Source organism: Cupriavidus sp. CP313, from assembly GCF_054072015.1.
Map to the genome: position 1 here is coordinate 54,921 of NZ_JBSVZB010000026.1, position 56,603 is coordinate 111,523.

General features: G+C 67.6%; 50 protein-coding genes (2 of these 50 cut by a window edge). 25 read left to right on the top strand and 25 right to left on the bottom strand.

All coding sequences use genetic code 11. The annotated features are described in order from the left end of the window. A protein-coding gene (locus ACW4E8_RS29245; RefSeq protein WP_456807695.1) for a LysR family transcriptional regulator crosses the window boundary here: on the top strand, positions 1–717 show its 3' portion. Its footprint begins 327 nt before the window's first position; only the last 717 of its 1,044 coding nucleotides appear in the window; its start codon lies beyond the left edge, outside the window; it ends in the stop codon at positions 715–717. A gap of 22 nt (positions 718–739) precedes the next feature. Here the strand turns inward: ACW4E8_RS29245 and ACW4E8_RS29250 are convergent, their stop codons facing one another. Continuing rightward, positions 740–1,564 (bottom strand): IclR family transcriptional regulator, encoded by an 825-nt coding sequence (locus ACW4E8_RS29250; protein WP_456807696.1) that lies wholly within the window; start codon positions 1,562–1,564, stop codon positions 740–742. A gap of 130 nt (positions 1,565–1,694) precedes the next feature. Here ACW4E8_RS29250 and ACW4E8_RS29255 point away from each other — a divergent pair, with 130 nt between their 5' ends. The 3 genes from ACW4E8_RS29255 (at position 1,695) to ACW4E8_RS29265 (ending at position 5,602) form a co-directional block, all read left to right on the top strand. Next, the gene (locus ACW4E8_RS29255; RefSeq protein ID WP_456807697.1) at positions 1,695–3,350 is read left to right on the top strand and encodes a GMC family oxidoreductase; all 1,656 of its coding nucleotides are present in this window, start codon (positions 1,695–1,697) and stop codon (positions 3,348–3,350) included. Between the two features lie 129 nt (positions 3,351–3,479). Then, positions 3,480–4,808 (top strand): MFS transporter, encoded by a 1,329-nt coding sequence (locus ACW4E8_RS29260; protein WP_456807698.1) that lies wholly within the window; start codon positions 3,480–3,482, stop codon positions 4,806–4,808. Positions 4,809–4,876: 68 nt separating this feature from the next. Then, a complete protein-coding gene (locus ACW4E8_RS29265; protein ID WP_456807699.1) occupies positions 4,877–5,602 on the top strand; it encodes a GntR family transcriptional regulator in 726 nt (241 codons plus the stop codon). Positions 5,603–5,606: 4 nt separating this feature from the next. On the opposite strand, the gene ACW4E8_RS29270 is transcribed toward ACW4E8_RS29265, so the two are convergent. Beyond that, on the bottom strand, positions 5,607–6,275 hold the full coding sequence (locus ACW4E8_RS29270) for an alpha/beta hydrolase (protein ID WP_456807700.1): 669 nt from the start codon (positions 6,273–6,275) through the stop codon (positions 5,607–5,609). Positions 6,276–6,754: 479 nt separating this feature from the next. Here ACW4E8_RS29270 and ACW4E8_RS29275 point away from each other — a divergent pair, with 479 nt between their 5' ends. Together ACW4E8_RS29275 and ACW4E8_RS29280 are read left to right on the top strand one after the other, a co-directional pair. Further along, complete coding sequence (locus ACW4E8_RS29275) at positions 6,755–9,220, top strand: DUF3772 domain-containing protein (RefSeq protein ID WP_456807701.1); 2,466 nt, start codon at positions 6,755–6,757, stop codon at positions 9,218–9,220. A 121-nt stretch (positions 9,221–9,341) separates the two neighbouring features. Further along, entirely contained in the window at positions 9,342–9,704 is a 363-nt protein-coding gene (locus ACW4E8_RS29280; protein WP_456807702.1) for a mechanosensitive ion channel protein MscS, read from the top strand. Between the two features lie 268 nt (positions 9,705–9,972). Here ACW4E8_RS29280 and ACW4E8_RS29285 read toward each other — a convergent pair whose 3' ends face one another. Beyond that, positions 9,973–13,089: an efflux RND transporter permease subunit gene (locus tag ACW4E8_RS29285; RefSeq protein WP_456807746.1), complete on the bottom strand. Its 3,117-nt coding sequence runs from the start codon at positions 13,087–13,089 to the stop codon at positions 9,973–9,975. A gap of 86 nt (positions 13,090–13,175) precedes the next feature. Here ACW4E8_RS29285 and ACW4E8_RS29290 point away from each other — a divergent pair, with 86 nt between their 5' ends. Beyond that, on the top strand, positions 13,176–14,225 hold the full coding sequence (locus ACW4E8_RS29290; protein ID WP_456807747.1) for an RNA-guided endonuclease InsQ/TnpB family protein: 1,050 nt from the start codon (positions 13,176–13,178) through the stop codon (positions 14,223–14,225). Positions 14,226–14,250: 25 nt separating this feature from the next. Here the strand turns inward: ACW4E8_RS29290 and ACW4E8_RS29295 are convergent, their stop codons facing one another. The 3 genes from ACW4E8_RS29295 to ACW4E8_RS29305 all read right to left on the bottom strand — a co-directional run bounded on the left by ACW4E8_RS29295 (position 14,251) and on the right by ACW4E8_RS29305 (position 17,490). Then, positions 14,251–15,411 (bottom strand): efflux RND transporter periplasmic adaptor subunit, encoded by a 1,161-nt coding sequence (locus ACW4E8_RS29295; RefSeq protein WP_456807703.1) that lies wholly within the window; start codon positions 15,409–15,411, stop codon positions 14,251–14,253. Positions 15,412–15,413: 2 nt separating this feature from the next. Beyond that, complete coding sequence (locus ACW4E8_RS29300) at positions 15,414–16,868, bottom strand: TolC family protein (RefSeq protein ID WP_456807704.1); 1,455 nt, start codon at positions 16,866–16,868, stop codon at positions 15,414–15,416. A 217-nt stretch (positions 16,869–17,085) separates the two neighbouring features. After that, on the bottom strand, positions 17,086–17,490 hold the full coding sequence (locus ACW4E8_RS29305; protein ID WP_456807748.1) for a cobalt-zinc-cadmium resistance protein: 405 nt from the start codon (positions 17,488–17,490) through the stop codon (positions 17,086–17,088). Positions 17,491–17,827: 337 nt separating this feature from the next. On the opposite strand from ACW4E8_RS29305, the gene ACW4E8_RS29310 reads away from it, so the two are divergent. Both ACW4E8_RS29310 and ACW4E8_RS29315 read left to right on the top strand, forming a co-directional pair. After that, the gene (locus tag ACW4E8_RS29310; protein ID WP_456807705.1) at positions 17,828–18,043 is read left to right on the top strand and encodes an antitoxin of toxin-antitoxin stability system; all 216 of its coding nucleotides are present in this window, start codon (positions 17,828–17,830) and stop codon (positions 18,041–18,043) included. Beyond that, positions 18,036–18,395, top strand: a complete 360-nt coding sequence (locus ACW4E8_RS29315; RefSeq protein WP_456807706.1) for a type II toxin-antitoxin system PemK/MazF family toxin — start codon at positions 18,036–18,038, stop codon at positions 18,393–18,395. The genes ACW4E8_RS29310 and ACW4E8_RS29315 overlap by 8 nt, the downstream gene beginning before the upstream one ends. Positions 18,396–18,471: 76 nt before the next feature. Here ACW4E8_RS29315 and ACW4E8_RS29320 read toward each other — a convergent pair whose 3' ends face one another. The 3 genes from ACW4E8_RS29320 to ACW4E8_RS29330 all read right to left on the bottom strand — a co-directional run bounded on the left by ACW4E8_RS29320 (position 18,472) and on the right by ACW4E8_RS29330 (position 22,033). Beyond that, entirely contained in the window at positions 18,472–20,094 is a 1,623-nt protein-coding gene (locus tag ACW4E8_RS29320; RefSeq protein WP_456807707.1) for a rhodanese-related sulfurtransferase, read from the bottom strand. Further along, positions 20,091–20,708: a cysteine dioxygenase gene (locus ACW4E8_RS29325; protein WP_456807708.1), complete on the bottom strand. Its 618-nt coding sequence runs from the start codon at positions 20,706–20,708 to the stop codon at positions 20,091–20,093. The genes ACW4E8_RS29320 and ACW4E8_RS29325 overlap by 4 nt, the downstream gene beginning before the upstream one ends. Before the next feature lie 113 nt (positions 20,709–20,821). After that, a complete protein-coding gene (locus ACW4E8_RS29330) occupies positions 20,822–22,033 on the bottom strand; it encodes an acyl-CoA dehydrogenase family protein (protein ID WP_114132996.1) in 1,212 nt (403 codons plus the stop codon). A gap of 228 nt (positions 22,034–22,261) precedes the next feature. On the opposite strand from ACW4E8_RS29330, the gene ACW4E8_RS29335 reads away from it, so the two are divergent. From ACW4E8_RS29335 to ACW4E8_RS29360, 6 genes are all read left to right on the top strand, one after another. Beyond that, positions 22,262–23,359 (top strand): LLM class flavin-dependent oxidoreductase, encoded by a 1,098-nt coding sequence (locus ACW4E8_RS29335; RefSeq protein ID WP_456807709.1) that lies wholly within the window; start codon positions 22,262–22,264, stop codon positions 23,357–23,359. Between the two features lie 41 nt (positions 23,360–23,400). Beyond that, positions 23,401–24,417: an ABC transporter substrate-binding protein gene (locus ACW4E8_RS29340; protein ID WP_456807710.1), complete on the top strand. Its 1,017-nt coding sequence runs from the start codon at positions 23,401–23,403 to the stop codon at positions 24,415–24,417. Positions 24,418–24,421: 4 nt separating this feature from the next. After that, positions 24,422–25,480, top strand: a complete 1,059-nt coding sequence (locus ACW4E8_RS29345) for an ABC transporter permease (protein ID WP_456807711.1) — start codon at positions 24,422–24,424, stop codon at positions 25,478–25,480. Next, complete coding sequence (locus ACW4E8_RS29350) at positions 25,474–26,298, top strand: ABC transporter ATP-binding protein (protein ID WP_456807712.1); 825 nt, start codon at positions 25,474–25,476, stop codon at positions 26,296–26,298. Before ACW4E8_RS29345 ends, ACW4E8_RS29350 begins: the two co-directional genes overlap by 7 nt. A 31-nt stretch (positions 26,299–26,329) precedes the next feature. Further along, complete coding sequence (locus tag ACW4E8_RS29355) at positions 26,330–27,511, top strand: c-type cytochrome (RefSeq protein WP_456807713.1); 1,182 nt, start codon at positions 26,330–26,332, stop codon at positions 27,509–27,511. Positions 27,512–27,725: 214 nt separating this feature from the next. Next, on the top strand, positions 27,726–28,616 hold the full coding sequence (locus tag ACW4E8_RS29360; RefSeq protein WP_456807714.1) for a DMT family transporter: 891 nt from the start codon (positions 27,726–27,728) through the stop codon (positions 28,614–28,616). Between the two features lie 17 nt (positions 28,617–28,633). Here the strand turns inward: ACW4E8_RS29360 and ACW4E8_RS29365 are convergent, their stop codons facing one another. Both ACW4E8_RS29365 and ACW4E8_RS29370 read right to left on the bottom strand, forming a co-directional pair. Continuing rightward, on the bottom strand, positions 28,634–29,458 hold the full coding sequence (locus ACW4E8_RS29365) for a 3-keto-5-aminohexanoate cleavage protein (protein WP_456807715.1): 825 nt from the start codon (positions 29,456–29,458) through the stop codon (positions 28,634–28,636). A 45-nt stretch (positions 29,459–29,503) separates the two neighbouring features. Beyond that, positions 29,504–31,372 carry a bifunctional sugar phosphate isomerase/epimerase/4-hydroxyphenylpyruvate dioxygenase family protein gene (locus tag ACW4E8_RS29370; protein WP_456807716.1) on the bottom strand — a complete coding sequence of 623 codons (1,869 nt, stop codon included), beginning with the start codon at positions 31,370–31,372 and terminating at the stop codon, positions 29,504–29,506. Between the two features lie 133 nt (positions 31,373–31,505). On the opposite strand from ACW4E8_RS29370, the gene ACW4E8_RS29375 reads away from it, so the two are divergent. Then, positions 31,506–32,273 carry an IclR family transcriptional regulator domain-containing protein gene (locus ACW4E8_RS29375; protein ID WP_340521764.1) on the top strand — a complete coding sequence of 256 codons (768 nt, stop codon included), beginning with the start codon at positions 31,506–31,508 and terminating at the stop codon, positions 32,271–32,273. Here ACW4E8_RS29375 and ACW4E8_RS29380 read toward each other — a convergent pair. Beyond that, a complete protein-coding gene (locus tag ACW4E8_RS29380; protein ID WP_456807717.1) occupies positions 32,270–33,217 on the bottom strand; it encodes a LysR family transcriptional regulator in 948 nt (315 codons plus the stop codon). The two genes, ACW4E8_RS29375 and ACW4E8_RS29380, sit on opposite strands and share 4 nt — an antisense overlap. Before the next feature lie 84 nt (positions 33,218–33,301). Here ACW4E8_RS29380 and aroQ point away from each other — a divergent pair, with 84 nt between their 5' ends. Then, a complete protein-coding gene (gene aroQ, locus ACW4E8_RS29385; protein WP_456807749.1) occupies positions 33,302–33,763 on the top strand; it encodes a type II 3-dehydroquinate dehydratase in 462 nt (153 codons plus the stop codon). Positions 33,764–33,816: 53 nt separating this feature from the next. On the opposite strand, the gene ACW4E8_RS29390 is transcribed toward aroQ, so the two are convergent. From ACW4E8_RS29390 to ACW4E8_RS29400, 3 genes are all read right to left on the bottom strand, one after another. Beyond that, entirely contained in the window at positions 33,817–34,881 is a 1,065-nt protein-coding gene (locus ACW4E8_RS29390) for a porin (RefSeq protein WP_456807718.1), read from the bottom strand. 71 nt (positions 34,882–34,952) lie between these two features. Continuing rightward, a complete protein-coding gene (locus ACW4E8_RS29395; RefSeq protein WP_456807719.1) occupies positions 34,953–36,281 on the bottom strand; it encodes an MFS transporter in 1,329 nt (442 codons plus the stop codon). Between the two features lie 102 nt (positions 36,282–36,383). Beyond that, positions 36,384–37,217 (bottom strand): shikimate dehydrogenase family protein, encoded by an 834-nt coding sequence (locus tag ACW4E8_RS29400; protein WP_456807720.1) that lies wholly within the window; start codon positions 37,215–37,217, stop codon positions 36,384–36,386. 273 nt (positions 37,218–37,490) lie between these two features. On the opposite strand from ACW4E8_RS29400, the gene ACW4E8_RS29405 reads away from it, so the two are divergent. The 4 genes from ACW4E8_RS29405 (at position 37,491) to ACW4E8_RS29420 (ending at position 42,839) form a co-directional block, all read left to right on the top strand. Next, the gene (locus ACW4E8_RS29405; protein ID WP_456807721.1) at positions 37,491–38,573 is read left to right on the top strand and encodes a 4-hydroxyphenylpyruvate dioxygenase family protein; all 1,083 of its coding nucleotides are present in this window, start codon (positions 37,491–37,493) and stop codon (positions 38,571–38,573) included. Between the two features lie 480 nt (positions 38,574–39,053). Beyond that, positions 39,054–40,820, top strand: a complete 1,767-nt coding sequence (gene xsc, locus ACW4E8_RS29410) for a sulfoacetaldehyde acetyltransferase (protein WP_456807750.1) — start codon at positions 39,054–39,056, stop codon at positions 40,818–40,820. A 217-nt stretch (positions 40,821–41,037) separates the two neighbouring features. Further along, positions 41,038–42,072 (top strand): phosphate acetyltransferase, encoded by a 1,035-nt coding sequence (gene pta / locus ACW4E8_RS29415; RefSeq protein ID WP_456807722.1) that lies wholly within the window; start codon positions 41,038–41,040, stop codon positions 42,070–42,072. Beyond that, a complete protein-coding gene (locus ACW4E8_RS29420; RefSeq protein WP_456807723.1) occupies positions 42,069–42,839 on the top strand; it encodes a TSUP family transporter in 771 nt (256 codons plus the stop codon). The genes pta and ACW4E8_RS29420 overlap by 4 nt, the downstream gene beginning before the upstream one ends. A gap of 35 nt (positions 42,840–42,874) precedes the next feature. Here ACW4E8_RS29420 and ACW4E8_RS29425 read toward each other — a convergent pair whose 3' ends face one another. The 9 genes from ACW4E8_RS29425 to ACW4E8_RS29465 all read right to left on the bottom strand — a co-directional run bounded on the left by ACW4E8_RS29425 (position 42,875) and on the right by ACW4E8_RS29465 (position 52,662). After that, complete coding sequence (locus ACW4E8_RS29425; protein WP_456807724.1) at positions 42,875–44,179, bottom strand: MFS transporter; 1,305 nt, start codon at positions 44,177–44,179, stop codon at positions 42,875–42,877. A gap of 42 nt (positions 44,180–44,221) precedes the next feature. Further along, the gene (locus tag ACW4E8_RS29430; RefSeq protein WP_456807725.1) at positions 44,222–45,718 is read right to left on the bottom strand and encodes an amidase; all 1,497 of its coding nucleotides are present in this window, start codon (positions 45,716–45,718) and stop codon (positions 44,222–44,224) included. A gap of 564 nt (positions 45,719–46,282) precedes the next feature. After that, the gene (locus ACW4E8_RS29435; protein WP_456807726.1) at positions 46,283–46,990 is read right to left on the bottom strand and encodes a GntR family transcriptional regulator; all 708 of its coding nucleotides are present in this window, start codon (positions 46,988–46,990) and stop codon (positions 46,283–46,285) included. A 71-nt stretch (positions 46,991–47,061) separates the two neighbouring features. Further along, on the bottom strand, positions 47,062–48,060 hold the full coding sequence (locus ACW4E8_RS29440; protein ID WP_456807727.1) for a 2Fe-2S iron-sulfur cluster-binding protein: 999 nt from the start codon (positions 48,058–48,060) through the stop codon (positions 47,062–47,064). An 8-nt stretch (positions 48,061–48,068) separates the two neighbouring features. Beyond that, positions 48,069–48,548, bottom strand: coding sequence for a GlcG/HbpS family heme-binding protein (locus tag ACW4E8_RS29445; protein WP_013953475.1), 480 nt, complete (start codon positions 48,546–48,548; stop codon positions 48,069–48,071). 29 nt (positions 48,549–48,577) lie between these two features. Continuing rightward, positions 48,578–50,023, bottom strand: coding sequence for an aldehyde dehydrogenase family protein (locus ACW4E8_RS29450; protein WP_456807728.1), 1,446 nt, complete (start codon positions 50,021–50,023; stop codon positions 48,578–48,580). Positions 50,024–50,048: 25 nt separating this feature from the next. After that, complete coding sequence (locus ACW4E8_RS29455; protein WP_010810360.1) at positions 50,049–50,780, bottom strand: TenA family transcriptional regulator; 732 nt, start codon at positions 50,778–50,780, stop codon at positions 50,049–50,051. Between the two features lie 176 nt (positions 50,781–50,956). Beyond that, a complete protein-coding gene (locus tag ACW4E8_RS29460; protein WP_456807729.1) occupies positions 50,957–51,889 on the bottom strand; it encodes an ornithine cyclodeaminase family protein in 933 nt (310 codons plus the stop codon). 77 nt (positions 51,890–51,966) lie between these two features. Further along, a complete protein-coding gene (locus ACW4E8_RS29465) occupies positions 51,967–52,662 on the bottom strand; it encodes a sulfite exporter TauE/SafE family protein (protein WP_456807751.1) in 696 nt (231 codons plus the stop codon). Positions 52,663–53,114: 452 nt separating this feature from the next. Between ACW4E8_RS29465 and ACW4E8_RS29470 the strand changes: the two genes are divergently transcribed. The 4 genes from ACW4E8_RS29470 (at position 53,115) to ACW4E8_RS29485 (ending at position 55,746) form a co-directional block, all read left to right on the top strand. Further along, positions 53,115–54,653, top strand: coding sequence for a hypothetical protein (locus ACW4E8_RS29470; protein ID WP_456807730.1), 1,539 nt, complete (start codon positions 53,115–53,117; stop codon positions 54,651–54,653). Between the two features lie 87 nt (positions 54,654–54,740). Then, positions 54,741–55,091, top strand: a complete 351-nt coding sequence (locus ACW4E8_RS29475) for a 2Fe-2S iron-sulfur cluster-binding protein (RefSeq protein ID WP_456807731.1) — start codon at positions 54,741–54,743, stop codon at positions 55,089–55,091. Between the two features lies 1 nt (position 55,092). Further along, positions 55,093–55,410, top strand: coding sequence for a ferredoxin (locus tag ACW4E8_RS29480; protein WP_456807732.1), 318 nt, complete (start codon positions 55,093–55,095; stop codon positions 55,408–55,410). A gap of 33 nt (positions 55,411–55,443) precedes the next feature. Then, the gene (locus tag ACW4E8_RS29485) at positions 55,444–55,746 is read left to right on the top strand and encodes a 2Fe-2S iron-sulfur cluster-binding protein (protein WP_456807733.1); all 303 of its coding nucleotides are present in this window, start codon (positions 55,444–55,446) and stop codon (positions 55,744–55,746) included. A 127-nt stretch (positions 55,747–55,873) separates the two neighbouring features. On the opposite strand, the gene ACW4E8_RS29490 is transcribed toward ACW4E8_RS29485, so the two are convergent. Next, positions 55,874–56,603 carry the end of a cobaltochelatase CobT-related protein gene (locus ACW4E8_RS29490; RefSeq protein ID WP_456807734.1) on the bottom strand. The gene runs 992 nt beyond the window's last position, so only the last 730 of its 1,722 coding nucleotides appear in the window; its start codon lies off the right edge, out of view; the stop codon is at positions 55,874–55,876.

Below are 56,603 nucleotides of genomic sequence, written 5' to 3' on the forward strand. Positions count from 1 at the left end.
GTGCGTGCCGGCAGCCAGGGTGCGTTGCGCATCGCGTTCCGGACGATGTCGGTGCAGCCCTTCCTGGCGCGGGCGATGAGCGACTTCTACCGTGACCATCCGCGGGTGGAGATCAGCGTGATCGAAGGCGGCATCGGCGAACTGGCGGATCAGCTAGTGGATGGCTCGCTGGACCTGCTGTTCGCCTATGACGATCCGCGCCTGTCGCTACCCGCGCTGCGCACGGCGCCGGTGGTCGCGGCGCAGAAGGTGGTGATCGTCGCCAGCCCGGACCATCCGCTGCTCACGCGCCGCAAGCTGGCGGCGCGGGAACTGTCCGGGCAACAATGGTGCATTCCGGTGGCCGGCTCGCGCATGCTTCACTTGCTGCATGCGGCGTTTCATACCTTGGGCGCGCCAGCGCCCACGCTGGGCATCCGCACCAGCGATGTGGCCGCCACGGCCAGCCTGTTGCAGGCGGGTCATTTCCTGGCGGTGTTCCCCGAGCGCATCGCCGCGCAGCTCACCCTGGCCAAGGTGGCAAGAGTGCTTCGCTTCGAACTCGGCAGCCGCGTGGAGCCGGTGGTCGCGGTCTGGAACGACGAACTCACGCCACGCACGCCGGCGCGCCTGTTTCGCGAGCTCGTCATGCGCCGGGCCGGCGAGACTGTCATGGCCGAGCCAGTGCCGTTGCTGGCCGCACGCGCGGTGGCGGCGGCTGGCGTTCGCAAGCGCTGAGCGGGAAGCCTTGCGGCCCGGCTCAGTGCCCGCACAGCACCGCCGCCATCTCCTTGGCCGCCCCCTGCAGCGTCGGCACCGCCTGCAACAGCGCCTCAAGCGAAGCCCGCGCAGTCGGCGCATGACAGGCAATCGCAGCCACCACCCGACCTGAACCCTCCCCATCCGGCTCGCGCACCGGTACTGCCACCGCGCACATGCCGCGCACGAATTCCTCGTGGTCCACGCCGATGCCGCGTGCGCCCAGCCGGTCCAGCTCGGTATTGAGTCCCTGCACATCGGACAGCGTGCGCGGCGTGTGCGGGGCCAGGTCCAGGCGCCTGAGCATCTGCTGGCGTTCCAGCCTGTTCATCGCTGACAGGAACAGCTTGCCGCTGGCGGTGCAGTGCAGTGGCACGTGGATGCCGGGCGACAGCTGCAGGCGCAGTGGCTCGTGCGTCTCGACGCGCTCCACATAGAGGACCCGGTCGCCGTCGAGTGCGGTGAGGTTGCAGGTCTCGCCCAGGCTCGCCACCAGCCTGGCCAGGATGGCGCGGCACTCGCGCAGCATCGGCGGGCTCCTGAGGGTCTGCAGTGACAGGGCCGCGGCGCCCGGGCCCGGCACGTAGCCGCGCTCGGCCGGCATGCGGACCACGAAGCCGGTGCGCTCCATGGCGGCCAGCAGGCGCATCAGTGTCGCCTTGGGCACATGCAGCCGCTGCGAAAGCTGGGAAAGCGTTTGGGGGTGCTGCGCCCTGGCCAGGCTGGACAGCACCATCAGCACGCGCAGGCTGCGTGCATCGTCCTCCACCGCCCCGTCTTCTGCTGCAGTGCGATTCTGAAACGGGAATTGCACGTTCTGTTTCACAACCGGCCTCTCCTCGCGATTGAGCTTTCCATTCCGGCTTGCAAAAATAAAATCCGGAACAGAACGTTTCAGATTATAGATCGAAGCCGGATGGCTACGCGCCTGCCGGCCAGAAAAGGAGACAGCGACGATGTCGCAAACCGTTGACTACATCGTGGTAGGCGCCGGCTCGGCCGGGTGCGTGCTGGCCAACCGGCTCAGCGAAGACGGCCGGTATTCGGTCTGCCTGCTGGAGGCCGGCCCGCCCGACCGCTACCCGTGGATCCATATCCCGATCGGCTATGGCAAGACCATGTTCCACAAGCAAGTGAACTGGGGCTTCTATACGGATCCCGATCCCAACATGCTCAATCGCCGCATCTACTGGCCGCGCGGCCGCACGCTGGGCGGCAGCAGCGCCATCAACGGCCTGATCTACGTACGCGGCCAGCGCGAGGACTATGACCACTGGGAGACGCTGGGCAATCCGGGCTGGGGCTGGGACAACTGCCTGCCCTACTTCCGCAAGCTCGAGAACAACGACCTTGGCGCCGGCCCCACGCGCGGCACCGACGGCCCGCTGAACGCGACCTCGATCGACCGGCAGCATCCGCTGGTCGATGCCTTCATCGGCGCCGGCCAGGCCCTGGGCCTGCCGCGCCAGACCGACTTCAATGGTGGCGACCAGGAGGGCGTGGGCTATTACCAGCTCACCACCCGCAACGGCTGGCGCTGCTCCACCGCGGTGGCCTACCTGCGTCCGGCGCGCGGGCGCACGAACCTGCGCGTCGAGACCGATGCCCACACCACCGGGATCCTGTTCGAAGGCAAGCGTGCCGTGGGCGTGCGCTACACCCAGCATGGCCAGCCCTATATCCTGCGGGCGCGGCGCGAGGTGATCCTGTGCGCCGGCGCGCTGCAGTCGCCGCAGTTGCTGCAGCTGTCGGGCATCGGCCCGGCGCCGTTGCTGCAAGACCTGGGCGTACCGGTGGTGCATGCGCTGCCGGGCGTGGGCGAGAACCTGCAGGACCATCTGCAGGTGCGGCTGATCTACGAGGTGGCAAAGCCGATCACCACCAACGACCAGCTGCGCTCGCTCACGGGCAAGGCGCGCATGGGCCTGGAATGGCTGCTGATGCGCAAGGGGCCGCTGGCGATCGGCATCAACCAGGGCGCGATGTTCTGCCGCGCGCTGCCGCAGGAGAGCGCCACGCCGGACACGCAATTCCATTTCTCGACCCTGTCCGCCGACATGGCGGGCGGCATGGTGCATCCCTTCTCCGGCTGCACCTATTCGGTATGCCAGCTGCGGCCCGAGTCGCGCGGCACGGTGCGGATCCGCTCGACCGATCCGTATGAGCCGCCGTCGATGCAGCCCAACTACCTGTCGGCCGAGCTGGACCGGCGCTGCACCGTGGCAGCGGTGCGCTATGCCCGGCGCGTGGCGCAGACCGAACCAATGCGCGGCCTGATGAAACGCGAGTTCCGGCCGGGCGACGAGGTGCGCAGCGACGATGAGATCCTGCATTTCTGCCGCGAGTACGGCGCCACCATCTTCCATCCGTCGGGCACCGCGAAAATGGGTCCCGCCGCCGATCCGCTGGCAGTGGTCGATGCGCGCCTGCGCGTGCATGGCGTGGGCGGGCTGCGCGTGGTGGACTGCTCGGTGATGCCCACGCTGGTCTCGGGCAACACCAACGTGCCGGTGGTGATGATGGCCGAGCGCGCGGCCGACTTCATCCGCGAAGACGCACGGCGGGAAATGCATCCCGTCGACGTGGCGACCCCGATGGCAGCAGCCGCCTGAGCGGGTTGCGCCAATCCTGATTGCAAACAACCAAGGCCAGGCATCCATAACAAGGCCAAACCCTGCAGTGCATCCGGCGTCCATAACCATCCTTCCAGAGGACGCCGCCCATCACCAGAGGAGACAAGCATGACAAGCCCCAACGAACAGGCGATCCGCAAGGTCGCGCTGGCGTCCGTGATCGGCGCCACCATCGAGTGGTATGACTTCTTCCTGTACGGCGTGGTCGCCGGCCTGGTCTTCAACAAGCTGTACTTCCCCGGCAATGATCCGCTGGTGGCCACCATGCTGGCCTACACCACCTTTGCGGTGGGCTTTGTCACGCGGCCGCTGGGCGGCGTGATCTTCGGGCACTTTGGCGACAAGGTCGGCCGCAAGAGCATGCTGGTGATCACGCTGATGATCATGGGCGTGTCCACCTTCCTGATCGGGCTGGTGCCGACCTACGACAGCATCGGCATCCTGGCGCCGATCCTGTTGCTGCTGTTGCGCGTGCTGCAGGGCATCGGCCTGGGCGGCGAATGGGGCGGCGCGGTGCTGATGGCCTATGAGTACGCGCCGCCGGGCAAAAAGGGCTTCTATGCGTCGCTGCCGCAGATCGGGCTGGCGATCGGACTGTGCCTGGCATCCGGCGTGGTGGCGCTGCTGTCGCTGACCCTGACCGATGCGCAGTTCCTGGCCTGGGGCTGGCGCGTGGCCTTCCTGATCTCCGCGGGGATGGTGTTCGTGGGCATGTATATCCGCCTCAACGTCAAGGAGACGCCTGAATTCGCCGTGATCAAGCAGCGCAATGCCGAGACCCAGATCCCCTTTGTCGACATGATGCGGCGCTACCCGGGCAATATCCTCAAGGGCATGGGCGCGCGCTATATCGACGGGGTCTTCTTCAACATCTTCGGCGTGTTCTCGATCACCTACCTGACCCAGACCATCCATATCAGCCGGACCGAAGCGCTGGTCGGCGTGATGGCGGCGGCCATTGCGATGTGCTTCTTCATTCCGTTCTTCGGCCACCTGTCCGACCGCATCGGCCGCACGCGCGTGTATTTCTGGGGCTCGCTGATCACGGCCCTGTCCGCCTTCCCGGCGTTCTGGCTGATGCTGAACAGCGGCGGCAACACCATGTTGCTGTGGCTGTCCATCGTGGTGCCGTTCGGCATCCTCTACGCCGCGGTCTACGGCCCGGAAGCGGCGCTGTTCTGCGAGCTGTTCGATGCCAGGGTGCGATACACCGGCATTTCGTTCGTCTACCAGTTCTCGGGGATCTTCGCCTCCGGCATCACGCCCATCATCGCCACGGCACTGCTCAGGTCGGGCGGCGGCAAGCCCTGGCAGATCTGCGCCTACGTGGCCTTTGCGGGGGTTGTGTCGGCGTTGTCGGTGGCGCTGATCGGGCGGGGCGAAGGCTCCCAGGCGCCGCGCGAAAACGGCATGCCGCTGCACGGTCCGGCACGCTAGGCCCGGAGGGAGCCGTTGCCGGCCGGCAATGTCTTAGAATGGCGCAACGCCAATGACAGGGACATTGCATGCAAACTCCGGACGGCACCGGTGCGGCCGCCGCCCCGCTCCTGCCCAGGGTCGTGCGCCAGCGGCTGCACGACACCGTGGTCGACCACCTGCGCAACTTTATCGTCGAGGGGGTGCTGCCGCCGGGCATGAAGCTCAATGAGCGCGAGCTGTGTGAAACGCTGGGCATCTCGCGCACGCCGCTGCGCGAGGCGCTGAAGGTGCTGGCCGCCGAGGGGCTGATCGAGATCTCGCCCAACCGCGGCGCGAGCGTGTCACGGATGAGCGAGGCCGAGGCCTGGGAAGCCTTCGAGCTGATGAGCGGCCTGGAGGCCTTTGCCGGTGAGCTGGCGTGCGAGCGCATCACGCCGCCGGAGCTGGCCGAGATCAAGGCACTGCACTACGCCATGCTGGCCTGCCGCGCGCATAACGACCTGCCCGGCTACTACGCCCGCAACCAGGAGATCCACGACCGCATCGCCGAGGCCGCGCGCAACCAGACATTGCAGCAGACCTACCTGACGCTCAACCGGCGGCTCAAGGCGATGCGTTTCCGCTCCAACCACCAGACCGACAAATGGGACCGCGCCGTGCACGATCACGAAGAGATGATCCGCGCGCTGGAAGCCCGCGACGGCAAGCGGCTGGCGGGCATCCTGCGCCAGCACTTGCTGGAGAAGCGCGCCGCGCTGATGCAGATCCATCCCGACCCGATCGGCGGCGTGCCGGCGCTGCCGAACGCCTAGGCCTTCAAGCGGCCGCCCCGGCCTCGGGACGATCCAGGTACCCGCCGACGATACGGACCAGCAGCGGCAGCTTGCCGGTAAAGAAGTGGTCCGCCCCCGGCACCACCACCACGGGCAGCCCCTGCGGGCGCGCCCAGTCGAACAGCGCGCCGAGTTCCGCGCGCTCGTCACGCTCGCCGTGGACCACCAGGCAATCGGCGGGAACGGCCGGCGTGTCATAGCTGCGGTGCGCCTTGACGGTGCCGTAAGGCGTGCCGGCAAGCACCAGGTGGCGGATCGGCACGGACTGCGCCGCCAGCGTGGCGGCGACATGGGCCATGACAAACGCACCAAAGGAAAAGCCGGCCAGTGCCAGCGGCAGGCCGGGATGGGCCTCGCGCAGATGGGCGACCACGGCGAGCATGTCCTGCGCCTCGCCGCTGCCTTGGTCATGCTGCCCCGCAGACCCCTCGACCCCGCGGAAATTCGGCCGCACGGTCAGGAAGCCGCGTGCCACCAGCGCCTTGGCCAGCTGGTGCGGCACCTTGTGCGTGGCCGAGCCGCCCAGCAGCGGATGCGGATGCGCCACCACGGCGATGCCTCGTGGCGCGCCGGGGGGGCGGTCGACCAACATTTCAATCTGCCCGGCCTCGCCGCCGAGCTGCGCCTTTTCCGTGCCTGACGGAACAGCCATGCCTTCTCCTGATGATGACGATGGGCCGCCTGCGGCCCGAAAACCGTGATGGTAATGCGTTTCCCGCGGACCGCGCCGGCTGGCACCCGGCCCTGCACCGCGCGCCGCGCGCGCGTATCCGTATCAAAATGTCAGCCAGTGCGCTATCCGACACCCTGCGGGGCTGGGTGGCGCATTCGCTTTCGTATAATTCTGCGAACCGCGGCAAGGCCGTTTTCCGTTTTCCCCTGGGCCCCGCCGCCATCGGTCAGCACGTCCCGTGTCACGCACACCGGCCTGCCAGGCAGCCCGCCGCGCTTCGTGCCCTGACCAGACTTCGCCGAAGGGAGCGCCAGCGAGTGGCCATCCCTTCCCGTGTTCATTGCCGGTGTTCCGGCCGTTCCCGCATCCCATCGCCGCCGCATCCAACGCGTGCCAGCGCGATGCCCTTGCCGATGCCGGAGCCGCCGCAAGCCGTCACCATCCGACGAGATTCCGCCATGAGCAAAGTTTCACGGCTCGCACTGGGCCTTGCGCTCGCTGCGCTATGCCACCTGATGCCGGCCACGCTGCCCGCCGCACTGGCCGCCCCGGCATCCGAAGCGGCTTCCGAGGCCGGCGCCCAGCAGGCGCCCGCCATCACCCACGGCGAGGCCACCGCCGAACTCAAGCGCCTGCAGACCGAGCAGGACCGCATCAAGCAGCAGGCCTCCGACCCGGATAGCAACACCAGGCTGCATGAACTCGAAGAAACGCTGCAGAAACTCGGTGCCGACGTCGACAAGCTGACTTCGGCCCTGACCCCGCAGCGTGCGCAACTGCAGGCGCAGCTGGACGTGGTGGGTCCGCCACCGGCGGCCGGCACCACCAAGGAAGCGCCGGCCGTGGTCAAGCAGCGCGCCGAACTGAATGCGCGCCGTGCCCAGCTTGACGCACAACTCAAGCAGGCCGGCGAGAGCAAGGTGAATATCGCCAACCTGAGCGACCAGCTGGCGCGGCTGCAGCGCAGCCAGATGAAGGACCAGCTCGCGCTGCGCTCGGACAGCATCCTGAATCCGCAATTCTGGAAGCCGCTGGTCAGCCCGACGCAGGAAGACCAGGCGCGCCTGGCCAGCTTTACCGACCAGGTGGTGCCGATGGCGCAACTGGCCTGGCAGCCGTCGCAGCGCGCCGCCACCATCGCCTTGCTGTTGCTGGCCCTGGCGGTATGGACCCTGGGCCGGCGCCTGGCCGAACGGGCACTGGCGTGGTTCTGCCTGAACAAGCTGCCGGAGACGCGCCTGCGCCGTAGCGCACTGGCGCTGGCCACCACGATGGCCACCGTGTGCACCACCGGGCTAGCGGTACAGCTCGTCTACAACGCCTTCACGCGCAGCTATGAACTGTCGCCGGACCTGATGGAGCTGTACGGCCAGCTGCTCAAGCTGACGCTGACCAGCGCGCTGATCGCGGGCCTGGGGCGCGCGCTGCTGTGCACGCGCCATCCCTCCTGGCGCCTGCCGGCGCTGGCCGATCCGGTCGCGCTGGCGATGAAGCCGTTCCCCGCCGTGCTGGCCGGCCTGTTGCTGCTGGCCGGCACGCTCGAGCAGCTGAACCGCATTGCCGATACCAGCGTGCAGGTCACGCTGCTATGGCGCGGGCTGGTCTCGCTGGTGGTGGTGCTGACCATTGGCGCCGCGCTGCTGCGCGCCAACCGTGTACGCAACGTGCTGGCGGCCGCCGGCGAGCGGCCCGAGGCGCGCGCCACGCTGGCGGGCATGATCCACGCCGGCGTGTCGGTCATCGTGCTGGTGTCGGTGGTGGCGCTGCTGGCCGGCTACATCAGCTTTGCGCGCTTCCTGACCTACGAGCTGGTCTGGTTCGACATCGTGCTGTGCAGCCTGTACCTGCTGACCCAGGTCACGCGCGACGTCTGCGAAAGCCTGCTCTCGACCCACTACGCCAGCGGCCGTGTCATCAAGCAGCTGTTCGGCGTGGACGATTCGCACCTGGAGCAGGCGTCCACCATCCTGTCGGGCATCGGCGCCAGCGTGCTGCTGCTGGTGGCGGTGCTGGCGCTGCTGACCGGCGGCTTCGGCACCACACCCGCGGACCTGCTCAACAGCCTGGTGATGGTGCTGGGCGGCGAGAAGTTGCACAGCCTCAACATCATGCCCGACCGCATCCTGAATGCGCTGATCGCGCTGGGAGTCGGCATCTGGCTGCTGCGCTCGGTGCGGCGCTGGCTCGATGGGGAACTGCTGCCCAAGGTCTGCAAGGAGCCGGGCCTGCGCGCCTCGCTGATCACGCTGTACAGCAATGTCGGCTACGTGTTGCTGGTGCTGCTGGTGCTGTCGCTGCTGGGCGTGCGCTGGGACAACCTGGCGTGGATCGTCAGCGCGCTGTCGGTGGGCATCGGCTTCGGCCTGCAGGAGATCGTGAAGAACTTCGTCTCCGGCCTGATCCTGCTGACCGAGCGGCCAGTCAAGGTGGGCGACATGGTCAGCATTGCAGGCGTGGAAGGCGATATCCGCCGCATCAACGTGCGCGCCACCGAGATCCAGCTGGGCGACCGCTCCACCGTGATCGTGCCCAACTCGCAGCTGATCTCGCAGAACCTGCGCAACGTGACCATGAGCAACAGCACCCAGGGGGTGGCTTCGTTGCAGCTCACCTTCCCCCTGAATACCGACCCCGAACAGCTGCGCGACCTGCTGCTGGACGTCTACCGCGAGAACGAGACCATCCTCGACGTGCCGGCACCCTCAGTCATGTTCAGCCAGCTGGCGCCCAACGGCATCACGCTGTCGGTGACGGGTTATGTCGGCAGCCCGCGCATCGCCGCCAACACGCGCAGCGACCTGTTGTTCGAGATCCTCAAGCGCCTGCGCGCCGCGGACATCTCGCTGTCGGTGCCGCAATCGCTGCGGCTGGAAAACATGCCGCCATTCGGCCAGGAGCCAGAGCCCGCGCTGGCCGCCGGCTGACGGGCACCGGCATTAAAGCTGCCGTTACAACCCTAACAAGTCGCCGGCCGCGCCGAAACACCTTGAGGGGCACTTTGCGTGCATCATAAATGCACACAAGCGGCATCAGAAGGAGTCCGATATGCGCCCCTCCACCCGAATCGTTTCAGCGGTTGCCCTGAGCGTGGCGCTGGTGGCAGCCGGCCCGGCGTCGGCGCGCGGCCGCCACCACGGCGGCGGCTCGAATGCCGGAGCGGTGCTGGCTGTCGGCGCGCTGGTTGGCCTGGCCTTTGGCGCGGCCCTGGCCTCGGCGCCGGTCATGGCGGCACCGCCCCCTGTCACCTACGCCCCGGCTCCGGTGACATACGCGCCGGCTCCCGTCTCATACGCACCGCCGGCAGCGCCGCCAGGCTATTGCTACCGCGACTACGACCGTGCCTACGTGCCTTGCGGTCCGCAGCCGTCGGGGTATTACCAGCAGGAGCAGCCGTATTACGGTTACTGAAATGTAGGGCGTCGCTGAACGCTTCGTGTAAAAGACAAAGGCCCCATGCAATGCACGGGGCCTTTGTCTTCTACAGCTGGCAAGCGCGAGGGTTCTGAATGACCACTTGCGTACTCCCTCTCCCGCTCGCGGGAGAGGGTTGGGGAGAGGGCCGGCGTATCGACGAAGGGAAGCCTGTCGGTATGCCTGTGCCTGCCCTCTCCCCCGTCCCCTCTCCCGCAAGCGGGAGAGGGGAGCAAACCAGCGGGACTCGATGGCAGCCGCTGCCTTACACCGGCACATCCCTGGTCGGATCCGGCCTGCGATCATCGAACCAGCGATACAGCGTAGGCACCATCACCAGCGTCAGCAGCGTCGACGTAATCAGCCCGCCGATCACCACCACCGCCAGCGGACGCTGCACCTCCGAGCCCGGCCCCGTCGAGAACAGGAACGGCACCAGGCCCAGCATCGCAATGGTCGCGGTCATCATCACCGGGCGGAAACGCTGGGTCGCGCCCTGCACCACCGCTTCATCGAGCGACAAACCCGAGTCGCGCAGCGTGCGGATATACGACACCAGCACCACCCCGTTCAGCACCGCCATGCCCCACAGCGCGATAAAGCCCACCGAGGCCGGCACCGACAGATACTCGCCAGTGACGAACAGTCCGATGATGCCGCCGATGGAGGCAAACGGCAGCACCGTGATGATCAGCGTGGCAAAGCGCAGCGAGTTGAACAGCAGGAACAGCAGGAAGAAGATCGCGGCGATGGTCACCGGCACGATGATCTTCAGGTGGCCCATGGCGCGTTCCATGTTCTGGAACTGGCCACCCCACTCCAGGTAGTAGCCTTCGGGCAGCTTCACCTTGGCGCCGGTGGCCTGCTGCAGCTCGGCCACGAAGCCGCCGAGGTCGCGGTCCTTCACGTTGATCATCACCACCACGCGGCGCTTGGCCATTTCGCGGCTGATCTGGGCCGGGCCGTCGTTGACCTCGATCTTCGCAACGCTCTGCAGCGGCACCTGGGTGCCGTTGGGCGTGGACACCAGCAGCTGGCGGATGGCCTGCTCGTTGTTGCGGAACTCCTCCGGCAGGCGCACCGCCGCGGCAAAGCGCCGCTCGCCTTCGAAGATGTCCGTGGCGCGCTTGCCGCCGATGGCGATCTCGATCACGTCATGGATGTCGGACACGTTCAGCCCGTAGCGCGCAATCGCCTGGCGGTCGATCTCGATCGACAGGTACTGCTGCCCCGACACGCGCTCGATGCGGATGTCCTGCGAGCCCTGGATGCCGCCGGCCACGCGCGAGATCTCGCCCGCCAGCTCGCGCAGCTTGTCCAGGTCGTCGCCGAACACCTTCACCGCCACATCCGAACGCACGCCGCTGACCATTTCGTCGACGCGGTCCGAGATCGGCTGCGCCATCACGATCTGCACGCCGGGAATGGCCTTGAGCTTGTCGCGGATCGCGTTGGCGATATCGTCCTGGGTCCAGCCGTCGGGCCACTCGCCGCGGTCCTTCAGGCTGGCGATCGGGGTCGACTCGTTCTGGCCCTGCGGGTCGGCCGGGCTTTCGCCGCGGCCCACGCCGGACACCACCGACTTCACGCCCGGCACGGCCAGCACCAGCTTGTTGGCTTCCTTCTCCAGCTTGATCGACTCTTCCAGCGAGATGTTGGGCACGCGGTCGATCGCGGGCACGATCGAGCCTTCCTTCATCTCCGGAATGAACGAGGTGCCCAGCAGCGGCACGATCGCCACCGTGGCCACGAACGCCGCCACCGCGCAGATCACCGTCTTGCGGCTGTTGCCCAGCGCCCAGTGCAGCAGGCGCAGGTAGTGGCGCTTCATGAAGGCGATCACATGCGTGTCGTGCTCGGCGCCGCCCTTGAGCAGGTACGACGACAGCACCGGCGACAGCGTCATCGACAGGAACAGCGAGATCGCCAGCGCGATCGAGATGGTGAACGCCAGCGGCGCAAACATCTTGCCTTCCATGCCCGACAGCGTCATCAGCGGCAGGAACACCAGGATGATGATGCCCACGCCCACGATCACCGGCGTGGCCACTTCCTGCACGGCCTTGACCAGGATCTCGGTCTTGGTCAGGCCCGGCTCCTTTTGGCCGAGCCGCTCGAACGCGTTCTCGACCACCACCACCGAGCCGTCGACCATCAGGCCGATGGCAATGGCCAGCCCCCCCAGCGACATCAGGTTGGCCGACAGGCCCACCTCGTTCATCACCATGAAGGTCAGCAAGGGCGTCAATACCAGCGTGGCCAGCACGATCACCGACGAGCGCACGTCGCCCAGGAACAGGAACAGCACGATCACCACCAGCACCACGCCTTCCAGCAGCACCTTGGTCACGGTCCACAGTGCGGAGTCGACCAGTTCGCTGCGATCGTAGTACGGCACGATCTGCAGCTTGCCCGGCAGCATGCCGCGCTCGTTGATCTCGGCCACGCGTGCCTTCACGCGGCTGACCACCTCCTTGGCATTGCCGCCGCGCATCATCATGACGATGCCGCCGACCGCCTCGGTCTGGCCGTTCTTGACCAGCGCGCCCTGCCGCACCTCATGCCCGATGGTGACGTTGGCCACGTCGCGCAGGTACACCGGCGTGCCGTTGATCTCCTTGAGCACGATGCTGCCCAGGTCGTCCACGCCCTTGGCCAGGCCGACGCCGCGGATCAGGTACTGCTCGGCGTAATGCGGCAGCACGCCGCCGCCGGAGTTGGCGTTGTTGCGCGCCAGCGCCTCATAGACCTGCTGGGTCGAGATCTGGTAGTGGCGCATGCGTTCGGGGTTGACCAGCGCCTGGTATTGCCGCACGTAGCCGCCCTGCGAGTTGATCTCGGCCACGCCCGGGATCGAGCGCAGCAGCGGGCGCACCACCCAGTCCTGGGCGATGCGGCGCTCGGCCAGCTCTTCCTGCGTCAGTTCGCGGTTGCCGTCGTCGGCACGGTCCAGCGTGTACTGGTAGACCTCGCCCAGGCCGGTGGAAACCGGGCCCAGCACCGGCGACACGCCTTCCGGCATGCGCCCGCCCACTTCGATCAGGCGCTCCATCACCAGCTGGCGGGCAAAGTACACGTCAGTGGTGTCGGTAAAGACCAGCGTGATCAGCGACAGGCCCGCCTTGTTCAGCGAGCGCATCTCTTCCAGGCCGGGCAGGCCGGTCATGGCCATTTCCACCGGCACCGTGACAAAACGCTCGACTTCCTCGGGCGAGCGGCCCGCGGCTTCGGTGGCGATCTGCACCTGCACGTTGGTCACATCGGGGAAAGCATCCACCGACAGCTTGGTGGCAGCGCGCAGGCCGAAGAAGAACAGCACCACGGCAATCACGCACACCACCAGCCGCTGCTTGATGGCGGCTTCGACTAGGGATTTCATCAGACTTGCTCCGAGAAACCCCGACCTTCAGGGCGGGGAGTGAAAGGAGTGCTGCCGGCAGCAAGCAATCCCAATTTAGAATGACCGGCATGCTTCTCGTCTATCGCTACCGGGTGAAGTCGCTGAACGGCCTGCTCAATCAGCAGAGCCGCGTGGTGAACTACGTCTGGAACTTCTGCAATGACACGCAGAAGCACGCCCTCAAATGGGGCAAGAAATGGCCCACGGGTTTCGATCTGAACGTGTTGACGACCGGCAGCAGCAAGGAACTGCGTATCCATTCCGGCACCGTCAACGCGGTTTGCGAGCAGTACGCCAAGTCGCGTAGCCAGCACCGCCGGCCGTACCTGCGCTATCGCGGCTGCAAGTCCCTCGGCTGGGTGCCGCTCAAGGGGCGGGATCTCAAGCGCTCGGGTGAGGCATTCCGCTTTGCCGGCAACACGTTTCGCGTGTTCAACTGCAGGCCCCTTCCCGAAGGCAAGAGCAAGGACGGCACGAATTTCTCCCGCGACGCGCGAGGCAACTGGTTCCTGAACATCGTGATTGAAGTTGCCGACACCCAGGCCCGGTCCCTGGCACGCGGCGTCGGCATCGATCTTGGCTTGAAGGACCTTGCCACACTCTCCACCGGCGAGAAGATCGAGAATCCGCGCCACCTTGGCCAACTCGAGCAAGCCCTTGCCAAGGCGCAGCGTGCGCGCAAGAAACGGCAGGCCACGAACCTCCACGCGCGCATCGCCAATGCGCGGCGTGACTTCCTGCACAAGCTCTCGCATCGCATCGTGCGGGACTTTGACTACATTGCGGTGGGTAATGTGAATGCCGCCGGCCTCGCCAGGACCAGCATGGCGAAGTCCGTCCTCGATGCGGGCTGGTCGTCCTTCCGCACAATGCTCGCGTACAAGGCGATTGCGCATGGCGCGTGGTACGAGGAAGTCGACGAACGTTTCACCACCCAGGTTTGTTCTTCGTGCGACGCGATGCCGCCGGAGAGGCCGAAAGGTATCGCAGACCTTGGAATAAGGCAGTGGGTATGCAGTGAATGCGGTGCTGTACATGATCGCGATGTGAATGCTGCGCTAAATATTCTTGCCCGATCGGGACATCGATCGCCTGCAGAGGGAATCCGCTCCCTTTAGGAGGGGAGGATGTCAACATGGCCGATTACCCTTGCTCGAGGCGCTTGCGCTCGTTGTCGAGATGGAAGGCGCCATCGACCACGATGCGGTCGCCGGCCCTCACACCGTTCTGCACCACGCGCATGCCGTCGCTCTCGGCGCCCAGCTTGACCTTGGTGAGGCGGTACTTGTTGCCCGGCATCTCGACATAGACCAGCTCGTCATTGCCGTCGCGCACCACCGAGGCGGCCGGGATCACCAGCTGGTCGACCGGCTTGCCGGCGATCAGCATGCTGGCCAGCATGGCAGGCTTGAGGCGGCCTTCGCGGTTCTCCAGCTCGGTACGGACCAGCACCGTGCGCGACTGCGGGTTGACCGTGCGGCCGACGTAGATCAGCTTGCCGGTAATGCTCTTGCTGCCCGCACCGTTGCCCAGCGAAGGCACCTCGATGTCCACGCTTTGCCCTTCGGCCACCTGGGCGGCCTGCTGCTCTGGCACTTCGGCCACCACCCATACGCGCGACAGGTCTGCCACGGTATAGAGCGCATCGGCCGGCTGCACCACCTGTCCTTGCGCCACGTTGCGCTCGACCACGGTGCCGCTGATGCTGGAAAACACCGGCGAATGCGAGTTGATGCTGCCGCTCCTGGCCAGCTCGGCAATCGATGCCTGCGACATGCCCAGCACACGCAGCTGGTCGCGGTAGGCGCGCATCTCGGCCGAGGCGATCGCCAGCTCGCTCTCGCGGCGCTGCAGCTCGCCGCGGCCGATCACGTCGGCGGCAAACAGCTGGCGCGCACGCTCGGCGTTGCGGCCCTGCAGCTCGGTCTGGGCCTCGCTCTTCAGGAAGGCCATCTGCGCCGCGCCCAGCTCGCTGCTGTGCAGGCGCGCCAGCACCTGGCCGGCCTTCACTTCCTGGCCCAGGGTGGCATAGAGGTCGGTCACGCGGCCGGTCACGCTGGCGCCGATGCGCGCCACGCGCTGCTCGTCGAAGTCGACGCGGCCGGCCACGCGCAGCATCTCGCTGAACGGGGAGGTGGCCACCGGCGCCACCTTCAGCCCCTGCTGCAGGTTGCCCTGGGGCTGGATCACGCCCGGCGGCAGCTTGGGCGCTTCGGCTACGGGTTCAGGTTTGTCGGAGCAGGCCGCCAGGCTGAACGTCAGGACGGCAGCGGCCGTCAGCGAAAGCAGGAAATTGGGACGCATGGTTATTTCTGTTCGATGGTGGAAGTCGGCTGCAGGCCCGGCGCTGCGGTAGCGCCCGGGGTGGTCGACATAAGCTTTTCGATTTGGATGGCGGCCACCTGCACGTCGTACTGGGCGGCAATCAGCTCATTGCGCGCGCCGCGCAGCACGCGCTGGGCATCGAGGTAGTCCAGGATGCCGCGCTCGCCGAAGCGGTAGGCGGACTCGGCCACGCCCAGCGCCGACTCGGCCTCGCGCACGATGCCGGACTCAAGCGCCGTCACCTGGGCCTGGTTGATCTCGTACTGGCGGTAGGCGGCTTCCAGCTCCTGCGTCAGCTCGAACTCACGCGCTTCCAGGGCGCTGCGCGCCTGCGTGGCCTGCGCCGTGGCCTCGCCCACCGGGCCGCTGCGGCGGTCCCACAGCGGAATGGTCAGGACCAGGCCGATCTGCGAGACGTTGTTGTCAGGCTGGCGGTCGGTGCTGGCACGCACCGCCACCTCGGGCCAGCGCAGCGACTTCTGATAGTTCACGCCCAGCTGTGCGCGCTCCAGCTCCATGCGGCGCTGGACCAGCTCGGCATTGCTGGCGGTCATGGTGTCGCGCAGCACCGGCAGCGGCGGCACGTCGGGCGACTGGCCCAGCGTGCCGGCCAGCGCATACTGGCCCGGCATGGCACCGCCCACCTGCTGGCGCAGCGCGGCCTTGGCCTGGTTGACGCGCAACTCGGCGGTCTGCTGGTTCTTCTGCGAGGCCAGCAGTTCGGTCTCGGCCTTGATCAGTTCATAGCGCGGCGCCTCGCCCACCTCCACGCGCAGCCGCGCCCGCGAATGGATCTGGCGCATCATCGCCAGGTCTTCCTCGGCGGCATGCAGCTCGCTCTCGCGGCGCAGCACCTCGTAGTAGGCGGTCTTCACGCGGGCGGCCAGGTCGGCCCGGAAGCCTTGCCGCATGGCCTGCGACGACTCCAGCCCGCGGGTGGCCATGGCCTCGCGCAGGCTGCGCTGGTGCGGGTAGTCCAGCTTCTGCACCACGGCGTAGCTGGGCGCATTGCCGCTGGTCACGCCCGGCTGCTTGCCGGACAAGCGGCCGTACATCACTTCCACCTGCGGGTTGGGATAGGCACGTGCGCTGCTGATGGCCGCGCTGGCGGCATCGACACCGGCCTCGGCGGCAGCCACGCCCTTGTTGGTGGACTGGGCCAGGTCGAGCAGTTGGGGCAGCGAGTAGGCGGGTCCCGCCTGGGCGCCAGCCGATGCGGCGGATGCGGGTTTCGGCACCGCCGCGGCCGCCAGGATGGCGGATCCCGGCATGGGTGCGGCAGCGCGTTTGGTCAGGGGGGCGAGGGCGGCCGGCGCGGCACCGGCCGCGTCCGTTGGCTTCGGGGACACCCCGCCTTGTGCGCCGGCATGGGCCGGGGCGGCGGCGAGCGCGATCAGCGAAAGCGACGCGATCAGGGTCAGCTTGGTTGTTGTCATGAGTCGGGAAAGCAAGCAATACGGCTGCCTGTCGCCATGCTGCCGCCCGCCCCGGGGCGAGCGGTCACTTGGACGCGATCACGGCAGGACGCACAACGGCAGCGGCTTGCCCGCGCGGTCAGGCAGCAGGCAGGCTGGCGATATCAGGCAAGGGGGGCGCGGCCCGCAGCACGGCGGCTGCATGCTGCAGCGCGTGCGGTGCGGGCGCAGGAAACGCTCAGGCGCGGGAAATGGGTGGCCGGTAGAAGGCCGAAGGCGGCGGCTCGGCGCGGCCAGGCGGATGCTGGGCGACATCGCCGGAGGGCAGCAGCAGCTTCACTGGCGGCAAGGCAATCAGGGCGCTGGATTCCTCGATCTCGTCGAGCATGTCGAGGGGATCGAGCAGATCCGCCGACCAGATATTGCAATACCCGGGGGGCGGGTCGTCGCAGATATCGTCGTCATCCAAGCCGTCGTCGCCGGGCACGATGATCCGGCCCAGGTCGTCAACCGGCTGCGCCGCCGCCAGGTCCACCAGGTCAACGCTGGCCTGCGCCTGCAACGCCACGCGCGCGTCCGCCACTGCTCCGAAGGAGAGCAGCGACAAGCACATGGCGGTCAGCAGCAGGAACAACAGTCGCATCGGATCGGGGGCATTGACGGCATCGCCGGCCGGCCCGCTGTCGGGGCTGGCCGGTGGGATGCTGCAGGACAGCATTGTAACTGAACGATTACGATTGACAGGGAATCGTTACGTTCGTTCCCTTGCTGTAGAGAGATCGGGCGCCTGCAAGGGCTTTCAGACTCCTCCAATTTCGGCCAATCCGCTCCCCCAGCTACGCTCTGGTCACTTTTTCCAAACCCTGTGAGCCGGTCTGCGCGTCCATCCGTTGGTGGTTTTGTAATACAAAAATGAGAGACAAATGAGCGCTATACTTCCGTATTACCCAAGTACGGAGCCATTCATGCAAGGAACGACCTTGTCCTTCCGCGCCGGCGAAGAACTGGCCGACCAGACTCGTGCGCTGGCAAGGGCATCGGGACAAAAAACTTCCGACTACATCCGCGACGCCGTGCGCGAGAAGAACGAGCGGGAAATGGCCTCCCGTATCGCCATGCTTTCCCGGAAGCTCGCGGCAAAGCACCTGGCCGCCAGCGAGGACATGGACGCATCGGCCGGAGACGGGCTTGACTGAGCTGAAGCGCGGGCAGATCTGGGAGGTCGATCTCAATCCCCAGACGCATCGGGAAGAGCCGGCCAAGCGCAACCGGCCGGCGCTGGTCATCCAGACGGATTTGCTCAACGACGCCGGCCATCCAACCACGATCATCGTGCCCGGGACGTCACAAATCGAGCGCGAGGATTGTTTTCCGTTGCGGGTCGCGCTGGGAAAGCTGCCTGGCCTGGCCTATGAGACGGATCTGCTGATCGACCAGGTCCGAGCGGTATCCAATCGCCGGTTCATGGGCAGCCGGCCGGTCGCCACGCTGGCGGCCAATCACCTTCGCAAGGTGGAAGAGGCCATGCGTCTGCTGCTCCGCCTCTAGGCCTTCCGGTCTCGCCCCTACCTGTCGCCGGCCTCGCTGCATGATATGCAGCGTCAGTGCATATCATGCAGCGGCCCTAGACCACCCTGAACCCATGCGTCCCGTCGCGCTCAAGTTGCGCGATCAGCCCGAACTCCCAGTCCAGGTAGCCCTGCATCGCCTCGCGCGGGTTGTCGGTGCCCTCATACGGCCGGCGGTAGCGGTCGGTGCGTTCCGAGGCCAGGCGCGTTTCCCCGCTTTCCAGCGGCAGTCCCGCTGCAATCCATGCCTGGGTGCCGCCTTCCAGCACCAACACTTGCGCATCGGTCAGACGCCGCAGGTCGGCGGCGGCAAAGCGCGCCAGCAGACTCGAACCGCAGGTGAGCACGTAGCGCCTGGGCTGCGGGATGCGTGGCAGCGCATCAGCCAGTTGAGCGCGAATGACGAAGTACGCGCCGGGAATATGGCGCTTGACGTAGTTGGCGCTGGTGGTGAAGTCGAGGACACCGGTGCTGCCATCGCCTGCGTCAAGCCACGTGGCCAGTTCGGCCGCAGTGACGGTCAATACCGGCGCTGACGCCGGCACCGGTGCGCTGACCGCGCCGGTTTCGCTGCGCTCTGCCGCCGCCACCGGTTCCACCACCCAGACGTCCCAGCCCATCTGCGCCAGCCATGAGCCGCTCATGTTGGCACGCACGTCGTCATCATCCGCCAGCACGATGCGCGCGCCGCGCACCGGAGCGGAATGGTCGGTCTCCTGCACCAGCTGGCCGCCCGGCGCGTTGACAAAGCCCGGCAGGTGGCCATCGGCGAATTCCTCAGGCGTGCGCACATCGAAGCGGTACACAGTGCGGCCGGGCTGCTGCAGCGTTTCGATCTGGGCCAGCGCAATGCGGCGCACGCCGGCCCGGTCGGCGATCGCGCGCGCGCCGTGGCGGGCGCTGTCGCGGTTGGCGTCGCTGACCGCGGCGGGGGCGCGGCGGCTGGCACCGCGGTCCAGTTGCTGGCCGGCCAGGGTCCAGCCAATGGTGCCGTTGCGCAGCGCCGCCACCGGGTTGGGGATGCCGGCGTTGACCAGCGACTGGGTGCCAATGATGCTGCGCGTGCGCCCGGCGCAGTTGACGATCACACGCGTGTGCGGATCAGGCGCCAGCTCGCGCACGCGCAGCACCAGTTCGGCCCCCGGCACGCTGGTAGCAGTAGGAATGCTCATGGTCTGGTACTCGTCGAAGCGGCGCGCATCGACGATCACCACATCGGCCTTGGTGTCGATCAATGCCTGCACCTCCTCGGCGGCCAGCGACGGCGTGTGGCGCTTTGCCTCAACCACCTCGCCGAACGACTTGCTCGGCACGTTGACGTCGCGGAACACCTCGCCGCCGTCGTCGATCCAGGCGCGCAGTCCGCCTTCCAGCAGATGCACGCGCGTATAGCCCAGCTCGCGCAGTACGGCCGCGGCGCGCGGCGCCAGGTCAGCGCCGGCATATTCGCCGTAGACGACAATCAGGGTGTCGCGGCGCGGGATACGCGCCCACGCGTCGATCTCAAGCCTGGACAGCGGGAAATTGGCCGCCCATAGCGGGTGTTCCTGCGCGAAGGGATCTTCCTCGCGCACATCGATCAAAGCGATCTCGTCGCGGTCGAGCAGCGCCTTGCGCACCGCGTCGCGCGAGTATGTTGGAAAGGCCGGTGCGGCTTGCGTAGCAGTAATCATGGTCATGACTGGGCAACTTCGCGGGAACGGTCCCACAGGTTGGGCAGGGTCTGGTTGGAATAGCCGGAGATAAAGGGCTTGCGCGTGCCGTCCTCGGCATAGACCGAACGGCGCACCGCGCCGATATTGGCGCCGTACACATGGATGCTGACCGAGACGCGGTCGTCATGCACGTTGTTGACAAGGTGGACATCGCCGACCGTGGGCGATACGGCCTCGACCTGCCCGGGCAGCAAGCGCACGGCGTCGCCATTCGGTACAGGCCGGCCGCCTGCGTCGAGCGCGAACGGCTGCGAGTCTTCCGCGCCGCGCAGCATGCCGATCAGGCCCCATACGGTGTGGTCGTGGATGGGCGTGCGCTGGCCCGGCCCCCAGACAAAGCTGACGACCGAGAAGCGTTCGGCGGAATCGCAATGCAGCAGGTGCTGCTGGTAGTACTCGGGATGCGGCTGGGCCCAGGCTTCGGGCAGCCAGTCGTCGCGCGCGACCAGCGTTGCCAGCAGCGCCCCGCCTTCGCGCAGGATGCGGGGCTCGTCCGGCTGCTGGTCCAGCAGCGCGGCCAGGCCGGTGATGAAGTCGCGCAGCGGCGCGAGCGTGTTGGGGGTGGGGGTGCTGCCCATGGCAATGACTCCGGAGTGTCTCGTTCTGGTTTGCCGGCGCGCCGGGCGCCTGCGGTGCGGCCCTCTGCGGGGCGGTGCTGCTGCAAACATAGCACGGCCAGGCGGGCCCACGCTTACAGGCCAAGCTGCGCACGCCCGGCGGCAACCAGGATCGAATCGTTCTGCGGCGTATGGATGCGGCTGCACAGCACGTCGCGATAGTGGCGCTCGAGCGGGTTGTTGCGGCTCAGCCCGTGGTTGCCGGATAGCTGCAGCGCCAGCTCCACCGCACGGATGGCATTGCCGGTCACGGTGTACTTGAGCAGCCCGCTGTCGGCCGGCGTGGGCGCCTCGCCCGCGTCAGTGCGCGCGGCGGCATCGTCCAGCAACACCTGATTGGCCCGCAGCAACGCGGCGATCTCGCCGATGGCTTCCTGCACGCGCGGCAGCGTGGCCAGCGGCGCGCCCAGGCTGCCGGGCGCGCGCTCGCGAACGAAATCGCCGATCCATGCGGCGGCAGCGCGTGCCACCGCGTCATAGAGGCTGCCCAGCAGCACGATCATCCAGGCCTGCTGGTCTGCGTTGGCGTCGATGTCGGCCTGGCTGGCACCGGCCGGCGCCCATGCCGAAGGCGGGCGGATATCGACCGCGTGGTCAGGCGGGATCCAGACGTTGTCGAGCACGGTCTCATGGCTGCCTGAAGCGCGCAGGCCAAGGTGGTTCCAGTTTTCGACGATGCGCACGCCCGCGATGCCGGCCGCCGGTCCGGGCACCAGGAACACGCCCACGCGCGGCTGCGGTTCGTCGGTGCGCGCCCATACCGCCAGCCAGCGCAGCGCCGGAATGCCGGTGCTGTACAGCTTGCGCCCGCTGATGCGCCAGCCGTCGGCCACGCGCGTGGCCACCGTGGCCGGCAGGCCGCCGCGTGCCGGCGATCCCAGTTCCGGTTCCACCCGCAGCGCGTTGATCAACGCACCGTCCTGCACCGCACTGGCAAAGACCTGGTCGCGCACGGTCTGCGGCCAGTGCGAATCGGCGCGGGCGATCGCGCGGTGCTGCAGGTAGGTCATGGTCAGCACCAGCGCCGTTGCGGCGTCGCCGCCCGCCACCGCGGCCACGATGCGGCGCGCCTGCGCCAGGCCTGCCCCGCCGCCGCCCTGCGCGTGCGGCACCACCTGCGCAACCAGGCCATTGGCATGCAGCTGCGCAAAGTTGTCGTGCGGGAAGCTGGCAGCGGCATCGTGCGCGCCGGCACTGGCGGCAAAGCGCGCGGACAGCCCGGCCAGCACCTCGCCAAGGCGCGCTTCGCTGCTGGGCAGCCTGCGCAGGGTAGACGTTAAAGACATGGAAGAACACTCCGGGAAGGATGACGACGAGGCGTGCTGCCGGCGCGCGGCTCGCACCGAATGCCGCCTAGCGTAGCGCCGGCACCGCATTACGAAAACGACGCTTATTGAATATGGACCGTCGTTTTTATTCGTTAGTGAGAGCGCGCGCCTGTCGTACTTTCTGCCTCAGCCCAACACCATCCGGGCGGTCACGCTGCCGCCCTCACCGAACACAGGAGAGCGCACATGAGCGTCGATTTCATCGGCATGATCCAGAGCCAGAAGCAGTCCGAGATCCATCCGCCGTCAGGCCCGGTGATCGATCGCGACTATGTGCGCGCCTTTGCCCAGGCCCATGAGCAGGCCGGCTTCGACCGCATCCTGGTGCCGCACCATTCCACCGGGCCGTCGGCCACGCTGACCATCGCCTACGCGGCCAGCGTGACCGAGCGCATCCACTTCATGCTGGCGCACCGCCCAGGCTTTACCGCGCCGACGCAGGCCGCGCGCCAGATCGCCACGCTCGACCAGTTCAGCGGCGGCCGCCTCGGGGTGCACTTCATCTCCGGCGGCTCGGACAGCGAACAGCAGCGCGACGGCGACTTCCTCGACCATGACCAGCGCTATGCGCGCACCGACGAGTACCTGCATATCCTGCGCCGCATCTGGACCGAGCCCGCGCCGTTCGACCACGAAGGCCAGTTCTACCGCTTTACGCAGGGCTTCTCGGAGGTCAAGCCCGTGCAGCAGCCGCATGTGCCGATCTATTTCGGCGGCGCCTCGGAAGCGGCGCTGGCCGTGGCCGGCAAGCATGCAGACGTCTACGCGCTGTGGGGCGAGTCGCTCGAGCAGGTGCGCGAGCTGACCGGCCGCGTGCGTGCTGAAGCCGCGCAGCACGGCCGCACGGTGCGCTTCTCGGTGTCGTTCCGCCCGGTGCTGGCCGAGACCGAAGAAAAGGCCTGGGCCCGCGCCGACAGCATCCTGGAGCGCACTCGCGCCCTGCGCGTGCAGGCCGGCTACAGCCGCGGCGGCCCGCAGCAGAGCGAAGGCGCACGGCGCCTGCTCGCGGCGGCCGACCAAGGCGACCGGGTCGACCAGCGCCTGTGGACCGCGATCGCGCGCGAGACCGGCGGGCGCTCCAATTCCACCGGCCTGGTCGGCACGCCGGAGCAGGTGGCGCAGGCCCTGCTGGCGTACTACGAACTGGGCGTCACCACCTTCCTGATCCGCGGCTTCGATCCGCTGGAAGACGCCATCGACTATGGCCGCGAGCTGATCCCGCGCGTGCGCGAGCTGGTGGCGCAGCACGACGCCGCGCAACAGGCAGAGCGCAAGGCCGCCTGACGGCCTCACCACACAACACAACGAAGACGGGGAGTTTCACCATGAGCCAAGACAACAACAATGATGCCGACCCGCGCCGGCGCAGCGTGCTGCGGCTGGCCGGCGCCGCGGCCATCGCCGCGCCGTCGCTGATCCTGGGCCGCCAGGCCTGGTCGGCACCGCGCAAGCTGACCTTCGCCTGGAACCAGAACTCCTTCTGCCTGACGCCGATCGTGGTGGCGCAGGAGAAGGGCTTCTTCGAGAAGAACGGCCTGCAGGTCGACCTGATCAACTACAGCGGCTCGACCGACCAGTTGCTGGAATCGATCGCCACCGGCAAGGCCGATGCGGCGGTCGGCATGATCCACCGCTGGCTCAAGCCGCTGGAAGCCGGCTTCGACGTCAAGATCATCGGCAGCTCGCACGGCGGCTGCGTGCGGCTGGTGGGATCGAAAGCGGCGGGGGTCACCAGCCTGCAGCAGCTGAAGGGAAAGACCGTAGGCGTCAGCGACCTGGCGGCGCCGGGCAAGCACTTCTTCACCATCCTGCTGGCCAAGAACGGCATCGACCCGGACAAGGACATCACCTGGCGCCAGTACCCGGCCGACCTGCTGGGCGTGGCGGTGGACAAGGGCGAGATCCAGGCGATCGCCGACGGCGACCCCAACCTCTACCTGCTGGAGAAGCGCACCAACGGCGCCTACGTGGAACTGGCCACCAACCTCACCGGCGAGTACGCGCGCAAGGTCTGCTGCGTGGTCGGCGCCCGCGGCGAGCTGGTGCGCAACGACCGCCCCGCGGCCACGTCGCTGGCGCGCGCCATCGTGCAGGCCACCGACTACGTCAACGAGAACCCCAACGAGGCCGCCAGGGTCTTCGCCAAGTACTCGCCCAAGATCAACCCGGAAGACCTGCGCAAGCTCTACGCCACGCTGACCTATACCCACCACCCGACCGGCGTCGACCTGCGCGACGAGATTGCCTTCTACGCCGATGATTTCCGCCGCATCGGCGTGCTGAAGAAGACCACCGATGCCAAACGCCTGGCGCAGCACGTCTACGCCAATGTCCTGGGGTGATGCCATGACGACAAGCCAACCTGCATTCGATGCCGGGCTCGCGCGCAAGCCAGCCGTCGCAACCGTGCCGCATGCCGCCGCGAGCGCGCGCGCGTCCGGCCCGGTCTGGGCCACCGGCATCCTCGCCGCGCTGGCGTGGGCCGCGTTCGGCGCGCTGACGTGGCTGTGGCCCAACCAGGCGGTGGGCTTCAGCGACTGGGCCTATACCACGGAGCTGGGGATTGCGGCGCTGGCAGGCGCCGCGTTGCTGGCACTGGTTGCGCTGGCCGGCCAGCGGGTCCGGGCGGCGCAACGCGCGCTGGCCGCGCTGCGCGCCGCCGGCCCGTGGCTGGTGGCGCTGCCCGTGGCCCTGGCCGCGTGGGAAATCCTGACCGCGAAGACCGCCATCCTGCCCACGCCCTTCTTCGCGCCGCCACAGGCGCTGATCGAGGTCTATGCCGACGACTGGCGGCGGCTGGGCGACAGCGTGCTGAACACGCTCAGGCTGCTCGGGCTGGGCGTGGCCTATGGCGGACTGGCCGGCTTCCTGGTGGGCGTGTCGATCGGCTGGTCGCGCCGCATCGGCTACTGGGTGCATCCGGTGCTGCGCGTGCTGGGCCCGCTGCCGTCGACCGCGCTGCTGCCGCTGACCTTCTACTTCTTCCCGTCGAGCTATTCCGCCGCGGTGTTCCTGATCGCGCTGGCCACCGCCTTCCCGGTCGCGGTGCTGACTTGGTCAGGCGTGGCCGGCGTCAACAAGAGCTACTACGACGTGGCGCGCACCATGGGCGCCTCGGGCTGGTTCCTGGTGCTGCGCGTGGCGATCCCGGCGGCGCTGCCGCAGGTATTCGTCGGCCTGTTCATGGGGCTGGGCGCTTCGTTCTCGGTGCTGGTGACGGCGGAGATGATGGGCGTGAAGTCGGGCCTGGGCTGGTACCTGACGTGGGCGCAGGGCTGGGCTTCTTACGTCAATATGTATGCGGCGCTGATCGTGATGGCGCTGCTGTTCTCGGGCGTGATCACGCTGCTGTTCGTGGCGCGTGACCGCGTGCTGTCGTGGCAGAAGGGGACGGTGAAATGGTGAGTGTTGCAGAACGGCGCGAGAGGGAAGTCAACCCCGTGGGGAGCGAGGCCCCGGAAGCCCTGACCGGTGCCCGCATCGACATCCATCAGGTCAGCCACTGGTTCGGCAGCGGCAGCGACCGACTGCAGGTGCTGGACGACGTCGACCTGGGCGTCGCACCGGGGGAATTCGTCGCGCTGCTGGGGCCCAGCGGTTGCGGCAAGTCCACGCTGCTGCGGCTGGTGGCAGGGCTGGACCAGCCCTCCTCCGGCGAGATCCTGCAGGACGGCACCCCGATCACCGAGCCGGACCCGTCGCGCATCGTGGTGTTCCAAGACCCCACGCTGTACCCGTGGCGGCGCGTGTGGGACAACGTCGCGCTGGGCCTGCAGGCACGCGGCGTGCTGGCAAGCCAGCGTCCGCGCGTGGATGACGCGCTGCGGCGCGTAGGGCTGGATACCTTCGCCCGCGCCTTCCCGCACCAGCTCTCCGGCGGCATGGCGCAGCGCGTTGCGCTGGCGCGCGCGCTGGTCAACGATCCGCGCCTGCTGGTGCTGGACGAGCCGCTGGGCAAGCTGGACTCATTGACGCGACTGGCGATGCAGAGCGACCTGGTCGATCTGTGGCAACGCTCGCGCTTCTCGGCGCTGCTGGTCACGCACGACGTGGAGGAAGCGCTGTTCCTGGCGCAGCGCGTGATCATCTTCAGCCAGCGTCCGGCACGCATCACGGCAGAGATCCGGGTCGACCTGCCCTACCCGCGCCATCGCGGCGATCCGCGGCTGACCGGGCTGCGGCACGAAGCGCTGCGCCACCTGGGACTCGACGCGAGCTGGTAATGCCCCATCGCTTTACCCCGCGGGCCGCGTCATGAGCGGCCCGCCTCCGCAGGCATGGCTGAATGCACTGCTTGTGCTGATCGAGAAATGCCAGCTTGGCTTGCTGTCGCTGTGGCACGCCCTCGGCCTGACCGGCGACAGCCATGGACAGCTGGCGTGGCCGTGGGCGCAGCGAATCGCCGGAGAAACGCTGCTGATCGACCTTGGCCTCGCCCGCCAGGTCGGCCTGAGCGTTTGCGCCATCGGCTTTGCCGTGCTGGCCGTCATTGTAGCGCTGGCGTGGCGGCGTCAGCGCGTGGTGCTGCTTGGGGCTGGTGCGATGGCCCTGTTGGTGGCGCCGTGGCCTAAGGCATCGCTGCTGCTCGGCCCTGCCATGCCGACCAGCTTTCACGCCAGCCCTACCCGCTTTTCCGTCGATGCCATCGCGCTCGGCGCGCGCGTCTATGCGCAGCACTGCGCCGGCTGCCATGGTGCCGATGGCCGTGGCGAAGGGACTTTGGCCGCAACCCTCGCCCAGTGGCCTCCAACCCTGGTCAGCCCCCTGCTCGCGCGCCGCGCCGATGGCGAACTGTTCTGGCACGTACTCGCCGGCATGCGCGACCGCCACGGCCGGCTCACCATGCCAGGCTTGCGTAGCCAGTTTGGCGACCGTGAGGCATGGGCCGTGATCGACTACATGAAGGCGCTGTCCGCCGGCAGTGGCGCCGGCGCCGATGGCAACTGGCCAGTGCCGTTGCGGCTGCCGGAGATGGCGATCCGCTGCGGCAGCGATGCGCCGCTGGCGCTGTCGCAATGGCGCGGCGGCCAGCGGGTGCGGCTGGTGGCGGTCGATGGCGTGGAGTCCCTCCCGTACGAGGATCCGCGCTTCCTGACCGTGCTGGTGACGCAGGACGGCAAGGCGCCCGCGCAAATACCGCGCTTTCGCGCCGGCTGCACGGCCACGTCGCCGCATGCATGGCAGGCAGTGGCATCGATCGCCGGCGAATCGCCTGCGCGGCTGGCCGGTACCCAGTTGCTGGCGGATCGCGCTGGCTGGCTGCGGGCGCGCGGTGCAGCGGGCCGGCAATGGTCCGATGCGGATCTTGTGTGCGTGTCGGCGCCCACCGCCAACACCTCGCGCAATGCCGCGCCGGCTCCAGACGGCCTGACCGCGCTGCTGTTGCGCATGGATGCCGAGCCGGTACGCTTCGTCAAGGGCGGCTTGGTTCACTGATCGCGTCCATCATTGATCCCGTGCGGGCGCTTTCTCCGTCGTCCAGCCGGATTATTCGCTGCCAGCGAATTCTGACTTTCCATCCATTGCCGTCATGACGCCCGCTGCTGCCAGTAACCTGCACACCGAAGACAAAGCCAACGTGGATCGGTGACATGGTGCAGAGACGGATGGCCGTGGCAAGCGCAGCTTGCCGGCCTGCGGCGTGATTCGCATGGGAGGCGCCCGGGCACTGCAGGGCATCGCGCTGATGATTGCCGCGGTAGCGTGCTTCGCCACGCTCGACACGCTGACGAAGATTGCCGGCGCGGCAGTGCCAGTCGTCATGGCGCTGTGGCTGCGCTATCTCGTGCAGGCGGCGTTGACCGCCGCGGTCTTGCTGCCCGCGCGCGGCCGGGCCTTGCTGCGCACGCGGCGGCCGCTGCTGCAATGCGCGCGTGCCGTGACGATGCTGCTGTCCAGCATGTGCGCGTTCTTCAGCCTGCAGGTCCTGCCGGTGGGCCAGTTCACCGCAGTTGTGAGCTTGACGCCGCTGGCGATGGCGCTGGCCGCGGCGGCCATGCTTGGCGAACGCGTGTCGGCCGTGCGGTGGCTCTTCCTGTTGACGGGATTTGTCGGGGCCCTGGTGGTGATCCGGCCGGGCGCCGGCCTGCAGCCCGCGATGCTGTTGCCGCTGGGGACAGTGCTGTCCAATGCCGCATACCAGTTGCTGACCAGCGTGCTGACCCGTGCCGATGGCGTCGGGACCACGCACTTCTATACAGGCTGCGTTGCCACGGTGCTGCTCTCGGCAGCGCTGCCGAGCGCATGGACCTCGCAACTCACGGCATCGCACTGGTGCCTGCTCGCCGGCATGGCGCTCGCCGGCACCGCCGGCCACCTGTTCCTGGTCCTTGCCTATGCCCGCGCGCCGGTCAGCCTGCTGACACCTTATCTCTACCTGCAGATCGCCTTTGCGATGCTTGGCGGCTGGCTGGCATTCGCCTATCTGCCCGATGCGTGGTCCGTGCTCGGCGTTGCGGTGATCGCCGCCAGCGGCGTGGGCGGCACTGTGGCGGCGGCCCGCGACCGGGAGCTGCCGGGGCGGCCCGTCGGGGCGACCTAGCCGCCCCGCTGCCGCCGTTAGTTCAGCCCGAGCAGCGCCCGCGCCTGTGCCGGCGTTGCCACCGCCCGGCCGTACTGCTCGCAAAGCTGCGCCACGCGGCCAACCAGTTGCGCGTTGCTGGCTGCCAGTGTGTCCTGGTCCCAGCGGATGTTGTCTTCCAGACCGGTACGGCAGTGTCCGCCGAGCTCCAGCGTCCAGTGATTGACTTCCAGCTGGTGGCGGCCGATGCCGGCGGCCGTCCATGTCGCGCCCGGCAACAGCGTTTGCAGTTGCTCGACCTGGAACGCCAGGATCTCGCGCCGCGCCGGCAGCGCATTGCGGATGCCGAACACGAACTGCACGTGCGGCGGCGCCGCGATCAGCCCTTCTTTCACCAGTTCCGCCGTGTTGTAGAGCATCGCCAGGTCGAAGATCTCGATTTCCGGCTTGACGTGGAATTCCCGCATCGTGGTGGCCAGCGTGCGCACGAAATCTGGCGGGTTTTCGTAGACGCTGGTGGGAAAGTTGACCGAGCCAGTGGCAAGCGAAGCCATGTCTGGCCGCAGATGGAGCATCGCGCCGCGCTGGCTGGCCTCGCGGCCGCGTCCGCCGGTAGAGAACTGCACGATCATGCCCGGGCAGTGTTTGCGGATGCCTTCCTGCAGCGCGGCGAATCGCGTCGGATCGGAGCTCGAATTTTCCAGTTCGTCGCGCACGTGCAGGTGAACCAGCGTGGCGCCGGCCTCATAGCTGGCGTGTGTGCTTTCGATCTGTTCAGCCACCGAAATGGGCACGGCCGGGTTGTCTTTCTTGCGCGGCACGGAACCGGTGATGGCCACGGAAATGATGCACGGCTCTTGCATGGAATGTCTCCTGTAGGGAATGTTGTGAGCGGGTGACGATGATGTTCAGCTGTGCCGCAGCTGCGCCTGTGCGGCCATGCGCACCGAAGCGTTGACCGCGCCGTAGCCGGTGTAGCCGCTGCGTTGCACGAGTTCGAAGAAAAACCGTTCGTGGAACGGCTCGGTGTAGGCGTGCAGGAATTCACCGTGGGCGTCGCGGTCGTAGAGCAGGCCGAGACCTTGCAGGCGTTCCAACAGCGCGTCGTCGAGCGCGAGCCGCGCGGCCACGTCGTCGTAGTAGTTGTCCGGCACGTGGAGCATCGCGGCGCGGGTGCGGTCGATGGCTTCCAGCGTCTGCCCGATGCGTTCCGACCGGAAGGCGATGTGGTGCACGCCCGAGCCCGCGTAAGCGGCGACAAAACGCCCGGTGGCGGTGCGGCCGCTCTCGGACACGTTGAGCGGGATGCGAACATGCTGGCCGGGACTGACCATGGCGCGGCTCTTCACCAGGCCATACGGATCGGCGATCTCATGCACGGCCTCCGGCCGCATGGCGAACACCGAGCGGTAGAACAGCACGAAGCTGTCGAGCCGGTTCGCCGGCAGCGCCTGCGCGATATGGTCGATGGCAAACAACCCGGCGCCGTGGTGGACGGTTTCCGCGGGCGCATCGAGCAGGAAGTCGCTCTCATAGATGCTGCGGTCGGCGTCGCGGTCGTCGATCAGGTGGAACAGCATGCCGTCGGGCGAGCGCAGCGCGGGAATCACGCGCTCGTCGGGCCCCACCGGCTCGCGCCACTCCTTGCACAGCAGCGCGCGGGCGCGCGCCACGGCGCGGCGTGCGTCGTCCACTTTCAGGCCGATGGCGCACACCGACGGGCCGTGCAGTTGGAAGTGCTCGGCGGCGGCGCTGTCCTGCTCGGCATTCAGGATCAGGTTGACGCCGCCCTGGCGGTACAGGTCGACCGCCTTGGAGCGATGGCGGCCGGCATGGGCAAAGCCAAGCGATTCCAGCCGTTGCGCGAGTTCGCGGCCAGCCACGTAATCGACGGCAAACTCGACGAAATCCACGCCACCCAGCACCGGCGGCGCAGGCAGCGGCGTGCCGCCCGCCTCGGACTCCAGCCAGATCAGCGAGCGCAGCCCGTCTTGCGCGGTCAGCCGTGCCGGCGCCGCGCGGAAGTCGTCGTTGAAGACCTCCAGCGACAACGGCCCGTTGTAGCCCGCCTGCAGCACAGCGCGGGCGAAATCGGTCACCGGCAGGTCGCCCTGCCCGGGAAAGTTGCGGTAGTGGCGGCTCCACGACAGCACGTCCATCGACAGGCGTGGCGCGTCGGCCAGTTGCACAAAGAAGATCTTGTCCGCCGGCACAACGTCCAGGCCCTGCAGCGAATCGCCCAGCGACAGCGTATGGAAGCTGTCCAGCACCAGCCCCAGCGCGGGGTGGTCGGCGCGCTGCACGATGTCCCACGCCTGCCGCCAGCGGCGCGTATGGCGGCCCCAGGCAAGCGCCTCGTAACCGACGCGCAGCCCGCGCCGCGATGCGGCCTCTGCCATCCGGCGCAGGTCGGCGGCAGCGCGGGCGGGATCGTCGATGGCCACCTCCTGCACATTGCTGCACACCAGCACCATCTCCGCGCCAAGCTGCTCCATCACGTCGAACTTGCGTTCGGCGCGCGCCATATTGCGGACAAACAGGTCATCCGGCATGGCCTCGAAGTCGCGCAGCGGCTGGTAGAGCAGGATCTGCAGGCCGAGGTCGGCCGCCATGCGGCGCACTTCGGCCGGTGAGCCGTCGAAATGCAGCAGGTCATTCTCGAAGATCTCCACGCCGTCGAAGCCCGCGGCCGCGGCGGCTTCCAGTTTTTCCGGCAGCGTGCCGGACAGCGAGACGGTGGCGATCGATTTCGGGAGAGGCCTGCGGGCTGCGGTCATGGCGATTGCGAGGTGGCGACGGTATTGCCCCAAAGGTTATGAGCGAGCCAGCCCGTCAACAACCACAATTCGCGCGCAAGCGTGCGATAATCGCTCCATTGCGATCATCCCTCGCGCGAAATTCGGGTTAACCATGGAAAAAGAACCGCTGAACCGGCGCGACTGGATCGCCGGGCTGGAAAAAGGCCTGGCCATCCTGGAGGCCTTCGACAACGACCATCCGCGCCTCACGCCCACGCAGGCGGCGCAGCTGACTGGCCTGACGCGCACGGCTGCGCGTCGCTACCTGCTGACGCTGGAGCACCTCGGCTACACCACCAGCGACGGCACGCTGTTCAGCCTGACGCCGCGCGTGCTCAAGGTGGGCTGGTCGTATTTCGACTCGGCGCGGCTGCCGCGCACGGTGCAGCCGTTCCTGCAGCAAATCACCGCGCAGCTCGGCGAGGCGGCCTACCTGAGCGTGCTCGATGGCTGGGAGCTGGTGTTTATCGCCCGCACCAGCACCAGCCGCGTGATGAGCACCGGCTTCGTGCTGGGGGCACGGGTGCCGGCGCCGCTGGGCTCGGCCGGGGTGATGATGCTGGCCTCGCGCCCTGAGGAGCAGGTGCGCGAATGGCTGGAAACCTGCGTGCTCGCGCCCTACACGCCGTACACCATCTTGCAGCACGAGCGCCTGCTCGAAGAGATCCGCAAGGCCGGCGCGCAGGGCTATGCGATGCTGGAGCAGCAGTTGCAGACCGGCGTGCGCGGCATCGCCGTGCCGCTGCGCGACCGCCACGGCAAGGTGATCGCCGCGCTCTCGGTCAACATGCCGATCGGCGACGAGACCCCGCAGCAGGCGCTGGACCGGGTGCTGCAGGTGTTGCAGGACACCGCGCTGCTGATCATGCGGGTGCTTTAGTCCAGCGTCGTCGCCAGCGCCTGCGGTCCCTGCGACAACTGCGCCTTAAGGAACTCAAGGCACACGCGCATCCGCACCGAGCCCGACGCCCGTGCGCTGGTCACGGCCCAGATATCGGCCGGCTGCTGCCAGTCCGGCAGCACGCGCACCAGTTCGCCAGCGCGCACCCTGGCGGCCACGTCCCAGACCGAAGCCATGATGATGCCGAAACCTTCCAGTGCCCACTGGTGGGTCACGTCGCTGTGGTTCGATGCCATCGGCCCGGTCACCTTTACCGTCTCCCACCTGTCCGGCCCCTGCAGCCGCCATACGCCAAAGGCCTGGTCGCGCTCGCGCAGCAGCAGGCAGTCGTGCCGGGGCAGCTCGGCCGGATGCTCCGGCATGCCGCGCCGCGCGAGGTAGGCCGGCGCGGCGCATAGCACGCGGCTGCCGCTGGCGATCTTGCTGGCGATCAGGTGCGGCTCCTCGACCTCGCCCACGCGGATGTCCAGGTCGAAGCTTTCGCCGATCAGGTCGACGCGCCGGTCGAGCAGCTCCAGCCAGACCTCCAGCCCCGGATGCTGCTGCCGCAGCCGCGACAGCACCGGTGCCACATGCCTGCGCCCGAGCCGCACGCTGGTGGCGATGCGCAGCAGCCCGCGCGGCTCGCCACCGGTGGCGCCTACGGCCTCGAGCATGCCGTCGACGTCTTCCAGGATCTTCTGTGCCCACGCAAAGGCGCTCTCGCCCTCGGCGGTCACGCTGACGCGGCGCGTGGTGCGGTGGAACAGCTTCGCGCCCAGCATGGCTTCGAGCATGGCGATGCGCTTGCTGACATGTGCCGGCGAGATGCCGGTCTCGTTGGCGGCGGCGATAAAGCTGGCGCGCCGCGCCACCGTGCAGAACAGCCGCAGGTCCCGCAGGAACGGGTCATTGTTCGCCGTCAGCGCATTCTGAGTTTCCATGGCGGTCGATGATGGGATGAAGGGACTAACGATAGGCTATCGGCGATGGCCGCGCCAGCGCCGCGGCCGATTCCAGGAGACATGATGAAGACAGTACTGGTGCTCAACGGGCCCAACCTCAACCTGCTCGGCACCCGCGAGCCGGCAGTCTATGGCAGTGAAACGCTGGCCGATGTGGAGCGCATCTGCCAGGAAGCCGCGCAACGGCTGGGGCTGGAGGCGCAATGCCGGCAGACCAACCATGAAGGCCAGCTGATCGACTGGATCCATGAGGCGGGGCGGCTGTGCGCGCAAGGGGAAATGGTCGGCGTGGTGCTGAATGCGGGGGCGCTCACGCATACGTCGATCGCGCTGCATGATGCGATCAAGGGCGCGGCGGTGCCGCTGGTCGAGTACCACATCTCTAACGTGCACGCGCGCGAGGCGTTCCGGCATCACTCATGGATCTCGCCGGTGGCGCGGGCGGTGATGGCGGGGCTGGGGGTGAAGGGATATGCGTTGGCGGTTGAGGCGCTGGTGCTGGTGACAGCGGCCGCGGCTGAATAAACGGATTAAGCGGATGCCACCGCGCATTGGGCGTTGCGCGGCGGCATTCCCCATCAGAACTTGTGCCGCACCCCCGCCATCACCCCGATGCGCGACGCATTGCCATAAGTATTCCCACTGTTAGCAAACGTCGGCGAACTGTTCAACGCAATCCACTGCCCCTGCAGGTGGGTGTAGTCCACCTCCACATACACATCGGTGCGCTTGCTGAAGTTGTAGTCCAGCATGCCCGCCGTGGTCAGCCGCTTGCCCCCCTGCCCTGCATGGCGCAGCCAGTCGTACTGCAGCGTGCCGATAAACACCAGCGCGTCGGTGATATTGAACCGCGTCCCCACATAGCCGACGTTGTTGCGGTAGTCCGCCACATCCAGCCGGTTGTTGGTATAGCCAAGGTAGTATTGCGCCCGCGCCGCCTTCCACGTGCCACCCAGGCCCCACACCGTTTGCTTGCTGGCCTGCGCCGCCGGTACCGCCCCGAAGAAGGCCGTGGTCACGTTCTGCGTCTGCTGGTACACGGCGCCGATCTCCAGCGGCCCCGACGTGTAGGCGAGCGAGCCGGCTGCGGCCGAGCCGCTCTTGATGCTGCCCGGCACCTCGCCGAAGGTGTAGGCCGCCGCCGCCTGCAGGCCGTTGAAGCTCTTGATGTACTTGACGGTGTTGTCGTAGCGCAGCCCGGTGTAGTTGCCGCCCTGGTAGCCGACGATGGAATTGTTGGCGAAGGCCATGGCCTCGTAGGACGAGAGCACCTCATGGGCCAGCGTGTACTGGCGGCCGATCGCCAGCTTGCCGTAGCCGCCGTCAAGCCCGATCACCGCGGTGCGCCCGAACAGCCGCCCGCCCTGCTGGCTGGTGCCGGTGTCGGGCGAGAAACCCGACTCCAGGATGAACCAGGCCTTGTTGCCGCCACCGATATCCTCGGTGCCGCGCAGTCCCCAGCGGCTGCCGGTGAGCACGCCATCGGTCATCTGCGTGCGGCTGTGGCCGGCCACGTCCTCATGGGTGCTGTAGCGGATGGTGGTATCCAGCAGCCCGTAGAGCGTGACGCCACCGGAAGTCTGGGCGAGCGCGGGCAGGCTGCCCGCGCCCAGCGCGAGCAGCGCAATCAGTCGTTTTTGCATTGGAGCTTTGTCTCTGTGTTTTATTGTCGGCGGGGCGAACGCCCCGCCGGGTCAGGCGGCATCGAAAGGCGTCAGGCGACCTCAGGCACCTTGCGCGGGGCCAGGAAGAACAGCCAGGTGAGCGCGAGGAAATAGGCGCAGGGGATCATCGTGAACAGCACCGCGTAGTTGTTGTGCGTCACGGTGAGCACGTAGCCGACCAGCTGCGTCATGAACATGCCGCCGATGGCGCCGATCATCCCGCCGAAGCCGAACACCGAGCTGACCACATGCTTGGGCGTGTAGTCCATCACCATGCTCCAGATATTGGCGGTCCACGCCTGGTGCGCGCCGATGGCGATAGAGATCGCGGCCACGGCCATCCACAGGCTGCTGGCGCCGGCGGCCATCACCACCGAGATGATGCATGCAGCAAACACCAGCATCGACAGCAGGCGCGCACGCACCGCCGGCATGCCGCGGCTGATCAGCCACGACGACAGCGCGCCGCCGCCCACGCTGCCCACGTCGGCCGCCAGGTAGATCACGATCAGCGGCAGGCCCATCTGCGTGACGCTGATGCCGAGCTGGTACTGCTGGTTCAGGAACGGCGGCAGCCAGTACAGGTAGAACCAGAATACCGGCGCGGTGATGGCGTAGGCCAGGGCAAAGGCCCAGGTGCCGCGCATGCGCAGGATTTGCGAATAGCGGATGCGGTGCGGCGGCGGTTCGACGTCGTGCGTGATGTGGGCCAGTTCAGTGGCGCTGACGGTCGGGTGCTGTTCCGGGTTGTGGTAGCGGGCATACCAGAACGCCAGCCAGATCGCACCCAGCGAGGCGATGACAATAAAGGCCGCCTGCCAGCCCCAGGCCTGCAGGATCAGCGGCAGCATGATCGGCGTGAGCATGGCGCCGACATTGGTGCCGGCATTGAAGATGCCGGTGGCAATGGCGCGCTCGCTCGCCGGGAACCAGATGCGCGTGGTCTTGACGCAGGCGGGGTAGTTGGCCGCCTCCGACAAGCCAAGGAAGAAGCGGCAGATCATGAAGCCGACCGCGGACGCCGCAAAGGCATGGGCACCACACGCGATGCTCCACAGCAGTACCGCCAGCGCGAAGGCGCGCTTGACGCCGACCATGTCGATAAACCGGCCCTGCAGCGCAAAGCCGATGGCGTAGCCCACCTGGAACCAGAAGTTGATGTTGGCGTAATCCTGCGCGGTCCAGGCCATGGCCTTGGCCAGCACCGGCTGCAGCACGCCAAGCGCGGCACGGTCGATGTAGTTCAGCGTGGTCGCGAAGAACACCAGCGCCAGCATGCCCCAGCGGACCGTGCCAAAGGCAAAGGCCGCGCGGATCTTGTCGCCGAGCGACTTGCCAATCGCGGCAGCCGCTGGCAGATCCTTGTGTGTCGTTGTCATGTTGTTTGTCTCCACTATTGGATGAGAAATGCTTGCCGGCGTGCCTTTATGGGGATGGCATCCGCTCGGGTGCTGATCAGGGCGGCGGCGCAGCGGCCGCCATCAGTACTTGATTTGTGCCACGGCGCGCAACGCGTCGGGCGTGGCGGTGCCGTAGCCAAAGAACTCCAGGTAAGCCGGGATCATCTCGAACAGCATGTCGGTGCCCACCTGGACCTTGCAGCCGCGGGCCATGGCGGCTTCAAGCAAGGGGGTGTATTCGGTCTTCATCACTACCTCGCCCACCATGGCCCCGGTGGCAATGTGCGAGACGTCGAACGGCAGCGGGTCGCCAGGATTCATCCCCAGCGGGGTGGCGTTGACCACCACGTCGAAGCCATGCGGATCGGCCGAGCCGGTGGTCACGCGCAAGGCCGGGTAGTGCTCGGCCAGGCGCCGGGCCAGCGCCCCTGCGGCGCCTTCGCGGGCATCGAACAGCGCCAGTTCCGCCACGCCCGCTTCGGCCAGCGATGCGGCGATCGCGCTGCCCACGCCACCGCTGCCCGACACGATGGCGCGCGCGCCTTCCAGCAGGCAACCCTTGCGCCGGATGCCGCGCACAAAGCCGGCGCCATCGAACTGGTCGCCGACCAGCGTGCCGTCGTCGCGCCGCACTACGGCGTTGCAGGCGCCGGCGATGCGGGCGGCCGGCGTGAGTTCGTCTACCAGTTCCAGCGTGGCGACCTTGTGCGGCATGGTCACCAGCGCGCCGCGGATATTGGTCAGGCGAAACAGGGAACGGAACACTTCGGCATAGTCGTCGGGCTTGACGCCCATTGGCACCACCACCGCGTCGATGCCCTGCTGTGCGAACCAGGGGTTATAGATCATCGGCGCCTTGAACGACTCCGTGGGATAGCCAAGGTGCGGGATGAGCGTGGTTTTGCCGTTGATCATGATGGTCGTAAGTTCGGGACGTTGGCCTCGTGGCCGGCCTGGTGCTTTTCGTTGACCGGAGATTAGTGCTCGACCGCCCGTCCGCCAAGCGCACCTCGCGTCATATTGCGCGATAAGTGAACGCGTATGCGCGATCAAGGCGCGCAGTTCGGGTTTCTACGAGGTCCTCTCCCTCGCTGCCCGGACGTGGCCCGGCGCGGGCCCGTTGCTATGATCCATCGACGCCGCAAGGCTCGGCACCGTCCCCCCGCCACCCTCACAGGAGCCATGACAATGAACGCCGCAGACGTCTCTGCCCCGCGCGCGGACGATTCCCAGCCCTGGGACAACCCGCTTGGCATCCAGGGCTATGAGTTCATCGAATTTGCCTCGCCCGACCCGGCCGCGCTGGGCCGCACCCTTGAACGCTTCGGTTTTGCCGCCGTCGCCCGTCACCGCCACAAGGCCGTGAAGCTGTACCGGCAGGGCGAGATGAATTTCATCGTCGATGCCGAGCCGGATTCGTTCGCGACGCGATATGCCAGCGAGTACGGCCTGTCGATCTGCGCCATCGGCATCCGCGTGAACGATGCCGCGGCCGCCTTTACCCGCGCGCTGGAAGCTGGCGCATGGCCCTTCGAGGGCGGCACCGTGGGGCCGATGGAGCTCAATATCCCCGCCATCCAGGGCATCGGCCAGTCGATCCTCTACTTCATCGACCGCTGGCGCGGCAAGGAAGGCCGGCCAGGTGACGTGGGCGATATCTCGATCTACGACGTCGATTTTCGCCCGTTGCCGCAGCCCGACAATGCGCCGGACGCGGGGCTGCTGCGCGTCGACCACCTGACCCAGGCCGTGGAGCAAGGCCATCTCGAGGAATGGCTGGACTTCTACCGCAAGGTGCTGGGCTTCCGCGAACTCCAGCCAGCCAGCGAGGCGCACGCGCTGGTGTCGCCGTGCGGGCGCATTCGCATTCCGCTGTACGAGAAGGGAACGACGCGCCATGACCAGATGCGCCACTACCTGTCGGACCAGCACGGCGAGGGCATCCAGCATATTGCGCTGGCCAGCGCCGACATACTCGCCAGCACTGCTGCGCTGGCGGGCAACGGCGTGCAGTTTGTGCAGCCGCCGGCGGCCTACTACGATTCCGTCGACACGCGCCTGCCCGGCCATGGCCTGGACCTGGCCGCGCTGCAGCGCTACGGCATCCTGGCCGACGGCGCCATGCGTGCCGATCGCACGCAGGAGCGCTTCCTGCAGGCGTTCGTGAGGCGCGAGGCGGGCGAGTTTTTTTTCGAGATCGTCCAGCGCGACGGGCATCAGGGCTTCGGCGAGGGCAACCTGCCGGTGCTGGAAGCGTTGTCGGTACGCTGACGCGGCCCCCTTCACCAGCATGCAGCCCAGTCAAACCGCGCCCTGCTGAGCGCGCCAGCTCGCACTTCCTCGCCGCGTCCCTGAGGCGGCGGGCTCGTCACACCTCCCGCCATATTCGCCAGCGCCGGTGATCTCTCTCACCGGCGTCCTGCTTGCCTGCCCGGCCCGGGCGCATCCCGATTTCCCCGTCCTCCCAGCGCGTATCAACGCCCGATAAATGGCGTTTACGACACCTCAATCGGATTTTTGTCTCATTTTTTCATTCGTTTCATTCCATAAATCAAAACTTCCTATTGACCAATCGGAGTCTTCCGCCTACATTTCCCCCAACGAGCAATTTTCCGGAACGTCCTGTTCCACTTTATAAGACCCTCATCAGGAGACAACGCCATGCGCGACCTCGATACCACCTCGAATCCCGCCGTTTCCGGTGGCTCGGCCGCCGCGAAGGAGAGCCAGGTCCCGGCCGGCCCGCAGACCATGACCCCGTCGGAAGCCTTCGTTGAAACGCTGGCCGCCAATGGCGTGACCGACATGTTCGGCATCATGGGCTCGGCCTTCATGGATGCGATGGACATCTTCGCGCCGGCGGGCATCCGCCTGATCCCGGTGGTGCACGAACAAGGCGCCGGCCACATGGCCGACGGCTACGCCCGCGTGTCGGGCCGCCACGGCGTGGTGATCGGCCAGAATGGCCCCGGCATCTCCAACTGCGTGACCTCGATCGCCGCTGCCTACTGGGCCCACAGCCCGGTGGTGATCGTCACGCCCGAGGCCGGCACCATGGGCATTGGCCTGGGCGGCTTCCAGGAAGCCAACCAGCTGCCGATGTTCCAGGAGTTCACCAAGTACCAGGGCCATGTCACCAACCCGGCGCGCATGGCCGAGTTCACCGCCCGCTGCTTCGACCGCGCCACCGCGGAAATGGGCCCGACCCAGCTGAACATCCCGCGTGACCATTTCTACGGCAAGGTCAACGTCGAGATCCCGCAGCCGCGCCGCCTCGACCGCGGCCCCGGCGGCGAGCAGAGCCTGAACGAAGCGGCCGAGTTGCTGGCCAACGCCAAGTTCCCGGTGATCATCTCGGGCGGCGGCGTGGTGATGGCCGATGCGATCGAAGAGTGCAAGGCCCTGGCCGAGCGCCTGGGCGCACCGGTGGTCAACAGCTACCTGCACAACGACTCGTTCCCCGCCAGCCATCCGCTGTGGTGCGGCCCGCTGGGCTACCAGGGCTCGAAGGCTGCGATGAAGCTGATCTCGCGCGCCGACGTGGTGATCGCGCTGGGCTCGCGCCTGGGACCGTTCGGCACGCTGCCGCAGCATGGCATGGACTACTGGCCCAAGAACGCCAAGATCATCCAGATCGACGCCGACCACAAGATGCTGGGCCTGGTGAAGAAGATCTCGGTGGGCATCTGCGGCGACGCCAAGGCCGCCGCGGTCGCGCTGACCCAGCGCCTGGCCGGCCGCACGCTGGCCTGCGACGCCAGCCGCGACGCCCGCGCCACCGATATCGCCAACGAAAAGGCCGCGTGGGAGAAGGAGCTGGACGACTGGACCCATGAGCGCGACCCGTACAGCCTGGACATGATCGAAGAGCAGAAGCAGGAGCGCACGCCCACCGGCGGCCAGTACCTGCATCCGCGCCAGGTGCTGCGCGAGCTGGAAAAGGCCATGCCGGAAGATGTGATGGTGTCCACCGACATCGGCAACATCAACTCGGTGGCCAACAGCTACCTGCGCTTCGAGAAGCCGCGCAGCTTCTTCGCGGCGATGAGCTGGGGCAACTGCGGCTACGCCTTCCCGACCATCATCGGCGCCAAGGTCGCGGCACCGCACCGCCCGGCCGTGTCGTACGCCGGTGACGGCGCCTGGGGCATGAGCCTGATGGAAACCATGACCTGCGTGCGCCACAACATCCCGGTGACCGCGGTGGTGTTCCACAACCGCCAGTGGGGCGCGGAGAAGAAGAACCAGGTGGACTTCTACAACCGCCGCTTTGTGGCGGGCGAGCTGGACAACCAGAGCTTTGCGGACATCGCCAAGGCGATGGGTGCCGAAGGCATCGTGGTGGATCGGCTGGAAGATGTCGGCCCGGCCCTGAAGCGCGCCATCGACCTGCAGATGAATCATGGCAAGACCACGATCATCGAGATCATGTGCACGCGTGAGCTGGGGGATCCGTTCCGCCGCGATGCGCTGGCCAAGCCGGTGCGGTATCTGGACAAGTACAAGGACTACGTCTGATCGAGGTACTGCACACCGCCAGCTGACGGCGTGCTCCCTCTCCCGCTTGCGGGAGAGGGTTGGGGAGAGGGCCGGTGCGTCCACGAAGTGAGGCGCGGCAGCATGGCGAGCGCCTGCCCTCTCCCCCGGCCCCTCTCCCGCAAGCGGGAGAGGGGAGAACACCAAGGGCATAGCGCAGGTCGCTGGCCCTTTTTTCAGTTTTACCGAGCCAACCACCATGAAAGCCATCCTCCGCATCATCGACCGCGCCCGCGCCGCTCCCCGCCGCATCGTGCTGTGCGAGGCCGAAGACCCACGCATCCTGCAAGCCGCGCAACGCGCCACGCAGGAAGGCATCGCCCACATCGTGCTGGTGGGCAACACCCGCCAGATCAACGCCGCCGCGGCCATCCACGGCATCGAGCTGGCGGGCATGACGCTGGTCGATCCATCGACCTCGGCGCTGACACCCTCCTTCGCGCAGCAACTCTTTGCGCTGCGCCAGAAGAAAGGCATGACGCTCGATGAAGCCAAGCGCGCCGTGCTCGATCCGCTGTGCTTCGCCAACCTGATGGTGCGCCTCGGCCATGCCGACGGCTCGGTGGCGGGCGCCGCCCACACCACCGCCGACGTGGTGCGCAACGCGATCCAGTTGATCGGGCTGGCACCGGGCTTCCGGCTGGTGTCGAGCTTCTTCCTGATGATGCTGTGCGAGCCTTTCCACACGCTCAAGGGCGGGCTGATCTTCTCCGACTGCGGGCTGGTGGTGGATCCGGATGCCGATGCGCTTTCCGAGATCGCCATGGCCGCGGCCGACAGCGCACGCACGTTGCTGATGGAAGAGCCACGCGTGGCCATGCTGTCGTTCTCGACCAGCGGCAGCGCCAGCCATGCGGCGGTGGACAAGGTCGTGGCCGCCACCGAGCGCGTGCGCGCGCAGCGCCCGGCCCTGGCCATCGATGGCGACGTGCAGCTCGATGCCGCCATCGTCGCCGAGATCGCCGCGCGCAAGGTCGCGCATTCGCAGGTGAACGGCCACGCCAACGTGCTGGTGTTCCCCAGCCTGGAAGCCGGCAATATCGGCTACAAGCTGGCCGAGCGGGTCGGTGGCGCCAAGGCCATCGGGCCGATGCTGCAGGGGCTGAACAAGCCCGCCAACGACCTCTCGCGCGGCTGCAGCGCGGACGATGTGTTCCATGTCATCGCCGTCACCGTGGTCCAGGCGCAAGCCACCGCGGAACAGGCCGGCAAGGGCGAGCAGGCGGCGGCATGAAAGCAGAACTGTTGTTGCCGCTGCTGGGCCTGCAGGCCCTGCTCGGCGCCGGCACCTATTTCCAGACGGTGACCGGCTTTGGCCTTGGCATGATCGTGATGGGCGTCACCAGCGGGCTGGGGCTGGCGCCGGTGGCCACCGTGGCCGCGGTGGTGAGCCTGGTCACGCTGGCCAACAGCGCCTGCGCGCTGCCAGGCAAGCTGCAGCATATCGACTGGCGCGCCGTCGCCGCGGCGGCCATCGGCATCCTGCCGTCGGTAGTGGTCGGCGTGCTGGTGCTGGAGTACCTGAGCAGCAGCGCGGCCACGTTGCTGCAGTTGCTGCTGGGCGCCGTGATCCTGTATGGCGGCCTCAGCGCCGCGCTCAAGCCCGCGCCGCTGGCGCAACGCTCCGGCGACGGCACTTTCTTCGTGAGCGGGGTATTCGGCGGACTGCTGAGCGGCATGTTCGGCGTCTCCGGCCCGCCGCTGATTTTCCAGTTCTACCGGCAGCCGATGAAGCCGGTTGAAATCCGTTGCGCGCTGATCCTGGTCTTTACCGTGACCTCCACCGTGCGCACACTGTTCTCTGCCTGGCAGGGGCAGCTCGATGCCGCTGTGTGCGTGCAGGCCGCCATTGCCGTGCCGGTGGTGGTGATCGCCACGTTGCTGGGGCGTCGCTTCCCGCCACCGTTCTCGCCGATGACGACGCGCAGGGTGGCGTTCGGGGTGTTGATCGGGATCGGGGCCAGCCTGATGCTGCCGGCGATTTCGGCGTGGGTGCTCTAAGGGCGCGCGGCGCGCCCTCAGAACCGGGACCGGCCTCAGGCGATTGAGCCTGCCGGCTGCGCCAGCGGCGCGGTCTCTTCCTTCTCCCCGCCGCCGCCCGCCTGCCCCAGGTCCATGCCGGTGGTCTCGGGCAGCAGCACCGCGGCGACCACCACCATCGCGTAGCCGACTCCCGCCACGATGGCGATCGCAGTCGGCAGCGAGGTCTGCCCCGTGCTCAGCCACCCAACCGACAGCGGGAACAGCGAGCCGATGACCCGGCCGGCGTTATACGACACGCCATACCCCGTCGCCCGGATGTCGTTAGGATAGGACTCGGAGATGGTCGCGCCGATGCCCGCGAACACGCCCTGCATCAGGATGCCGAGCGGGAAGCCAAGGAACAGCATCGACGTATTCGACACCGGGATCACCATATAGACCAGCGCCGCCACGAACGCCCCGGCCGCGAAGACGATGTAGGTCAGGCGCCGGCCCCAGCGGTCGGTGGCGTAGGCGCCCGCCACGTAGCCGATCAATGAGCCGATGATGGTAACCGCCAGGTAAGAGCTGGTGCCGAACACCGACAGGCCGCGCTCGGTCTTGAGGAAGGTCGGCAACCACGTGGCGATGGCGTAGTACGCGCCCAGCATCCCGCCGGAGAGCAGGCTGCACAGCAAGGTCTTGGACAGCAACGGCCCACGGAACAGCCGGCCGAGGCCTGCCAGCGCCGTCCCCTGCCGGCCGGCCGCCCGGCTCTTCAGGAAGATTTCCGGCTCTTCCAGGTTGCGGCGCAGGTAGACCACCACCAGCGCCGGCAGGATGCCGAGGAAGAAGCAGACCCGCCACGCCGTCTCCGCCGGCAGCACGCTGAAGGCGATCGCGTACACGATGGCCGCCGCGCCCCAGCCGAAGGAGTAGCTGCTGGCGGTAAAGCCAGAGTATTTGCCGCGATGGGCCGGGTTGCGGATCATTTCCGTCACCAGCACCATGCACAGCGACGACTCGCCGCCAAACCCCAGGCCCTGGATCATGCGGAACAGCATCAGTTGCTCCGGTGACTGCGCCAGCCCGCACAGGAAGCAGGCCCCCGCGAACACCACGATGGTCCAGCGCAGCACCCGCACGCGCCCGTAGCGGTCGGCCAGGATGCCGGCCCCGATCGCGCCCACCAGCGACGACACCAGCGTCCACGTGACGATGGCTCCCGCCGTGGACTTGCTCATGCCCCATTGCCCGAGCAGCGTGGAGATAAGGAACGAATAGATCATGAAGTCGAAGACATCGACCGCATGCCCAAGGAACGCGCCATAGAAGCCCTTGCGCTCCATGCGCGACAAATCACGGAACCAGTCGAACATGATCCCTCCCTGTGGTGTGTGTGGTGTGTGTGGTGTTGTGGCTTAGTTGTTGTGGTCCGCCGGCAAGACAGACGGCCGCGGCGGGGGCCGGAACGCGTAGCCCGCGTCTTCCAGCAGGCTGGCAAAGCGCAGGGCGGTGAGATCCCGGTAGCGGCCGGCGACGATCTGCACGCCGACCGGCAGGCCGCTGGTGCCGGGGCCGATCGGCGCGACCGCCGAAGGCAGCCCGCACAGCCCGGAATGGCCGGCCCAGAACAATTGCGTGGTCATCGGCTGCGCGCGGCCGTTGACGGTGATGCTCCGTTGCCAGGGCTCGCCCTCCTCGTTCAGCGCAAAGGCGGTGGTGGCGGCGGCGGGGCACAGGAGCACGTCATAGGCAGAGAAGAAGCGGCGCCAGGCCGAGGCAAAGCGCTCGCGGGCGGCTTGCAGGCGCAGCCAGTCGCGGTGGCTCAGCGCCGCGCCGGTGTACTGGAGGGTGGCATAGGAATGGTCGTCCGCGGGGGCGGCGGCGCTGTGGGCCAGCGCATCGGCATAAGCGGCGGCGTCCATGTGCACGGCGGTGGTGGCGCGCAGCAGGGTCACGTAGACGTACCACAGTTCGGCGGCGTCGAAGTCAGGACGCACGTGCCAGTCCACGCGGGCGCCCTGCCCGGCCAGCCAGTGGCCGAGCTGTTCGATCTGCGCGGCGACCTCGCCGTCGGCTTCGGCCTGCGGATGGGTGGGCAGCACGGCGACGCGGAAGTCGGCCAGCCTGCGCTGCGGGCAGTCCGGCAGGTCCAGGCGGTACGGCAGCGCCTCGTCGCCGTGTGGGCCGGCGATGGCTCGCAGCACCGGCTCCAGGTCGCGCGCGCTGCGTGCCAGCGGGCCGGCCACATTGATGTCCTGCTCGCCGAAGCGGGCCGGTCCAACGCCGTGGCCATCCAGCGGCACCAGCCCATGGCTCGGCTTGAGCGAGAAGATGCCGCAGTAATGGGCCGGATTGCGCAGCGAGGAGCCGATATCGGATCCGACATCGAAATACGACAGGCCGGCACACACCGCCGCCGCGCTGCCGCCGGACGAGCCGCCCGGCGTGCGCGACGGATCGTGCGGATTGCGGGTCGTGCCGTAGATGTCGTTGTAGCTCTGCCAGTCGCGCAGGCCAAGCGGGACGTTGGTCTTGCCGAGCAGCACGGCGCCGGCCTCTCGCAGGCGCTGCACCACTACGGCGTCACGCTGGGCGGCACGACCGCGCATGGCCGGATTGCCGCAAGTGGTCGGCCAGCCGGCGACGTCGAACGATTCCTTGACCGAGAACGGCACGCCATCGAGCACGCCGCGCGCTTGCCCGGCCCGGCGGCGCCGGTCGCTTTCCATTGCCGCCTCGCGGGCGGCGTCGAAGTCCGACAGCACCAGCGCATTGATGATGCCGTGCCAGTCGCGCCAGGCGGCCTCGCAGGCATCCACCAGTTCCACCGCGGAGACCTCGCCGGCAGCGAGCCGCTTTGCCACCTCCCATGACGGCGGAAAACCGCCGGCAGTCCGGTCGGACAGGTTCACATCGACTCCTTGTCGTTATCCGCGCCGGCAGGGGCACGGTGGGGGCGTATTAGGACAGGCTTCGGGAGGTACTGCGAATGCGTTGGTATACTATATTCCGTCTTGCCTGGAGAGCAAGAGAAAATGACATGCGCGAGCGTGCGGAAGCACGCAGCGATGGAAAGGTGCTTGGGGAGGGGCGGCAGGCAGAACGCCTGCCAGGACAGCAGCGGGGGGGCGAAGGAGCCGCCAAGTCAACCAGTCCGGCTCCGCAATGGCCCCGACGCGGCGCGCGGCCGCCGATTGCCAGCAGGAAGCGGCCGATATCGCGCAGGCGCAGCGGCAGCAGTGGCGTGGCATGACGAATGGCATCGCGCGCGGCAAAGTGGTGCAACAGTTGCTGGCCGACGGGTTGCGACAGATAGCATTGCTCAGGCGACTGCATGGTAAATCCCTATTGATCTGGAATGCCTACAGTATACCTAAATTGGTGCAATGCGTCATGACGGCGCATGCAATGCCCAATTGCCGGGCATGCAACGAAATGCTGAAAACGGGAGAGGAAAAACCCGGGGCCCGACGCCCTCAGGCCGCCTCTGCCCTGCCCTGCCCGTCCACCGGCAAGTCTGCCGCCTTGGCGGCACTGTAGACATGGCGCGCGGCCAGCAAGGCGGCAAGGTCGGCATCCCCGGCGATGACTGCCTGCAGGATCTGGGCGTGTTCATCCCAGTTCTGGCGGGCGCGAACCACGTTGGCCGGGCCGAACAGCACCGCGGTGCGCTCGCGCAGCGAACGCATCATTTCTTGCAGCACGCTGTTGGCGGCTATGGTGCCGAGCACTTCATGGAAGCGGGTATTGAGGGCGAGCAGCTCATCCGCGCGGCCCTGCGCGGCGGCATCCATGCCCTGGCGCAGCACGGCTTCCAGTTCCGCCACCAGCGCCGGGTCGCGGCGCTGCGCCGCGAGCTTGGCGTTGAGGCCTTCCAGCGTCGCGCGCACCTCCACCATCTCGCGCGCGATCACAGGCGACAGGCTGGCCACCGTCGCGCCGCGGCGCGGCTCGATTACCACCAGGCCTTCGCTGGCCAGCGCGCGCAGCGCTTCGCGCACCGGGATGCGCGACACGCCCAGTTCGGCCGACAGCTTGTTTTCCACCAGCCGTTCGCCTGGCGCGTACTTCCCGTTCAGGATGCCTTCACGCAGCTTGTCGGTGACAAGGGCGAACAGCGGCGAGTGGCTGGCACCGAGGCTCAGCGGCTCGGCGGGCGCGGCAGGAGATGGAGTGAGGGACATGGGTCGGCAAAGGCGTAAGCGGAAAGGCTGGCGTCATTGTATACCAGCCGTTCCCTGTATACCGCCATGTCTTAACAATGCTGGAAGGTGAAGCTGTCCGCATAGATGTGATCCGTACTTGCCCCGCTCGCCAGGAAAGCGGCGCGCGCGTCTCGGATCATATTGGGAGAACCGCACAAATAGATGGCGTGCTCGCTCAGGTCACCCAGGTCTGCCAGCGCCGCATCGTGCACGTAGCCACGCCGGCCCTGCCACGAATCGCCGGCACGGGACAGCACCGGCACGTACTGGAAGTCATACAGCCGTTCACCCCATGCAGGGATATCGGTATGCAGGTACAGGTCTTCCGGCTGCCGCATGCCCCAGTACAGCGACACCGGCGGGCAGTCGGGATCGTCCATCAGCGATTCGAGGATTGCCTTGATCGGCGCCAGCCCGGTGCCGGTGGCCACCATCAGCAGTGGCCGGTAATCCCTGGCGCGGTAGAAGAAGGTGCCGAGCGGCAGTTCGACATCGATGGCGTCGCCCGCCTTCATTTGCGGCAGGATGCCGTCGGTGAAGGCGCCGCCCGGGACGCGCCGCACATGCAGGTCGACCCGTCCGTCGCGCGGCACCGAGGCCATCGAGAAGCTGCGCGCGCGCCCGTCCTCGCTCAGCAGCTTCAGGTACTGGCCGGGACGATAGTCGAGCGCACCAGCGTCCGGCACTTCCAGCTCGATATGCAAAACGTCAGCCGACAACGCGCGCACGGCCTGCACCAGTGCCCGATAACGTGCGGGCTCGTTGCAGGCCTCGTCCTCGCGCGCCGTGCTGATGACAAGGTCGGCCAGCGGCTGCGCCTGGCAGGCCAGCGCGTAGCCGGCGGCGGCCTCGTCCGGGGCCAGACCGAACGGTTCCTCGTCATACCGCACCTGCCCGTCCAGCAGCCGGATACGGCAGGTGCCGCAGCCGCCCAGCTGGCAGTCGTGCGGCAAGGCGATGCTGGCGCGCGCCGCGGCCTGCAGCAGGGTCTCGCCGCGTTCGACAAAAAAGACCTGCTGCGTTTCGGCGATCTGGATGCGGTACGACATGGCGCCCCCTACTTCTTGATATCGGCCTGCACCAGCACCTTGAGGTCCTGCGGCGCCAGCAGCTCGGCCAGCGCCTGCAGCGCCGCCAGCCCGGCCTGCGTGTCCTGCTCGCCGTTGCCGCCGGACAGGCCGATGCCGCCGATCACCTCGTCGTTGACCACGATCGGGAAGCCGCCCACGAACGCGGCGAACTTGCCCTCGAAGCTCCACTGGATGCCGAACGCCTCGTTGCCCGGCAGCGCCGGGCCGTTGGGCGGCGTGGTGAACAGGTGCGTGGAGCGCTTGTGCCCCGCGGCCGTGAACGCCTTGTTCCATGCGATCTGCGGCCCGGTGATGCGGGCACCGTCCATGCGCTCGAGCGCGAGCGGGTAGCCGCCCTCGTCGACCACGCAGATCGACTCCAGCACGCCGATTTCCTCCGAGCGCCGGATCGCCGCAGCAACCATATGGCGCGCCTCGCGCAGTTCCAGCTTGATGGCTTTTTTCATGTCTCTTTGACTCCTTGTAACGGCCGGGTTCAGACGCCGCGGTAGACCGTCTTGACCTGCGTATAGAACTCCAGCCCCGTGCGGCCCGACTCGCGGAAGGTCGAGGTGCTTGAGCGCTTGACCCCGCCGAACGGCGCGTTGACCAGGTTGCCGGTGGTGGTGCGGTTGACCTTGACCGTGCCCGCCTCGATGTCCGTGGCGAAGTGGTGGATGTAGCGCGGGTTGCTGGTGACGATGGCCGCGGCCAGGCCGTATTCGGTGTCGTTGGCCTTGGCGATGGCGTCGGCGTAGTCGGTGAAGCCCAGGATCGCGATCACCGGCCCGAAGATCTCCTCGCGCGCGATCCGCATCTGCTGGGTCACGTCGGTGAACACCGTCGGCGCCACGTAGTAGCCCTTGTCGAAGTCGCCGCCTGCGAGGCGCGCGCCGCCGCACAGCAACGTGGCCTCGGACTTGCCGATATCGATATAGCGCAGCACCGTTTCTAGTTGCTTGTGCGAGGCCAGCGGCCCCAGGTCCATGCCGGCGGTCATGCCGCTGCCGACCTTGAGCGTCGCCACCTTCGCCAGCAACCGTTCGGTGTATGCTGCCTTGACCGCCTGTGCCACCAGCACGCGGCTGGTCCCGGTGCACGCCTGCCCCGACAGCGAGAAGCCGCCCTTGATGGTCAGGTCGACGGCGCGATCGAGGTCGGCGTCTTCCATCACGATCAGCGGGTTCTTGCCGCCCAGCTCCATCTGCGTGCGCGTGGTCAGCGGCACGGCGCGGTGGATCTGCTCGCCGGCGCGCGACGAGCCGGTGAACGAGATGGCACGCACGGCCGGCGCCTCGGTGATGGTCGCGCCGATCTCGGCGGCGCTGCCGGTGATGAAATTCAGCACGCCCTTGGGCAGGCCGGCCTTGACCAGCGCCTCGGCCAGCCGGTAGCCCGACAGCGGTGCCTCGGACGACGGCTTGAACACCACCGTGTTGCCGGTCACCAGCGCCGGCGCGATCTTGCGCGCCGGGATCGATACCGGGAAATTCCACGGCGCGATCACCGTCACCACGCCCAGCGGCTCGCGCTGGCTGTAGACGAGCTGGTCGGGGTCGTCGTTCGGGTACACCTCGCCGGTGAAGGTCTGCCCTTCCACCGCATAGAAGCGCAGCGTCTGGGCCGAACGCAGGACTTCGTCGCGGGCCAGCGCCAGCGCCTTGCCTTCCTCGCGGGTCAGCTCGGCGGCAATGCTGTCGGCGTTGGCCTCGAGATGGTCGGCGGCGCGGATGAGGATGGCGGCGCGCTTGCCGACCGGGGTCTTCTTCCAGCCGGCGAACGCTGCCGCGGCGGCGGCGACGGCCGCCTGCGCGTCCACCGCGGCAGACGCCTGGAAGCGGCCCACGATATCGGCGGTGTCGGCCGGGTTGACGTTATCGAAGGTGCGGCCCGACTGGCAGGCCGCCCATTCGCCGTCGATATGGTTGAGGAATACGGTCATCGTCGATCCGGTTGCGCGGCGGCGCTCAGGCGGCCATGTCGAGTTCGGGCAGCGGCAGTTCTTTCTCGACGTAGTCGTGATAGAGCGCCGTCGTATACAGCAGCCGCATCTGGGCGCCGATCTCGCAGATCTTCAGGCAGCGCTGCTGCAGTTCCGGCGTGTTGGCGTGCTCCAGCACGATCTGGTAGCCGCGCTCGCCGTGGATCTCGTCCGAGACGATATGCAGGTCGAAGAATTCGACTTCCTCGTCGGTGAACTGGTACTTGTCGCGCAGCGTCGGGGTCTGCTTGCGGTAGATCGACGGCACCTGCGACTCCAGCCCGACCACCAGCCCGGCCACCGCCACGATCGGGTCTTCACGCATGGCCACGGCGTAGCACCAGCTCTGCAGGCCGCGGGTGGTGGGCGACATATTGTCCGGGTCGATCACGCGCTCGCGGGTGGTACCGCAGGCTTCGGCAAAGCGGATCAGCAGGTCGGTATGGCGGTCGCCGCCGATCTCTTCCTCATACATATTGGCGAGCAGGAAATCCTTGGCTTCGGTATAGCGGTCCGGGGTACGGGCGTAGATGTAGCCCAGGTAATCCGCGAACGGGCCGACGTAGTGGTAGTGGTTCTCGGCCCAGCGTGCGAGATGGGCGCGGGTCAGCTTGCCGCTGGCCCAGGCCACGCTGAACGGCGCCTTGTTGGCGCTCTTGCCTTTGATGGCTTCTTCAAGGGCAGCACGGAATGCTTCGCGGTTCATCAGTTCGGCCATGGGGGAGGCTCCTGGTTGGCGATGTGGGGCGATTGGGTGGGTTGGATGCCGGGGTCGCTTCGTAAATCGATCGGCCCTTGCATAGTTGTATACTATATACAGTCAGGCAGCGACGACAAGGACTTCGTTGACTAATCACTTAAGTGTTTACCCGGCGGTGGAGCGGGCGATGGCGCTCAGGCGGCGCGACGCTCCGCCGCGCCAGTGATGCGGGACCAGGCGAAGCCCGCCAGCGCCACGTCTTCCAGCCCCACACCGACTGACTTGTAGATCACGATGTCGTCGGCCCGCTGGCGTGGCGACACCTTGCCCAGGACCACGTCGCCCAGTTCGAGGATCTTCTCGTGCGGAAGGGCCTGTGGATCGGCCAGCACGATGTCGCCGGCCTCGCGCACGGATTGCGGGCGCCACTCGACCACCACGGCGGCGGCGCGGCGCAGCGCGGTGTCGTCCAGTTCACGCGTATGCGGCAGGCTGGAGCCGATGGCGGCGACGAAAGCGCCCGGCCGGAGCGACGCGCCCGCGAACAGCGGCGTGGTCGCGCGCGAGGCGGTGACAACGATATCGGCCTCGGCCACGGCAGCATCGGGCTCCGCCAGCGTGACCGGGATGCCGCACAGCGCCGACAGCCGCGCCGGCATGCCTTCATCGGCGTGCGGATCAGACACCAGGATGCGCTCCAGCCCGAGCGTCTCGCTGAGCTGGCGCGCGTGCTGCACACCCTGCGTGCCGGCGCCGAACAGCGCCAGCGTGCGCGCGCCGGGCCGGGCCAGCCGCTGCGCCGCAAGCGTGGTACAGGCGGCCGTGCGCAGGCGCGTGATGGCGCCGGCGTCGAACGAAGCGAGCGGACGGCCGTCGTCGGCCGAGAAGATCAGGATGACAAAGGAGAACTGGCCGTTGATGGTGGTATAGACCTTGGCGCCCGCCACACCCTGCTGCGGGATCACCGCGCCCAGCGTGGACAGCTTGACGCCGCCCGCCTCGGTGCGGATGCGCTCCTGCATCGCGGCGTCGCCGCGCGCGAAGCTGGAAAACGCTGCTTCCATGACTTGCCGGGCATCCTCCGGGCTGACGTGGGCATCGACCATCGCGTCTGTGATGTGTTGCATGGGAACTCCGCTGATTGGGGTTGGCAGGGAAAGACAGGAAAACGAGCGGGCGAGTGGGCGAGTGGGCGCAGAAATCGTCAGGCAAACGCCGTGCGTCCGAGCACGCCAAGTGCCCCGGCTGCGCACAGTCCCAGCAGCAGGCGGCGCACGACGCCGGGCGAGACGTGCGCACGCAGGCGGTTCGATAGCGCGAAGCCGGCCAGCAGGAACGGCGCAAGCGCCGCCGCCAGCACCAGCTGCGGCAGGCCGAAGCGCCTCGCCAGCGCGAGCATGGCCAGCGACAGCACCGCGCCGCCGGACAGGATGGTGCCCATGGTCGCGCGCATCGGCGCCGGCGCCATGTGCTGCATGACCAGCGCGAACGGCGGCGCGCCGGCCGAGGTGATCGTGCCCATGAAGCCCGACAGGGTGCCGGCAATGGCCACGTTGCGCGAAGTCGGCAGCAGGCGCCAGCCCAGCAGGCTCAGCGCCACGGCGGCGAGTATCGACACTGAGAACAGCACCCCCAGCGGACCCGGCGCCAGCCACGCCATGGTCAGCACCGCCGCCACCCCGCCGAGCGCGCGCCCGATTAGAGCAAAGCCTGCGATGCGCCACGCGATCGCCTCCCGCTCACGCAGCGCACCCAATAAGGAGAGACAGCAGCCCATCGCCAGCAGCGGTCCTGGCACGAGGTCCGGGAAGAAGATTGCCCCCAGCGGCGCCGACAGCATCGCAAAGCCGATCCCGCCCACGCCTTGCAGGCAGGCGCCCACGAGGATGAGCGCCCCCATCCATAGATACGTGGAGACGGAGAGTCCGGCGGGGAGCAGCGAGTACAACGTGGCGGGCAAGGCAGAGGTCATGGCGACAGGTTGGAACAGCGGCTTGGAAGGCGTGAATGAAGCGCGCCGGACGGACGGCCTCATACGGGCACGCCTCCTGCTTATATTGCTCGCACTTCGTGTGTGAGTCGCCGCATAACGGTATACAGTCTACATGTAGGAGTGAAGCCGGGCAAACCATTCATCCGCCCGTGCACCACTTAAAGTACCCGTCACACCGTCGCTAGCCCAATAAATGTGCGGAGTTTGAGCGACTTGCACCAACCGGGCATAGGCGTAAGTCCCGATGAAAAACTTGTTGTCGCGAGATCGCGTAGGAATATAGTATACCGAAACCGGGTTCCAGGAGCTGACAGGGAACCCGGGGCCCCCACAAACCCCTCCGCCCCCAGGGAGTCCTCATGTCACAACAAGTCGTGATCGGTGCCGCGCACTGGATCTATCTGTCAGGGGTAGCAGTCATCGTGCTGACGATGATCCTGCGCGCCAATGTTGTCGTCCCTTCCATCGTCGGCACCGCCCTGGTCGTGTTTGCGCTCACCGGCAGCCCGGTCTCCGCACTGGGCGGGGTGTTTTCCGCGAGCCTGGTTGCCGCCAAGGAACTGTTCAATATCTTCCTGGTGATCGCGTTCATGACGGCGCTGCTGAATGCGCTCAAGACGCTGCGCTCCGACATCCGCATGGTCGAGCCCTTCCGCGTGGTGATGAAGAACGGGCATTCGGCGTTCTTTATCCTGGCGGGCATCACCTATGTCATCTCCCTGTTCTTCTGGCCGACGCCGGCCGTGCCGCTGGTATCGGCGATCCTGCTGCCGGCCGCCATCGCGGCGGGCCTGCCGCCGCTGGCGGGCGCGATGGCGATCGCCATCGCCGGCCAGGGCATGGCGCTGTCGTCCGACTATGTGATCGGCGTGGCGCCCGGTATCAGCGCCAAGGCGGCCGGCGCGGCGGTGAGCGCCGCGGTGGTGGCCGATCGTGCGCTGGCGCTGTCGCTCATCACCGGCACTATTGCGCTGTGCCTGGCCTACCTGTCGATGCGCAAGCATATCGTCCCCGCCTGCGGCACCCTGCTCGACCGCTGGCAGGCGCGCGCCGGCGGCACCGCCGAGGCGCTGGAAGGCGGCGGCACCTTCGACAAGGCCGAGATCGCCAAGGGCACCGCCCACGCCGAGCCGCTGGCCACCGACAGCAATATCGAGGCAAGCCTGTCGATGGTGGCCCGGCGCCGGGTGAAGTGGTCGAAATGCTTCGCGATCGTGACGCCCGTTGCCTTCCTTGCCGTAGTCGCCGTCATGGTGCTGCCCAAGCTGGGCACCGGCGTGCAGGACCTCAAGGGCGGCGATGCGGCTGCGCTGGTCGGCGGCGTCGCGGCGGTGCTGATGATCCTGGCGACGCTGGCCGCCGAAGGCCCGCGACGCATGCTCGACGTGTGCCCGGAGCACATCACGGACGGCTTCGTGTTCGCGTTCAAGGCGATGGGCTCGGTGCTGCCGATCGCGGGCTTCTTCTTCGTCGGCGCCGGCGAAACCGCCGCGCAGATCCTGGGCCTGCCGCCGGGCAAGGCGCCGAGCCTGCTGTTCGAACTGATCCAGGCCTACCAGCACATGATCCCGGACAACCACGTGCTGGTCGCCTTCGGGGTGCTGCTGGTCGGCATGATCACCGGCATCGACGGCTCCGGTTTCGCGGGCCTGCCGCTGACTGGCACGCTGGCCGGCGCGCTCGGCCCGGTGGTCGGCTTCGACCCCGCCACGCTGGCCGCGGTGGGCCAGATGGGCGCGGTCTGGACCGGCGGCGGCACGCTGGTGGCGTGGTCGTCGCTGATCGCGGTGGCCGGCTTCGCCCGCGTACCGGTGCTGGACGCGGTGCGCGCGCTGCTGATCCCGGTGCTGATCGGGCTGGCCTGCTCCACCGTGGCCGCGATGGTGTTGTGGTCGTAGGCGGCCGCAAGTGCCCGCCAGGGTCCGACAGATTTCCCCGACTTCTCTTGACGCCGGGTGGGCGCCCCACCCGGCAGGAACCGCACGATGCCGACAGTCACTTTCCACAAGCAGGGCCAGACCTTCGTCGACGAGGTCAAGTCCCAGACCAACCTGGTCGTCCGCGCGGGGATCCGCCAGTTCCCCTACCCCAACCTGCGCTACGAGTGCGGCATGGGCAAGTGCTCCAAATGCGCCTGCCGCGTGATCGCCGGCGCCGAACACCTGCCGCCGCCCAACTGGAAGGAAAAGAAGCAGCTCGGCGAGCGGCTCGAACAGGGTTACCGGCTGGCCTGCCAGCTATGGATCGAGCACGACATCGAACTGGCGCAGGACGACCTGACCGGCGCGGCGCCGGCCACCGCCGGCATCCTGGCCACGGCCAGCGCGGACGCCTGACATGTTCGTCCTTCTCACCAGCCGCCCCGGCCAGTTCCGCACCGAGCCCACCGCGGGCATGACCGCGGTAGAAGCCTACGACTACGTCTTCTACGGCAAGCGCACCGCGCGCTTCGTCATCGCCGAGCTGGCCGCCGATACCAAGGTGCGGGTGCTGGAAGAAACGCCACCCAACATCGTCAACCTGGTGTCGACCAAGTTCCTCGACAAGTACGCCACGCTGGAAGCCGCCCGCGCCGCGCTGCGCAAGCTGGCCAGCTTCGGCAGCATGGACATCGCCCTGGTGCCCGCCCCGGTCGCCATGGACAGGCGCTCCTGACTACTAACGCGTGACCTTCAGTCAATCTTCGCCATGATCCAGATCACCTTCCTCACCAACCACGGCAAGACGGTCAGCGCGCCGGTCAACAGCAATCTGCTGCGCGTGTCGCTGCGCGAGCAGGGCGGCATCCCTTTCAAGTGCGGCGGCGGCCTTTGCGGCACCTGCAAATGCCGCATCGAAAAGGGCCACGAGCATACGGACGCGGTCAAGCCGAAGGAAAAGAAACTGCTGACCGAGGATGAGCTGGCGACGGGGTTCCGGCTGGCCTGCCAGACTTTTATCGATGGGGATATCGCGGTGTCATGGCAGCCCAGGGAGACGGTGCGCGGGTGAGCGGCCGTTGAGGAGCGGCTGAAAGAATACCGCGCTGGGCAGGCGAGTGCGCCTTCGGCTTGCACGATTTCCTGGCCGTGTACGCGTAACGCGAACGCCGCCAGCGTTTCGAACGCTAGTCTTGCCGCTACCGCCGCCTCGCCCCCACCAGCCCCGCCACCTCATCCAGCATCGCCATATCCACCGGCTGTGACAGGTCCAGCGCCAGCGTATGCCGGTAGTAAGGACTCAGGTCCAGCCCAACCCCCAGCCCCAGGACTTCCACATCCCGCAGCGCCTCGTGCCGGGCCACCACGGCCTTCAGGTGGTTGTCCAGGTAGCAGGCGTCGTTGGCCTGCCCGGTCGCGGTATCCATGGGGCTGCCATCGGACACCACCACCAGGATGCGGCGCGCCTTGCCGCTGGCGTGCAGGCGCGTGCAGGCCCACTCCACCGCCTCCCCGTCCACGCCTTCGCGGAACAGGTCGGCCTTGAGCAAGGCGGCGATATCGGTACGCGCGCGCCGCCAGCTGCGCTGCGCGTCCTTGAACACCATATGGCAGGTCTCGTTGAGCCGGCCAGGGTGCTGCGGGCGGCCGCGCGCGAGCCAGTCGGCGCGGGCGCGGCCGCCATTCCAGGCGTTGGTGGTGAAGCCGAGTACCTCGGTGGCCACGCCGGCCTGGTCGAGCGCGCGGGTAAGCATGTCGATCAGCAGCGTGAGCGGCTCGGCCTGTGCCTTCATCGAGCCGGAGCAGTCGATCAGGAAGCCGACCACGCAGTCGGCATGGGCCTTGTGCGCTTCCAGGCGGAAGAGCCGGCGCTCGGCGGGCGAGCTGACCAGTTGCGCCAGGCGGCGGCCGTCGATGCGGCCGCTTTCC

Bases quoted from the DNA above. Each gene is read 5' to 3' on its own strand.
- ACW4E8_RS29255 (WP_456807697.1), top strand. From the start codon at position 1,695: ATGTCGCAAACCGTTGACTACATCGTGGTAGGCGCCGGCTCGGCCGGG.
- ACW4E8_RS29260 (WP_456807698.1), top strand. From the start codon at position 3,480: ATGACAAGCCCCAACGAACAGGCGATCCGCAAGGTCGCGCTGGCGTCC.
- ACW4E8_RS29265 (WP_456807699.1), top strand. From the start codon at position 4,877: ATGCAAACTCCGGACGGCACCGGTGCGGCCGCCGCCCCGCTCCTGCCC.
- ACW4E8_RS29270 (WP_456807700.1), bottom strand. From the start codon at position 6,275: ATGGCTGTTCCGTCAGGCACGGAAAAGGCGCAGCTCGGCGGCGAGGCC.
- ACW4E8_RS29275 (WP_456807701.1), top strand. From the start codon at position 6,755: ATGAGCAAAGTTTCACGGCTCGCACTGGGCCTTGCGCTCGCTGCGCTA.
- ACW4E8_RS29280 (WP_456807702.1), top strand. From the start codon at position 9,342: ATGCGCCCCTCCACCCGAATCGTTTCAGCGGTTGCCCTGAGCGTGGCG.
- ACW4E8_RS29290 (WP_456807747.1), top strand. From the start codon at position 13,176: ATGCTTCTCGTCTATCGCTACCGGGTGAAGTCGCTGAACGGCCTGCTC.
- ACW4E8_RS29295 (WP_456807703.1), bottom strand. From the start codon at position 15,411: ATGCGTCCCAATTTCCTGCTTTCGCTGACGGCCGCTGCCGTCCTGACG.
- ACW4E8_RS29300 (WP_456807704.1), bottom strand. From the start codon at position 16,868: ATGACAACAACCAAGCTGACCCTGATCGCGTCGCTTTCGCTGATCGCG.
- ACW4E8_RS29305 (WP_456807748.1), bottom strand. From the start codon at position 17,490: ATGCGACTGTTGTTCCTGCTGCTGACCGCCATGTGCTTGTCGCTGCTC.
- ACW4E8_RS29320 (WP_456807707.1), bottom strand. From the start codon at position 20,094: ATGACCATGATTACTGCTACGCAAGCCGCACCGGCCTTTCCAACATAC.
- ACW4E8_RS29325 (WP_456807708.1), bottom strand. From the start codon at position 20,708: ATGGGCAGCACCCCCACCCCCAACACGCTCGCGCCGCTGCGCGACTTC.
- ACW4E8_RS29330 (WP_114132996.1), bottom strand. From the start codon at position 22,033: ATGTCTTTAACGTCTACCCTGCGCAGGCTGCCCAGCAGCGAAGCGCGC.
- ACW4E8_RS29335 (WP_456807709.1), top strand. From the start codon at position 22,262: ATGAGCGTCGATTTCATCGGCATGATCCAGAGCCAGAAGCAGTCCGAG.
- ACW4E8_RS29340 (WP_456807710.1), top strand. From the start codon at position 23,401: ATGAGCCAAGACAACAACAATGATGCCGACCCGCGCCGGCGCAGCGTG.
- ACW4E8_RS29345 (WP_456807711.1), top strand. From the start codon at position 24,422: ATGACGACAAGCCAACCTGCATTCGATGCCGGGCTCGCGCGCAAGCCA.
- ACW4E8_RS29350 (WP_456807712.1), top strand. From the start codon at position 25,474: ATGGTGAGTGTTGCAGAACGGCGCGAGAGGGAAGTCAACCCCGTGGGG.
- ACW4E8_RS29355 (WP_456807713.1), top strand. From the start codon at position 26,330: ATGAGCGGCCCGCCTCCGCAGGCATGGCTGAATGCACTGCTTGTGCTG.
- ACW4E8_RS29360 (WP_456807714.1), top strand. From the start codon at position 27,726: ATGGGAGGCGCCCGGGCACTGCAGGGCATCGCGCTGATGATTGCCGCG.
- ACW4E8_RS29365 (WP_456807715.1), bottom strand. From the start codon at position 29,458: ATGCAAGAGCCGTGCATCATTTCCGTGGCCATCACCGGTTCCGTGCCG.
- ACW4E8_RS29370 (WP_456807716.1), bottom strand. From the start codon at position 31,372: ATGACCGCAGCCCGCAGGCCTCTCCCGAAATCGATCGCCACCGTCTCG.
- ACW4E8_RS29375 (WP_340521764.1), top strand. From the start codon at position 31,506: ATGGAAAAAGAACCGCTGAACCGGCGCGACTGGATCGCCGGGCTGGAA.
- ACW4E8_RS29380 (WP_456807717.1), bottom strand. From the start codon at position 33,217: ATGGAAACTCAGAATGCGCTGACGGCGAACAATGACCCGTTCCTGCGG.
- aroQ (WP_456807749.1), top strand. From the start codon at position 33,302: ATGAAGACAGTACTGGTGCTCAACGGGCCCAACCTCAACCTGCTCGGC.
- ACW4E8_RS29390 (WP_456807718.1), bottom strand. From the start codon at position 34,881: ATGCAAAAACGACTGATTGCGCTGCTCGCGCTGGGCGCGGGCAGCCTG.
- ACW4E8_RS29395 (WP_456807719.1), bottom strand. From the start codon at position 36,281: ATGACAACGACACACAAGGATCTGCCAGCGGCTGCCGCGATTGGCAAG.
- ACW4E8_RS29400 (WP_456807720.1), bottom strand. From the start codon at position 37,217: ATGATCAACGGCAAAACCACGCTCATCCCGCACCTTGGCTATCCCACG.
- ACW4E8_RS29405 (WP_456807721.1), top strand. From the start codon at position 37,491: ATGAACGCCGCAGACGTCTCTGCCCCGCGCGCGGACGATTCCCAGCCC.
- xsc (WP_456807750.1), top strand. From the start codon at position 39,054: ATGACCCCGTCGGAAGCCTTCGTTGAAACGCTGGCCGCCAATGGCGTG.
- pta (WP_456807722.1), top strand. From the start codon at position 41,038: ATGAAAGCCATCCTCCGCATCATCGACCGCGCCCGCGCCGCTCCCCGC.
- ACW4E8_RS29420 (WP_456807723.1), top strand. From the start codon at position 42,069: ATGAAAGCAGAACTGTTGTTGCCGCTGCTGGGCCTGCAGGCCCTGCTC.
- ACW4E8_RS29425 (WP_456807724.1), bottom strand. From the start codon at position 44,179: ATGTTCGACTGGTTCCGTGATTTGTCGCGCATGGAGCGCAAGGGCTTC.
- ACW4E8_RS29435 (WP_456807726.1), bottom strand. From the start codon at position 46,990: ATGTCCCTCACTCCATCTCCTGCCGCGCCCGCCGAGCCGCTGAGCCTC.
- ACW4E8_RS29440 (WP_456807727.1), bottom strand. From the start codon at position 48,060: ATGTCGTACCGCATCCAGATCGCCGAAACGCAGCAGGTCTTTTTTGTC.
- ACW4E8_RS29445 (WP_013953475.1), bottom strand. From the start codon at position 48,548: ATGAAAAAAGCCATCAAGCTGGAACTGCGCGAGGCGCGCCATATGGTT.
- ACW4E8_RS29450 (WP_456807728.1), bottom strand. From the start codon at position 50,023: ATGACCGTATTCCTCAACCATATCGACGGCGAATGGGCGGCCTGCCAG.
- ACW4E8_RS29455 (WP_010810360.1), bottom strand. From the start codon at position 50,780: ATGGCCGAACTGATGAACCGCGAAGCATTCCGTGCTGCCCTTGAAGAA.
- ACW4E8_RS29460 (WP_456807729.1), bottom strand. From the start codon at position 51,889: ATGCAACACATCACAGACGCGATGGTCGATGCCCACGTCAGCCCGGAG.
- ACW4E8_RS29465 (WP_456807751.1), bottom strand. From the start codon at position 52,662: ATGGGGGCGCTCATCCTCGTGGGCGCCTGCCTGCAAGGCGTGGGCGGG.
- ACW4E8_RS29470 (WP_456807730.1), top strand. From the start codon at position 53,115: ATGTCACAACAAGTCGTGATCGGTGCCGCGCACTGGATCTATCTGTCA.
- ACW4E8_RS29475 (WP_456807731.1), top strand. From the start codon at position 54,741: ATGCCGACAGTCACTTTCCACAAGCAGGGCCAGACCTTCGTCGACGAG.
- ACW4E8_RS29480 (WP_456807732.1), top strand. From the start codon at position 55,093: ATGTTCGTCCTTCTCACCAGCCGCCCCGGCCAGTTCCGCACCGAGCCC.
- ACW4E8_RS29485 (WP_456807733.1), top strand. From the start codon at position 55,444: ATGATCCAGATCACCTTCCTCACCAACCACGGCAAGACGGTCAGCGCG.